Below are 56,165 nucleotides of genomic sequence, written 5' to 3' on the forward strand. Positions count from 1 at the left end.
CGGAAGTCACGGCGGCGATGGCGGGCGAACCGGACGGGCTCTATCTCGTCAGCACGCCGGTCGACGGCGCCACGGTTGCCCGCACTTGGATATCGCAGGGCGGCGTGCAGAAGTTCCTGCTCAATGACGGCATGAACAGCCCCGATTTCATCGACTCCGTCGGCGCCGACTATCTCAAGGATGCCTACGGCACCTCTTCCGGCACCAGCCCGACCGCGTCGACCGACTATTTCAACAAGAACTACAAGGAATTCTCCGGCATCGAGCCGTCGAACCCGGCCGCCGATCGTTCCTATGACGCTGGCGCCATCGTCGGGCTGGCGATCGCCATCGCCGGCTCCGGAGATCCGGCCAAGATCAAGGACGCCATGTACAAGGCGGTCGATCCGGCAGGCACGCCGATCTATGCGGGCAAGCAGGAATTCGCCAAGGCGCTCGGCCTGATTAAGGACGGCAAGCCGATCCGCTATGAAGGCGTCATCGGTCCGGTCTCCTTCGACAAGTTTGGCGACATCACCGGCCCGTTCCGTCTGTGGAAGATCGTCGACGGCAAGGTGACGACGGACGGCGAGATGACCACCGACGACGTCAACGCATTGCAAGCGAAGTTGAACAAATGAAGGGTGGACACGCGGATGGACCCGGATTGCTGATCCGCGGTCCATCCGCCCGGGATAAGTTGAGGGGACCGCTTAGCGCCCCATGTCGGCCGTTGACGTCACTTTCTCCATGTCTTGCAAGCGGACATTCAGATTGGTCGTAGAGGGCAGCACTAGATACGATAGAATCTTTCTGCGTTGGAGCGAAGCAGGGCGATCCGCTCATCATGGGACAGCTCCATAGCGACGGCATGGATAATGGAGACGACCTTTTTCGGGGTAGCGAAAAGCAGGTCCACCGGTATGTTGGTTCCCACCATCGTGCGCGTGGGGCCGAATGCCTTCAGCGTGTAATGGAGCAGCGGCAATGTGTCTTCGGGCGTCCAAGCCCGTGCGCCGAGGCCGAAGCCGCATAGCTTCACGCTGACATTAGGCGCTTGCGCGAGTCGGCTGATCGCTGCCTGCCATGCCGCAACACCTTCCGGGCCGCGATCGGCCACTATGCCGAAATGTTCCAGCACGATGGCCGTATCGGGAAAGGCGCGCGCCAATGCCAGCGCCATGTCCATCTGTGGCCAGTAGAGCTGCAGGTCGAAGCTCAGCCCGAGCGGTGCCAGACGCGCGAAGCCTCGCCGCCATTGCGGGCTCTCCATCAGGTCGGGGCTTGGCGCGCTGCGCAGACGGGGCTCGTCGTGCCAGTTGAGGATCTGGCGAATGCCGCGCACGCGCGGAAACCCGGCATGGGCTTCCAGCACGCGTTCGACATCCGGGGCTGCGAGATCCGCATAGGCGACGATCGCGTCCGGCATGCCCTCCTTTCTTGCCAATGCGCTCAGCCAGCGCGTCTCATCGACCGGATCATACGGATTGCGGCCGTTCTGGATGTGCACCGTCTTGACGACGCCAAGGCCTTCCATATCGCGGCGGTAGTCCGCCGGAAGGTAGTCGCGCCGGATGGGCCCGAGGTCTCCTTCCAATGGCTCTGGCCGCTCGGGGTCGAGCCACGGGTAGCTGGCGTCGGATAGACTCTGGAGATGCTGGTGCGTATCGACGATCGCCCAGCTTTCGTCGGCGGGTATCATCCGCGCTTTCTTGTCCACTGGTCGGCGAAGACGGCGAGAATGACGACCGCGCCCGACGCCACATATTGCCAGAAGGACGGCACGTTCATCAGCGTCAGCCCGTTCTGCAGGGCGCCGAGGGTCAGTGCGCCGATAAGCGATCCCAGCGGATTGCCGACGCCGCCGAACAGGCTTGCCCCGCCGATCACCGCCGAGCCGATCGCCTGCAGTTCGAAACCGCTGCCGCCGATCGGCTCGGCAGCACCGATGCGCGCGATCAGCACGAAGCCGGCCAGGCTCGAAAGCACGCCGGAGATCGTGTAGACGGTGACCTTCGCCCGTTCGATGTTGATGCCCGAGAGCCGCGCAGCCTCCTCGTTGCCGCCGATGGCGATGATCTGCTCGCCGAGTGCTGTGTAGCGGACCAGAAGATAGGCAAGGGCCGCGATCGCCAGCGCCAGAAGCACAGGCGTCGGGATGTCGAGCAGGCGGCCAGCGAAGATGGCGCGGAATTCCTTGGCCAGTCCGTAGATCGGCTGGCCGTCGGTGTAGATCAGCGCGGCGCCCCTGAAGATGCTGAGCGTGCCGAGCGTCACGATGAAGTCGGGCAGCTTCAGCTTCGCGATCAGCACGCCGTTGAGGAAGCCGCAGACCAGGCCGACCAGCAATCCGGCGCCAATACCGGCAAGCAGCCCGTGCGAGAGCATGTCCGCGGCCACCATGCTGGACAGGCCGACGATCGAGCCGACCGACAGGTCGATGCCCTTGGTCATGATGACCAGCGTCATGCCGACCGCGATCACCGCGTTAATCGAGGATTGCAGCATGATGTCGATGAGGTTCGACGGCCGGTAGAAGGTGCCGTTGAGAACCGAGAACACCAGGAAAAGCGCCACGCAGCCGATCGCCACGCTGGCCTTGCGCAGCGTATCGCCGCGCCGCGACGCCGCGGGGCTTCTTTTCTCGGGCGCGTCTGTGCGGGGCAGGGACCTGAGTTCAGTCACGGATTGTCCTCTCTGGCAGCGAGAGCGATCAGACGCTCCTCGGTCAGGCCGGCATCGTTATCGACAATATTGCGCAGGCGTCCCCCGTTCACGATCCCGATACGGTGGCAGATCAGCAGGAGTTCCGGCAGTTCGGACGACACGACAAGCAGCGCTGCTCCATCGGACGCGAGGCGACGCAGCAGCGCATAGATTTCGGCCTTGGCGCCGACATCGATGCCGCGGGTCGGCTCGTCGAACAGGAACACCCGCGCGCCGGTCGCCAGCCAGCGGGCGATCACCACCTTCTGCTGGTTGCCGCCGGAAAGATTGCGCATCTCGGTGCCGATCGAGGGCGGCCGGATATGCAGCTCGTCCACATAGTGCTTGGCCGCCCGCCGCCGCTCGGCGCCCTTGATCACGCCCAGCGCGGCAAAGCGGCCGTGGTTGCCGAGCCCGAAATTGCGCTCGACATCTGTCATCGGCACGATCGCGTGACCTCTGCGATCCTCTGGGATCAGCGCGATGCCGGCCCGCATAGCATCCGCCGGTCCGCCAAGCGTCGCGCTTGTGCCCGCGACATTGAGTTCGCCACCTGACAGCGGATCGATGCCGAAGCAGGCGCGCAGGATGGCCGAGCGCCCGGAACCGACCAGGCCCGACAGGCCGACGATCTCGCCGGCGCCGACCGACAGGCTGACATCCTTGATGCGCCCGGTGGAGATACCGCGCAGCTCCAGGAGCGGGGCGCTTTTGACCGGCGCCGGCTTTTCGGCGCTCATTTCGCGCGACAGTTCGCGGCCGGCGACCAGCTCATTCAGCCTGGGCTCGGAATAGTCGCCGATCGGACCGCAGGCGACGACCGCGCCGTCGCGCAGGATAGTCACCCGATCGGCTATGGCGCGGATCTCGTTCATCCGGTGCGAGATGTAGACGATGGCCTTGCCTGCCGCCTTGAGTCGCCGGATGACGGCGAACAGGCTTTCCTGCTCGGCTGGCGTCAGGCTCGACGTCGGCTCGTCGAAGGCAATGATGCGGCCGCCGCGGGCAAGCGTGCGGCTGATCTCGACCAGTTGCCGGTCGGCCATGCCGAGCGCCGATACCGGCGTGTCGGTCTTGAGATGCGGTGCAAGGTCGTCGAGGATCGCGCGTGCCTCGCGGCGGAAGCTCGCGCGCGGAACGAACCTTAGCCCACGCGTGCGGCCGAGGAAGATGTTCTGGGCGACGTCGAGCTGCGGCACGAGGCTGAGTTCCTGGCTGACGAGGCCGATGCCCATGGCGAGCGCGTCGCGCGGGCCATCGATGCGGACGGTGCCGATCGGATCGAGCGCGATTTCCCCTTCGTCTGGCTGCACGATGCCGAACATCACTTTCATCAACGTGGACTTGCCTGCGCCGTTCTCGCCCAAAAGGGCGTGAACCTCGCCACCGTGCAAATGGAGATCGACTCCCTTCAGCGCCTGGACGCCGGCGAAGCGCTTGACGATGCCGGTCATCCGAAGTGCGGGAGGACGGCTTTCGCCGTCCTCTGCCTGGGAGATTGCATTGAGCACTGAGATTGCCTCAGTTGGTCTTGGGATCGGGAAATTCCTTGACGTTGTCCTTGGTGACAACCGCCTGGGGCGACAGGATCCACTGCGGGATGGCCTGGCAGCCGAGAAGGCGAAGCGCCATCTGCACGCCGAGCTGGCCCTCCTCGAAGGGGAATTCCGCCACCGTGGCGCGCATCTCGCCAGCGCCGACCGACTTCTTGGCTTCCCGGATGCCGTCGGTGCCGACGACCGCGACCTTGTCGAGACTGCTGCCGCTGGAGACGGCTTCGACCACGCCGAGCGCCATGCCGTCATTGTTGGCGTAGATGCCGGCGAGGTCCGGCGTCTGGCGCAGGATGTTCGAGGTCGCGTTCAACGCGGTCAGCCGGTCCCAATTGCCGGGCTGGCTGGCGACGAGCTCCAGGTTGGAATATTTCTTGAGCTCTTCCTTGAACCCCTGGATGCGCAGGCGCGCGTTGGGCGAGCCAGCCGCACCCTCGATCTGGGCGATCTTGCCGCCGTTCGGATAGGTCTGGTGCAGGAAGGTGGCGGCCTTGGCGCCGATCGACACCTGGTCGGTGCCGATATAGGTGCTGGCACCCTCGGTGCGCGCGTCGTCGATGATGATGGTCGGGATGTTAGTGGCGCGTGCCGCTTCGATCACCGGCGCCAGGTTGGAATCGGACTGCGGCGACAAAAGCAGCGCGTCCGGCTTCTGCGACAGCACTGTCTGGGCAAGGTTGAGCTGCTCGATCATCGAGCTTTCGTCCTTGGCGGCCTGCACGTCGACGTTGATCTTGTATTTCGACGCCTCGGCCTTAGCGCCGGCCGCAACGTCCTGCCAGAACTCGTTGATCAGCGTCTTGGTCACATAGGCGAAATGCAGTTCCTTCTTCGGCGCCGGCACCGCGCCGAATTCCGCCTCGAGCGCCGTCGATTCGATCTTGTCCATCTTGGCCGTCGGATAGGCTGGGCAGCTGCCGTCGGCAAAAGCGGGGGCCGCGCCGAAAAGGGCGAGCGCCGTCGAGGCGGCGAGTACGCCGCTTATCCGTAACTTCATCGAATTTCCTCCCATTGAGTGCCGGATCACCTCCGGAACTTCCTCTCCCTGTAGACCCGAGCGCCGGGCCAGATCCTCACGGCCTCAAACACTCCGGCTGTTCACGACTTCACCGTGTTGCAGCAAGTTGGAAATTAGAGCATTCGATCTGTTAGATTCAAATTAGAAGCCCTATCCGATTTTTTAGCCAGGCTTAAAGAAAACTGGTATGGCTTGGGCGCTTGTGCGTGGAGGAAAGATGCAGATCCCAGTCAAGGCCATTTGGGTCTTTCATGCTGCGGCCCAGGCGGGCAGCATCTCGCGCGCTGCCGAGGAATTCGGCGTGACGCCATCGGCGGTCACCCAGCAGATCCAGGTGCTCGAGGTCCAACTTGGCGTCAGCCTCTTGACCAAAATGGGGCGTCGCGTCGTGCTGACGGAAGCGGGCGAGCGCTATTTCGCCACCATCACCGACGAGATCGAGCGCATATCTGAAGCCACCAGCATTATCCGCGGCTACCGGTCGGTGACGATGCTGACTGTCCGGGCGACGCCGACGTTGTCCAACAAATGGCTGCTGCCGCGCCTTGCCTCCTTTCTAGACCAGAATCCCGAGCTTGAGATCCGCCTCGATGGCACGAATGAGCCGACGGACTTCAACCGGGAGCTCGTCGATCTGGAAATACGGCACGGCGACGGCCGCTGGCCGGGCCTGTTCGTCGAAGGCATGGCTGAGGAGAGCTTCATTCCAGCTTGCGCCCCCGCGCTCGCGGCCGCAGGCAGCCTTCGCGCCGAGGACTTGACGCGGTTCCGGCTCATTCATTCGGTGAAGTCGCAGGCGCAATGGCCGGCCTGGTTCAAACTGGCGGGCACGCAGCCACCGCAAAGATGGCGCCGCATCCTGTTCGACCGCTCGCATATGGCGATCGACGCAGCGCTGGACGGGATGGGCATTGCGCTCGAAAGCAGCATGATGATGGAGCGCGAACTGCGCGAGGGCCGGCTCGTCTGTCCGGCCTCCGATCCTCCTTCGTTGCGCATTGTGACGCAGTGGATCGTGTGTCCGCGTGACCATCTGCGGCACAAGAAGGTGCGGCTGTTCCTCGACTGGCTGCGCGCCGAGCGCGACGGGATGCCCGGCCCGCCGGACTGAAGACAAGGCCTGGAATCCTCAAAGTCTTGTCGGCGGTCGCGTTCCGATCTTACACTTGATAACTTCACGACTTTCTGTATCTGTGTGAAAAACTCGAAGGTCGAGGTTCGCATGCTGTATCGTTTTGCCACCCGGTTGAACTCGTTCGCCTCCGCGCCACAGTTGCAATGGCCGAACCTCTCCGGCAAGCCGAGCATGATGCAGATGGCCGAGCGTGCCGCCACAGTGCGCGGCCTTACCGATGTGGACCTGAACTTTCCCGACCATGTTTCCGGTGAGCCGGCGGAGATCGCCCGGCGCATAGGCGGCCTCGGCCTGTCGATCAACGGCCTTGCCATGCGCTACTACACCAACCCGGCCTTCAAACGCGGCGCCTTCACCAATCCGGACGCGGCGGTGAGGCGCGAGGCCATCGACCTGACCAAGCGCGGCATCGATGCGGCGCGCGCCATGGGCGCCGACCTGATGACGATCTGGCTCGGCCAGGATGGGTTCGACTACAACTTCCAGCTCGACTATGCGCAGGTCTGGAATTGGGAGGTGGCCGGCATTCGGGAGGTGGCGGAGCACGATCCGGACTGCCGCGTCAGCATCGAATACAAGCCCGACGAGCCGCGCGCCCAGTCGCTGCTGCGGGACGCCGCGACCACGCTGCTGGCGATCGCCGAGGCCGGCTCGCCCAATCTCGGCGTCACCATCGATTTCGCGCACGCGCTCTATGCGGGCGAGCAGCCGGCGCTTGCCGCGCATCTGATCAACCGCCGCAGCCGGCTTTTCGGCGTGCATCTCAACGATGGATACGGCAAGCGCGACGACGGGCTGATGGTCGGCGCGGTGCATCTGCGCTCGACGTTGGAGTTGCTTCACCAGATCCGCCGCGACGGCTTCGACGGCGCGCTTTACTTCGATACTTTTCCCGACCTGAGCGGACTCGATCCCGTCGCCGAATGCGAAGCCAACATCGCCACCGTGCGGCGATTGCTGGAGATCGCCGACGGGCTGGCGGGCGACAACGGCCTTGCCGACGCGCTCGGCCGCCAGGACGCAGTGGCCAGCCAGAGGATCGTCAACAGAGCCTTGATTGGCGCGTAGCGGGAAGGGCGATGATGCCGAGGGAAAAAGCATGAGCCTTCCGCTTGGCGATCCGAGGACCATCGGCCCGCGCATCCGCATGATGATGCCGCATCTGACGCCGCTGGAGGGACGGGTGGTCGACATGATCCTCGGCCGGCGCGACTTCGGCGAAAACACATCGCTGAAGACCGTGGCCGAAGACGCCGGCGTGTCGGAAGCCATGGTCGTCAAGATCGCCAAGAAACTCGGCTTCGACGGCTTCAAGGATTTCCGGGCAGGCCTTGCCGGCTACAACCGGTTGCCGACGGCCGAACTGCATGAAGAACTCTCGCCCGACGACACCGATGCCGAGATTGCGCGCAAGGTGTTCCGCACCTCCGTGCATGCGCTGGAGGAGACGCTTGCCATTCTCGATCCGCAGGCGCTGGGGCGGGCGGCCGACCTGATCTTCGGTGCGCGCCAGCGCGACCTCTACGGTGTCGGCGGCTCGGCCCAGATCGCGCGCGACGTCGCCCACAAGCTCTTGCGCATCGGCGTGCGCACCAGCGTCTTCGACGATGCGCATATGATGCTGATGTCGGCTTCGCTGCTGGGCGAAGGCGATGTCGCCATCGCGATCTCCCATTCGGGAACCAGCACGGCCGTGATCGAGCCTGTCGAGTTGGCGCGCCGGCGCGGCGCACGCACGATCGCGCTTACCAACTATGCGACGTCGCCCCTCGCCTCGGCCGCCGACGTGGTGTTGTGCTCGACGGCCCAGGGCTCGCCGCTTCTGGGCGAGAATGCCGCCGCGCGCATTGCGCAGTTGATCATATTCGACGCCGTCTTCGCCGCCGTCGCGCGGCGCGACCTCAAGGCGGCCGAACGCAACCTTGCCGCGACCATGGGCGCGGTCGCCGGCAAGCGGCGCGGCGCATGAATATCCCGCTGCGTCCTGTCGTCGTCGCGGTCGGCAGCCTTCACTACGACATCATGGTCGACGCGCCCGACCGTCCGCGCAAGGGCGAGACGGTGACCGGCTTCGGCTGGCGGCCGAAATTCGGCGGCAAGGGCGGCAATCAAGCCGTCGCGGCCGCGAGGGCCGGCGCCGATGTGCGCATGGTGGGCGCCGTTGGCGACGACGATTTCGGTCGGTTTCTTCTCGCCAATCTCACCGCCGCCGGCGTCGACGCTTCCCGTATCGCGCATATTGCCGGGCGCGGCTCAGGCATGAGCGTCGCCATCTCGGATAGCAGCGGCGACTATGGCGCCGTGATCGTCTCAGGCGCCAACACCGCCCTCGATCCCCAGAGCCTCGACGACCCCGCGCTTTGGCGCGACGCGGGCGTGCTCGTCCTGCAAAACGAAATGCCTGATGCCGTAAACCTGGCCGCCGCGAGGGCCGCCAAACGGGTGGGCGTGCCGGTATGCCTCAATGCTGCCCCGCACCGATCGCTGACGGACGAATTCGTTGCGCTCGTCGACATCGTGATGGTCAACGCGATCGAGGCCGAACAGTTCTGCGGCTGCCCGGTCGGGGATATCGCCTCGGCGCTCGGCGCGGCGAGGCTGCTCTCCAACCGTTTTGTCACCGTGGTGGTGACGGCTGGCGCTGACGGCGTGGCCGGTTTGCAGCGAGGCCATGAGCCGGTCGTGGTGCGCGCAATTCCTGTCCGGTTGATCAGCACGCATGGCGCTGGCGATGTCTTCGCCGGAACCTTTGCGGCGGCATTCGCCGCGGGCAGCGCTTTCGCGGTGTGTCTCGATCTCGCCAACCAGGCCGCCGCCAGGCATGTCTCGACCTGACGGCGCGACGGTAATCTTTAGCGCAGCTAAACGATCAAGCTCACCTTCTAAATTGAGCTAACAGCTCTCCCGCAATACGAATGTAGCGGTTCGGCAAACAGGGCCGAACGATCGCCAGCAAAGGCTTGCCGGGGAGGCAATTGCGCCAATTGCGGGAAGGTGTCGAGCGCCTTCGCAGCCGTGTCCACCGGTGAAGCGGGACACGAAGGCCCTTGTACGCCTCGCCGAGGCCTGGGTCGTACGGAATTCGGTGATGCGAAGGATACGAACATGAATCTTTATACCCTGCTTGCCGCGCGCGCGGCGCGTGGACGCCCGGTGCGGGTGGGCCTGATTGGCGCCGGCAAGTTCGGCTCGATGGTGCTGTCGCAGGCGCAACGCATCGCCGGATACCATATGGTCGCGGTGGCCGATCTGAATGTCTCCAAGGCGCGGGAATCGCTGCAGCGCGTCGGCTGGCCGGAAGAGCAATACCAGGCGAAGACTGCCGGCGAAGCGGTGCAGAACGGCACGACCTTCGTCACCGACGATGTTGCCGCCCTGCTTGCCTGCGAGGAGATCGAATGCGTGATCGAGGCGACCGGCCACCCGATTGCCGGAACCCGCCATGCGCTCGCCGCGATCGAGGCCGGCAAGCATGTCGTGATGGTCAATGTCGAGGCCGATGTCATGGTCGGACCGATCCTGGCCGAGAAGGCGCGCCAGAAGGGCGTCATCTATTCGATGGCCTATGGCGACCAGCCGGCGCTGATCTGCGAACTGGTGGATTGGGCGCGGGCGACCGGCTTCGAGGTGACGGCGGCCGGCAAGGGCATGAATTTCGAGCCGCGCTACCGTTACTCTACGCCCGATACGGTCTGGGGCTTCTTCGGCTGGAGCGAGGAGGAGGTGGCCAAGGGCGACTTCAATCCGAAGATGTACAACTCCTTCACCGACGGCACAAAGGCGGCGATCGAGATGGCCGCGGTCGCCAATGGCACGGGTCTCGACTGTGCTGATGACGGGCTTGGCTTCCCGCCCTGCGGCCTGCACGATCTTGCTAAGGTGTTCCGCCCGGCCGCCGATGGCGGGCGCATGGCGCGCTCGGGCCTAGTCGACATCGCCGCCAGCCAGGAGCCGGACGGCCGCGAGGTGTTCAACAACATCCGTTATGGCGTGTTCGTCACCTTCAAGGCGCACAACGAATATTCGCGCGCCTGCTTCAAGCAATACGGCCTCCTGACCGACTCGTCGGGCTGGTACGCCTCGATGTGGCGGCCGTTCCATATCATCGGGCTGGAGACCTCGATCAGCGTGTTGTCGGCCGTGCTGCGCAACGAGCCGACCGGGTCGTCGAAGGAATTCCGTGGCGATGCCGTGGCGACGGCCAAAAAGGATATGCAGCCCGGCGAAATGCTGGACGGCGAGGGCGGCTATGCGGTCTGGGCAAATGCCATTCCCGCTTCGACCAGTCTGAAGCACGCAGCGCTTCCGATTGGTCTTGCGCACAATGTGCGGCTGAAGCGCGCCGTCCGGAAGGACCAGATCGTCAGCGTCAACGATGTCGAACTGATCAACGACATCGACGTCGTGAACCTGCGCCGCGAGATGGAAGAGCGCTTCCGCCCGACGCCGAGCGTGGCCGCCTAATCGGCCCGGAAGGAAAGTCATGACCAAGCGCAGCGCGCCACCCTTCGTGGTGATCCCCGAATTCCATGTCAGACCACAGATCAGGACCGCATTTCTCAATGCTGCCCTGGACGACGCCCGCCATTCGCTCGCCGACGAGGCGGGCTGCCGCCGCTTCGATGTCGTCTGCCCCGAGGACGCCGAGGACACCGTGTTGTTCTACGAGGTCTACGACAACCGCGCTGCGTTCGACGCGCATTTGCAAACCCCGCATCTGAAGCGCTTCCAGGCGACCATGAAGGCGCTCGAGGTCGAAGAGACGGTCGTTCGCTTCGCCGCTCTTGAAAACGTCTGATCTGGCACGGCCGCCGCAATGAGCGTCACCAGGATCGGCTTCATCGGGACCGGCATCATGGGCGGCCACATGGCCCGCCGGCTGGTGGAGGCCGGCTTTGCGGTGAGCGCGTGGAACCGCAGTCGGGAAAAGGCCGAAGCGCTGGCGCCCTTCGGCGTCTCTGTTGCTACCGCAGCCGCCGAAGCGGCGCGGGATGCGGATGTCGTGGTCTCGATGCTGAGTTCGGGGCCGGTCTGCGACGAGGTGTTGTTCGGCACGAACGCCGCGGCCGATGCGATGCCGCGTGGATCGACGCTCGTGGTGATGAGCTCGATCCCGGTCGATACGGCGCGCAAGCAAGGAGCGCTGGCGGCGCAAAGGGGCATCCGCTACGTCGACGCTCCCGTCTCCGGCGGTGAGAAGGGCGCGGATGAAGGGACGCTAGCCCTCATGGCTGGCGGGGAAGCCGACACCATAGAGGCGCTGAAGCCCGTCTTTGCGCCGCTGGGGCGTGTGACGCATGTCGGCCCGGTCGGCGGCGGCAGCCTCGCAAAGCTCGCCAACCAGCTGATCGTCGCCAGCAACATCTGCGCCGTCGCCGAAGCGCTGCTGTTGGCAGAGCGGGGAGGCGCCGACCCGGCGCGCGTGCACGAGGCGCTGCTCGGTGGCTTTGCCGACTCGGCGGTGTTCCGCCAGCACGGGCGGCGCATGATCGAGGCCGATTTCGTGCCGGGTGGTCCGGCGAAATACCAGGTCAAGGATACCGGCACGGCGCTTGCGCTTGCGGCTTCCCTCGGGCTGAGCTTGCCGGTCGCAACCGAGGTCGACCGGATTTTCCGCAGCCTGGTCGATAATGGTGGCGGCGATCTCGACCACAGCGCGGCAATCGTCGAACTGCGGCGCATCAATTTTCGATAAGTAGCATACTGGACGTATCCGTCAGCTTTCTAGCCCGGCCATCTGGAAAGCCGCCCGTCCGGTAGGGGCGCCCAAACGGACGCTGAATGGCTCAACGTGGTGCGTCGACGCCTGCATGCTGCAGATAACTGTTCGTACCATCCTGGAAGAGGGCTGCGAAGTGTCGGAATTGCAAACCACCCGTGATTTGGTTCTGGTCATCAGAGATCAGGCCACCTTCGCGGTGGACCGTCAGTGATAGCCGATGTCCGCCTTCACCTTGCCGCGAAACACCCAGTATGACCATCCGGTGTACATAAGGATCACCGGCAGAAGAAACAGCGTGCCCACCGCGAGGAATGCCTGCGTGCTCGGAGCCGATGCGGCGTCCCAAAGCGTATAGACATGCGGTACGATCATCGGCCACAGACTTATTGCGATGCCGAGATAGGAGATCAGGAAGAGGCCAATGGCGGCGGCGAACGGAGCCACTTCAGAGTTGTTGTTGAGCGAGCGCCATTCGAGCCAGCCGAGCAGGGCCGTTAGAACTGGAACGGGCGCGAGCAACAGCATATTGGGCCAGGAAAACCAGCGAGAGGCGATCCCGGTATTCATCAGAGGGGTCCAAACGCTGACGACCACGATGGCAGCGAAAACGCCGAGGAAGCACCAGCGGCCGTGACGGCGCGCACGCGCCTGCAACTCCCCTTCCGTTTTCAGCACCAGCCATCCGGCGCCGAGCAGCCCGTAGCCGAACACCAGCGCGATACCCGTCACGATCGAGAAGGGTGTGATGAAATCCCACGACGATCCGGCGAAATGCCGGCCATCCACCTGGAAGCCCTGGATGAAGGCGCCCAGAACCATTCCCTGCGCGAAGGTGGCGACGGTCGACCCCCAACTGAAGCCATGGTCCCAGAAAGTCTTGTGCTCGGCATCGCGGTAGCGGAATTCGAAGGAGACGCCGCGGAAGATCAGCGCCAGGAGCATAACGAGGATCGGGAAATAGACGGCAGGAATGATGATGGCGAAGGCCAGCGGAAAGGCCGCCAGGAGCGCGAGTCCGCCCAGCACCAGCCACGTTTCGTTGCCGTCCCAGATCGGCGCGATCGAGTTCATGACCAGGTTGCGAGATGCGGTGTCCGGCTGGAAGCCGAAAAGGATGCCGACACCCAGGTCGAAGCCATCCAGGATCACGTAGAAGCATACGCCGATCCCGAGGATCAGCGTCCATACTGGCACGAAGTCGAGAACCAGCGGCTCCATGGATCAGCCAGCCTTTCCATGTCGCTGCGCCGAGCCGGGCAGGGCACGCACCGGGCCGCCCGGGCGGCCGCTTTCAATCTCTTCCGGCTCGCTCTCGGCCACTTCCACGCCCTTGCGAACAAAGCGGGCCATAATGGTCAGCCCGGCCGGGAAGATCACCAGGTAGGCGATCATGTAGCCGACAAGCGAGATCAGTACGTCGCTCCCAGTCAATGACGGGGAAACGGAATCGGCGGTCCTGAGAAGCCCGTAAACCGTCCAGGGTTGGCGCCCTACCTCGGTCGTGGTCCAGCCTGCCAGCACCGCAACGAACCCGAGCGGAGCGACCCATTGACAGGCCTGCAGATACCAAGCGGTATCGAATAGCCCACCTTTCCAGCGCAGCCACCAGCTAGCCGCCACCATCGCAAGCATCAGGAGGCCGATCCCGACCATTATGCGGAAGGCAAAGAACGGAATTGCCACCGGTGGCCTCTGGTCGCGCGGCCATTCCTTCAGGCCTCGGATCTCGCCATTGGGATCGTGGGTTAGGATCACACTGCCAAGCAGGGGCACCTCGACCGTATAACGGTTCGCTTCGTTCAGTTCATCGGGTATCGCGAACAGCACTAGGGGCACGCGCCGGCCAGTATCCCAATGCGCCTCGATTGCAGCCAGTTTCGTGGGTTGATGCTCAAGCGTATTCAGCCCGTGCTCGTCGCCGAGCAGGATCTGCAGGGGGACGAGGAACGTCAGCAGCCAGAACGTCATCGACAGCATGCGCGATCCCTCTGCCACCGAGCGGCCTCGCCGGACCAGCCAGGCCGCCACACCTACGACGACGAAGGCTGTGGTGACGTAGAAACCCACCACCGTATGGCCGAGGCGGTACGGGAAGGAGGGATTGAAAACGATCGCGAACCAGTCCTTCGGATAGAAGCGGCCGTTGATCAGTTCGTAACCAACCGGCGTCTGCATCCAGCTATTGGCGGAAAGTATCCAGAAGGATGACAGAAGCGTCCCGAAAGCCACCATCAGCGCCGCCACGAAGTGCGCCCAGCGCGGGACCAGATTCCGGCCGAACAGCAATACTCCGAGAAACGCGGCCTCAAGGAAGAAGGCGGTCAACCCTTCATAGGCGAAAAGCGGCGACAGGACATTTGCCGTCGCATCGGAATAACGGCTCCAGTTGGTGCCGAAGTGGAAGGGCATGACTATGCCAGAAACTACGCCCATGCCGAAGGCGACGGAAAAAATCCTTATCCAAAAGCCTGAAATGCGGAAGTAGATCTCCTGTCCCGTGAAGAAATGCATTCCCTCAAGGACGGCGATATAGGACGCGAGGCCAACGGTGAAGGCTGGCAGCAGGATGTGCCAGCCGATGACCCATACGAACTGAAGCCGGGAAAGGAGCAGGGGATCGAGTTCCATCGATGGCCTTGCGTGCGCTCGGCCCCGTTCGGGAGGGACCACGTTGGGAAGATAGCATGGCGACTATGGGGAACAAGTCCGAAAGCCGAGTGGCAACGCGGCTTTCAGCACATAGGGGACGAGCCGAACACTGGGCCTCCCGTTCAGCGGCGAACAGCCTACGGGACGCATCCTCGGTCGCATTTCGGCAAATCTACGGTGCCAGGCAAGACGAACAGATTTGACGACTCAGGCAGGCTGCACAGATTGCGCTTCGAACGGCTCGATATTGTCGAAGCTCGCCAGCGTCGCGGACAGTCTGTACTCTCGGGTAGGTTGCGACAAGCTCGCGAGCAGGCATCCGTTCACGCGCGTGCCTCCCGCCGGAGCCCGAGAGAGCGCGTATAGCTTGGCCTCAAAGGATTGCCGTTGGAGGCTCCGCGACCCTTTCCTCGAAGGATGTCATCCATGCGAGAGCCTCAGCGGACGTCCCGGAAGCACGAATGCGGTCGCGTAGCTCGGGATGGCGCAGGAGACGGCAAAAATGAGCCAAAGCGGGCAAGAAGCCCGCGCCGTCGGATTTCGGCCATAAGACGGCCAGCAGCAGATCGACCGGATCGCTGTCGGGCGCGTCGAACCAGACAGGGCGCTGCAGCGTCGCGATCATCGCCGAGGGCGCAGATATCCCGTCCAGTCGTGCGTGGGGGATTGCTACACCGCGTCCGATCGCGGTCGAGCCGAGGCGCTCGCGGCGAAGCAGGGCCGCAAAAACGGCACCTTGGCCCATGCCCGCTCTTTCGCCGAGGCGGGCCGCGATTCTGGCGAGGGCTGACCGCTTTCCCTTGGCGGGCATGCCGAGCAGGATGTCCTGTTCCTCAAGCAGGTCGGTCACCGTCGTCATGGGTTTTGCTTGATCGCCCGGCTGATGTCGCAAGAAACTCGATTCATCGAGGGCAACGGAGTCGCCAAGATGGACGGGCGTCCCGGACGCAAAGCCAGCGTGGGGATCGCGTCCGGGCCGACGAGCGGCAATACGGTCGCAGGCGATGCTCGCCGAGGCGGCGCATTGAAACGGCAAGCTCAACATGGGGTTCATCTCATCACCTGACGCGACACGACGCGGGCGGCTGACGGGCGGCGCATCGGCGGGTGATCCGCCAACGCGGCCGGCACCACTAGGGAGGTGATGCACCAAGGGCAGCGGGCGGCTGCTCTTGGCAAGGACCGGCCGCAGGAAAGGCAAATGCGCCTCGAAAGAGGAATTCTCATGTAACGCTCCATCAACGCGGCCCCGCAAAGGGCCGCAGAATAAACCGCAGGTCTTGGGAGTCCCGGAGCAGGATTACGTGCGGAATCGAGGGATGGAGGGTCTGCTCCGGGAAAGGATCCGTCCTTGCCCGGCAAGCCTCGAAATTCTGACGAAAGTCTCCATGCACATGATACGCACCTAGCCGATCAAGCCTCTTGTCTGAAAGCGATGCCGGTCCCTACCAAGCCGAACGCGAGTTTCAGATCGCCAGGAAAGCGACGAGCATCAGGGCGAAAAGGCCCACGGCGACAATTGTTCTTGTTGTCGTGTCCATTGCTGCTGCCCTTGCTAGACATGCTGCTGAAATTGACGGTCGATTGGCGGATGGCTTGCGACGGAGCTCCATCTTCCATGTTCCGATGGCCTAAAGAAGCTTTCCGCCAACTGAGGGATTTCGTTTCGGGCTATCCCGATATCTTCAAGGATTCTATCGTCCAGGCCTTCAAGCGCGGCCATGGCACGGTTACGTTGCCAGCGTTGAACCGCCCGTAGGAACAGTTGCGCGACGGTGGCTCGCGGTTGCCGAAGCGCAGGAGCCTGCCTTCGAACCGTGCTCGATGAATACTTGGATATGGACATGTCGTCCTCCTTTCACGTTTGCCAGGCCCGTTCACGCGGCGTCCCAAATGGGCATCGGTTAACGGACTTGACGGAAGGCACCGGGCGCGCTTCTCCGACGCTCGCCGCATCGCTAGAAGCAGCGCCGTGCCACCTGTCTGATTGTGGGTGAAGGTTCCCGAGACGGCGAACGAAGCGTTCGAGCCGCTCGGGCTACGAACGCGTCAGGAGGGACGCCGAGACGACCAGGTATTTCTTGCGACTGCCCAGAATAACCATGCACCGGATATGGCCATTGGATGCAGCCCATTCAACGGGTTGGGACCGGGTGCGGCCTTCGGACGCTGGGAGTGCCATGCGCTGGCAATATTGGGGCGCAACGCCGCAAGCGACCGCGAGGCTCCGTGCGGCATTCCATCCATTTGACTACGAGAGCAGCCTCGCCATGATGCGTCTGTGAACAGGATTCCAACACACGGACTTCCCTTCCGGAAGCGGCCCAAGACAGGCCGCTAGCCCTGGCCTAGCGGATCAATTCCGTCAGGCCAGGGAGCTTCCTTTCGACTCAAATTCTGAGCGTTGCGCGTCCGCTTCGGTGGACCGCTCAACCATGCACGAAGGAAACCGGAAATGGCCAAGAGAAACGGCAATCGAGAAGCCCGCAAGCCGAAGCAGGACAAGGACAGGAAAATTCAGGAAGCGGCCACGGTATCGGAACTTGGCGCCAAGGCGGCCGGAGCCGGACGACGGCGTTAGACCGGATCGTGGCGGCAGCTTCATTGGCCGCCGCCACTTTCCCCCTGTTGGTCTCGGCCACGCGGCGGTCGCAAGATCGACCGGGCAGGCACGCCCGGTTTTCTCTCCGCCCGGTCGCGATAAAGGGCTGCGCGTGCGAGCAGCATGAGCGTGACCGGGGTTGTGAGGGTGATGAAGACGCCAATCAGGAGTTCATTCGCGACAGGGCGCGAACCCAGCGCCGAGAAGCAGACGATCGAGGCGAGCACGATGGCGCCTGTGCCCCAGCTTGTACCCAGCGTCGGAGCGTGCACTCGCTCGAAGAAGCTGCCGAACCTCAGGGTTCCGATTGCGCCGAGGAGGGTCAGTCCGGCTCCCACCAGAACGAGGAAAGCTGTCAGCAGCGCCGCCCAGGCGGGTAGCGCTCCAGCGTATGTCATTCTATCACCTCGCCGCGCATGAGAAACTTCGCCAAAGCCACGCTCGAGGCGAAGCCCAGCACTGCGATGATCAGGGCCGCCTCGAAATAGATCGGGCTTCCTGCGCGGATGCCGACCGTCAGCACCAGAAGCATGGCGCTCACATAGATGGCATCGAGGCAGAGTACCCGGTCCTGCGCGCGAGGGCCGCGGATCAAGCGGAAGGTGTAGCAGCCCATGGCGGCCACCAGCATGGCCTGTGCGGCCGTCAGGCACCAAAGGAGTATGATGGCGGTCATTCGAATATCTCCATGAGAAGACTTTCGTAGCGGCTCTTGATCAGGGTGACCCATCCCTGTTCGTCGACGAGGTCGAGAACATGGATCAGAAGGATGTTCGAATCCTGGGCGTGCTCGACCCATGCGGTTCCAGGCGTGCTGGTGACGATGCAGGCGAGCACGGCGAGCCCCGTCCTATCGCGAAGGTCGAGCGGTATGGCCACGAAGCCGGATTTGCGTTTGCGGCCGCGGCGTTGGAGCACAATGCGCGCGACGGCGATGTTCGAGCGCAGGATGTCCAGTGCCACGATCCCGGCAAGGCGAGGGATCAGCTGCCACTGTCTCAGCCTTGGCTTCGACGGCTGCAGCGCCGCCATCGCACGGGAGGCCGCGACAGCGATCAGCCCTCCGAGGATGAACTGCCCGGGCGAGAATGACGTGAGCAGCATCCAGGTCAACAGCAACGCCGCGGTCAGAATGGGGTACGGCAGCGCGCGGGTCATCTGGCGACGGCCTTCGCTTGCTCCGGGCCTAAGACGCCTTGGATGTAGCTCGAAGGATCGTGCAGCGAGAGGGCCGCCGCTTCGGTGTACTCGATCATCGCGCCTCCCTTCACCGTCAGGAACAGGCAGAGAACCAGAAGCCCGGCGACCGGCGCAATCTCCACCACCAGCACGCGCGGAACGACGGTTTCGAGCGGCGCCCAAAAAGTGCCGATGCCGCTGCGCATCATGGCGAGCAGCGCCGCCAAGCCGGACAGAATGACGAGTGCGACCAGCAGCCAGGTTCTCGGCGGGATGCTGGCGGGAGTTCCCAGCCCGTACAGATTCAACATGCCCGTCAGCATGGCGAACTTGGCGACGAATCCTGAAAGCGGCGGCAGGCCCGCGAGCAAAAGGGCGACGCATCCGAAGCACACCCCGAGGATAGCGAGCGCGCCTGGCATGACGACGCCAACCTCCTCGTCGTCACGTTCCTCGTCCTCGCCGCCATCTTCGCCATAGGCTTCCCTGGTGACGGCAAGCAGGTCGGCGCCAGGTTCACGCGCGCGCTCCACCAGTTCAATCAGCATGAAGAAGGCCGCTGTCGTCAGGGTCGAACTGACGAGATAGAACAACGCTCCTGACACAACCGCCGCGTCGCCCATTCCGACAGCGGCCAGCAAGGTCCCCGAAGAAACAAGCACGCTGTAGCCGGCAAGCCTGCCCATCGCCTGCGAGGCGAGCACGCCGGATGTCGCGAAGGCGACCGTGACCAAACCGCCCCAAAGCATGACCGTCCCGCCAAAACCTGTCAGTTCGCCTGCCTGGCTTCCGAAAAGCAGGAGGCTCAGGCGCAGGAGCACGTAGACACCGACTTTGGTGAGGATGACGAAGATGGCCGAGACTGGGGCGGCGGCAGCCATGTAAGCGGAAGGAAGCCAGAAGCAGAGCGGCCATACGCCAGCCTTGACCAGGAAGGCAATCCCCAGGATAGCCGCACCTGCCTGCAGCAGCATCCGGTCCCCCGCCGGGACGGCGTGCAGGCGAACCGCTAGGTCAGCCATATTGAGCGTGCCGGTGACGCCGTAGATCAGGCTGACGCCGATGAGGAAAAGAAGCGACGCCGCCAGGTTGATCGCAATGTAGTGCAGTCCCGATCGGACGCGGAATGCTCCGGAGCCGTGCAGCAGCAGGCCGTAGGACGCCGCCAGCGTTACCTCGAAGAAGACGAACAGATTGAAGAGGTCTCCCGTCAGGAACGCGCCTGCAAGTCCCATCAGCAGGAACTGGAACAGGGTGTGGAAGTGCGGTCCGGCCCTGTGCCAGCGAGCCAGCGAAAACACCAGCGACGCCAATCCGATGACGGCGACGAGGACGAGCATGAGCGCCGATAGCCGGTCGAGCACGAGCACGATGGCTAACGGCGCGGGCCAACTCGCGACCGCGTAGGACAAGGAAACGATACCCCTTTCGACCGGAACGCTATTCGCCATGCGTGTCAGCACCACGCTCGCGAGGAGGAGCAGCACCGTTGAAGCGAGGCTGACCAGCGCTTTCAATGTGTGGTGCGACTCGTCAATCAGAAGCAGCAACGCCCCTGTCACCAGCGGGAGCAGGATCGGAACGACCAGAAGGTGTCGCGTCCACTCCATCAGCGCGACTCCCGCCCATCGACGTGGTCGCTGCCGGTGAGGCCGCGGGCGGCGATCAGGACCACCAGCAGCAGGGCGGTCGTTGCGAAGCCGATCACGATTGCAGTGAGCACCAGCGCTTGCGGAACGGGGTCCGCGAAGTCGGCAGGATTTCCAGAGCCGTCCGCACCCAGTACGGGAGCTGCCCCTACGCGCAGGCGACCCATGCTGAAGATGAAGAGGTTCACCGCGTAGGAAAGCAACGAAAGACCGATGACGAGCTGGTAGGTGCGCGGTCGCAGGACCAACCAGACGCCCGATCCGGTAAGAACGCCGATGGCGATTGCAAGCGTCAACTCCATTGCCGGCGCTCCTCCACGAGCTGGCGTTCCTCTTCGAGGCGAGCCGCCCGCAGGCGACGGATTGACTGGTGGGCGATCGCGATCAACATCAGCACCGTGGCGCCAACGACGAGACCGAACACGCCGAGATCGAATATGGTCGCGCTCGCCATCGGGATTTTTCCGATGAGCGGCAGGCCCACGTAGCGAAAATATGAAGTGAGGAAGGCGTCGCCGACAAATATGGAGGTGGCGCCCGTCAAGGCCGCCAGAACAAGGCCGCCGCCGATCCATCTGACCGGCAGAATGCGCAGCCGGTCTTCCACCCAGACCGTTCCCCCTGCCATGTACTGCAGGACGAAGCCCGCCGCCATCGCCACGCCCGCGGTGAAGCCTCCCCCTGGGGCGTCGTGCCCGCGCAGGAAGAGATAGGCCGCCAGCACAATCACCACCGGGAACATCCATTGCATGATCACCGAGGGCACATAGAGGTATTCCGTGGGCGTCGCGCCGGCCCCCCGGTCCGGCTCGGCCTCGTCATAGGACAATTGGACACGCTGCTGCTCCGGTCGCTCGATGCTGTCCTGCGCAGGGCGGAAGCGCCGAAGCAGGGCGAACACGGTCAGCGCGACGGTGCCAAGCACGGTGATCTCACCCAGCGTGTCGAAGCCCCGGAAGTCGACGAGAATCACGTTGACGACGTTGCGTCCCCCGCCTTCGCTGTAGGCCCTCTCAATGAAGAAGTGGGCGATGGTGTCGGGCGGCTTGCGCGTCATGACGGCGTAGGACATCGCCGCCATACCGGCGCCCACCACGACGGCGATGACCAGGTCGCGGAAATGTCGCGCGCGGGCGAGCGGGCCACTTGGCTCGCGCAGCGCCTCGGAGCGTTTCGGCAGCCAGCGCAGGCCGAGCAATATCAGGACAGTCGTCACGATCTCGACGAGGAGTTGTGTTGCCGCAAGGTCAGGCGCCGACAGCCAGACGAAAGACAAGCAGGTGACAAGCCCAGTTCCCCCGAGCAGCACCAGAGCCGCCAGACGGTGGAATTTGGCCCGCTGCGCGGCCGCGACCGCACAGACCATGCCAATGCCCCACAGGCCGGCGAACGCCACATCATGTCCGCTGCTATAGCTTCCGAAACCAAGCCCCGAGGCAAAAAGAGGGGTCGCGGCGGCGGCCACCGCGGCGGCGACGAGCAGGCGCATCTGCGGCTGCAAACGCTTCGTGCCGAAGACCTGCTCGACAAGGCGCGCGCCTCGCCATGAGATCGCGACCATGGTCCGCTCGAAGATATGTTGTCCCTGTATCCTGCCGAAAAGGAGGGGACTTTCGGCCCGTTCGAGGTAGTCGCCGGCGAATAGGTAGAGAACCGCGCCAACCGCCAGCGCGATCGCGCTCATCGCCAGTGGTAGGGTGAAGCCGTGCCATACCGCCAGACTGTATTGGGGCGTTGCGGCGCCAAGCACCGAGGACACCGCGACCTGCAGGAACGGTCCGATTGTCAGCCCCGGGATGATGCCGACGACGAGGCAGGCTACCACCAGGAGCATGACGGGGAAGCGCATCCAGAAGGGCGGTTCATGCGGCTCGCGCGGAAAGCTCTCGGAGGGCACCCCGAGGAAGATCGAGTGGATGAGCCGTATGGAATACGTAACGGCGAGCGCGCTGCCGAGAACGGCCGCGTAAGGCGCCGCCGTGTCCAGCCAGGAGTCGGCATGAGTCTCGACCGCTTCCGCGAAGAACATCTCCTTTGACAGAAAACCGTTCAACAGCGGGACGCCGGCCATGGCGGCGCTTGCGACCATGGCCAGGGTGCCCGTAATCGGCATGTAGCGGAACAGGCCTGAGAGTCGCCGCAGGTCGCGCGTGCCGGTCTCATGGTCGATGATGCCGGCGGCCATAAATAGAGATGCCTTGAAAGTGGCGTGATTGAGCATGTGGAAGATCGCGGCGACCGCGGCGAGCGGACTGCCGAGGCTGAGCAACAGCGTGATCAGCCCCAGATGGCTGATCGTGGAATAGGCCAGCAGTCCTTTGAGGTCCTGCTGGAATATCGCGAGATAGGCGCCGAGCACCAGCGAGGTCATTCCCGCCAGACCAACGATGAGGAACCATTCAGGCGTACCTGAAAGCACTGGCCACAGCCGGGCCATGAGGAAGACGCCCGCCTTGACCATGGTTGCCGAATGCAGGAACGCCGAGACGGGCGTGGGCGCGGTCATGGCGTTGGGCAGCCAGAACTGGAAGGGGAACTGCGCGCTCTTGGTGAGCGTGCCTAGCAGGATCAGCAAAAGCGCCGGGACATACAAATCGTGGTTCCGGATAGCGTTCCCCGACGCCAGCACAGTGTCGAGATCGTAGCTGCCGACGATATGCCCAATTACGAGAACTCCAGACAGCAGCGCAAGGCCGCCGATCGCCGTGATCGTCAGCGCCATACGGGCACCGTCGCGCGCGGTCTGATTATGATGCCAGTAGCCGATCAGCAGGAAGGAGAAGATACTGGTGAGTTCCCAGAACACGACCAGGAGGATCAGGTTGCCGGCGAGCACGACGCCCAGCATCGACCCCATGAACGCCAGGAAGAAAAGATGGAAGCGGCGGACGGGATCCTCTGGCGAGATGTAGTAGCGCGTATAGACGACGACGAGAAGCCCGATCCCACTTACAAGCGCCGCGAAGATCCACGCGAACCCGTCCATGCGCAGGGCAAAGTCGAGGCCCAGCGAGGGGATCCATTCGAACCTTTGCCGGACAATCCCTCCGCCATGGACAGAAGGGTAGAGCGAGAGCGTCAACGCCAGCGAGGCCAGCGTCGTTGCGCCTGCCAACCAGGTCGCGGGTGCGCGCGAGTCCGACGGAAGCAAGGTGGCCGCGAGGCCTGCCACGAACGGAAGAGCGATGATCAGAGGCAGCGAATAAAGCTCCATCACTCTCCTTGTGTCGAGGCGGCACGATCGTGCGGCATGCTAGCGTTCTACGCTATCGTTGATTGTCCCCCAATGACAGGCCTGGCGGGCCCTTCCCAAGCTGTTTGGGGGCTTACCGCTGACTGCTTGGCACCACCAGGATGTCGCTGGGGACTGCCTCCAGGATGCGCGATGCCACGCTGCCGACAAGCGCATGAAGCAGTCCCGTCCGACCATGGGTTCCGACGATCACGAGGTCGGTGTCGGCGTCGTTGGTCAACACCTGCAGGCCCATCACCGGATCGCCGCGGCGGGCAACGATGTCGAACTTCGCGATGGCTTCCTCGCCGGCGACCTCCCGGAGGAAGTCGCGGCATTGGTCAAGCGAGATCGTTTCGAACTGTCGATCATAGTCCGCGCTATCATGCGCGAAGCCGCGGTAAGGCGGCTCGAACCCATGGAAGAGCCCCAATCGCCTCAGTCCAAACCATCGCAGGGCAACCATCAGGGCAGGCTTGGAAGACTCAGACAGATCGGTCGCGACGAAGACGCGTTGGTCGGTGTCTAGCACTCTCTTTTTCACGACCAACAGCGGGATAGGGGAATTTCGGGCGAGAGCTGTGACATTGCTTCCGACCAGCACCTGCGCGAGCGGCCCTGACCGCGCTATCCCGGTCACGATCAACTCCGCCCGTTCCCTTGCCGCTATCTCGAGTACCACCCAGTCGACTGGCCCTTCCTCTTCGATCACGGCTGAACGAAGGCCATCAACGCAGGCAAGCTCCTCACGGAGAGAGGCGGCATTGCGCATTGCCGCCCGCCTGTATGCGTCGCGCACAGAAGTATCCTCGGTCAGCGCCATGTCGGTGAGAGCGTGCACTGCGGTAAGACTCGCATTCCACTGGATCGCAAGCTGCACCGCCCGGTCCTGCGCCCGATCGCACCGCGCGCTGAAGTCTGTCGCAAGGATGATATGGCTCGGTGCGCGCCGAGCAGTAGCAGCAACTGAGCCGTCTTCGTGTGAAGCCTTTGACATAAGTGGCTCCGATAATTCGCATAACGATATAGCACCCGCGATCTCGAAGAAATGCGTCCGCCCTTGGGGCGACGGTGCGGGGAGGGTGCTCGCCTTCCTGAAGAGTGGCGGACTACCGCTGCTTTCCGCAATTCTATCGAAGGACAAGGAGGCAGCTTTCCCGAGCAGCCGGGCGCGGGAGTGCGGCACCCCAGATCGAACCAGCGCCCACCTAGGCGCTGGTTTGGGCGACTATGCTAGACAAAATTCATGACGATGATCGCACCGATCACGATCAGGACAAGGCCGCCTATCAGCATCGGCAACAAGCTGTTTTCTGGATCGATCCCAGACTCAAACTGCTTTTCTAACGGCGTGTTATGCTTTCCTGGCTGAGCCATGGCTCGTCTCCTGCGAAAAGATAGGCATGCGTCCGATCAGAGAGCGACACGCCTGTGTAGGTGGTTATGAGGCTGTCTATCCGGCCCAATCGATCCGATGACGAGAGCGCGTCTCTTGATCTCTCACGGCTACATCGCATCGCAGGGCAACGCTCAGTTTGCGCTCAACTGGGATCTTATCTCCCGGACGCGAAGCCAACGCCTTTTCGCATCCGGGCTAGAGACCTGCTTTAAGGCACCGTGCGTCTAGTCGAGAATTTGGTATGAAAATATGCATAACATCATAAATGTAGTGAAGGTATATTCGGAGTCAAGCGACGCCGGCAGCGGCGGTCATTTTGGGGTTATTCGGTGTTTCCCCTTCGGTAATTTGACGGCTCGGGGAAATCAACAAGAGTTCCAAATAGATGCAAAAATAATGCACTGAATTCGCATTTTATTTCGTTTGACGAACACGGACTTCCCCTCCTTGCTTGGGCGAGGCCGAACGGGCCGTGTCAGCGCGAGTAGGCTCGGATTTAGGCCTTCCAAATTGCCGGGCCGCCGCGCCGCTTCCACCCAAGCAAGGAGTACAGTGATGAAAGAGCTTGCCCTCGCAGTCGCCGTGACAATGGCCAGTTCGTTTAGCGCCATGGCGGCCAGCGACGTCGTCAAATCGCCGCCGCCTGCTCCTTACGAACAGGTCAGCAAGCTCGTGAAATTGCCCGACTTCCTCCCGGGCATGGGGCAACTCTTCGTCGATCCAGCGACGTTGCCGGCCGGTCCGTTCCTCGCTTATGACCACGACGGCAAGCTTGTCAGCACCATCTACATGCTTCCGATCAAGGAGCTCAATCCGGACAAACGTTTCGATAACCTCGCGGCTCCGGGCGGCAACGTCGACCATGTCGACGTTTACTACAATGCCGGGCACCCGGGGGTTCCGGAACCGCATGTCCACGTCGTGCTGTGGCATACCTCGGCCGCTGACGAAGCGCGGGTCGCCAAATGAGACTCACGCGCCGTGAGATACTTGGCGCGGGCGGCGGTTTCGCCGCCCTGACGCTTTCGTCCTCGGCCGCGTGGACCGACGACATCGTCGATATCGCAATGAAGGGTCGCGACGACGGCTCGCACGTGTGGTTCGACCCTATCGGCGTTCTGGTCAAGCCAGGTCAGACGGTCCGCTGGACAAATCTCAACCCTGGCAACTCGCACACGACGACGGCGTACAGCCCAGAGAATTTCGGGCGGCCGCTGCGCATGCCGAAGACGGCACGACCGTGGGCCTCCGACTACCTCCTGCCTAACGACACCTTTTCGGCGGCCTTCGCAGAACAGGGGGTCTATGACTATTTCTGTATTCCGCATGAGCATGCCGGCATGGTCGGCCGCATCATCGTCAGCGAACCCGAGACGAACGGCTGGACCCAATTTGCCGGAGCGAACGGCGATCTCCCCGAGGAGGCCCTCAAGGCCTTTCCGACGGTGGAGGAAATCATGGCGAAAGGGATCGTGCGACGCGCCTAGACCAATCCAACAGAGACACGACCATCAGCAACAAGGAGAATTCAATACGACGATGGGAGCGGGAGCGGCAGATTCCTCGCATCGTCACTGGTCAATCAATTCGGGGGCGATCGTTATGACAGCCGATATTTTTTCGTGTGAACCTCAATCACGATCTCAGGCGAGGCGGGACGACAGCGTCCATGCGCGGGACATGCATCTCGGTCCGCTCACCGTAGCCCAACAGCGTGAGCGTGCGACGAACCGGCTCGCAGCCCTGGGCGAGATGACGGGCGGAATTGCTCATGACTTCAGAAACTTACTGGCTGTCATAGAATCCGGCCTGCGGCTTGCTGAGAAGCGAGCCGACGAACCCGAACGCGTGCGAGCTTACATCGCGGCGGCGCGGCAAGGAATCGATCGAGGGATTGAGCTGACCTCGCAGTTGCTCGCCTTCGCAAAGCATCAGGAGCTCGATACCCATGCAGGCGACCTGAACGAGTTCCTCAGGTCTTTCGAGCCGTTCCTCAGGTATGGCGCCGGACCCGATGTCAGAGTCAAGCTCGAACTCGGTTCCGATGTCCCACTCTGCATGGTCGATCCCACGTTCTTCGATGCAGCGGTGCTTAATCTCGTCATCAACGCCCGGGACGCCGTGTCGAATGACGCCGAAGTCCGGGTCGCCACCGGACGACTGGTGCAGACGACCGCCTCACCTGATCCGCCCGGGCCGGGGATCTACGCGTACGTCCGGGTCGAGGACCGCGGTTGCGGTATGGCGCCTGAGGTATTGCAGAAGGTTTTCGATCCCTTCTTCACGACGAAGGGCGAAAAGGGCACCGGGATAGGACTGTCGCAGGTGCAGGCATGGCTGGATATGGTGGGTGGCCGGATCCGCATTGCAAGCGAGCAAGGCATCGGAACGACCGTCGACCTGCTGTTCCCGTCAATTGAGGCGGAAGCCTAACAAGGCTCCTGCTATCTCCTCTCGTCGCGTGCGACGGAATGCAGTCCTGCCAGCGCAGGACCTATCACGTTCTCATCCGCACTTGCCGATTGCACCGCGTAAACCGGATACGAGAATTGCGGCATTTCAGGCACAAGATGAAGCCGGCCTGCTTCTATGTGAGATTGCACTGAGCTCATTCTGAAATATCCAGAGCCGCCCGTCGCAAGAACATAGTTCAGGGCGAGCGGACCGAGATCGAAGGAAAGATCCGGCGCAGCACTCGGGAAATTCATCCCGTGGTGAAGCCCAAAATCCGGCCCCCAATCCATATAAACATATGATTCATCCACGACACGCGCATCGGAATTGGTAGTCACGAGGACGAGTTTTTCTTCCAAAAGCAGATCGATTTTCAAACCCGGTCTGTGCGGGGGCGCGTACATGATAGCCAAGTCGACCAGTCCCGAGGCGACCTGGTTGATCAGATCCTGTGGCACATCGACGTGCACTCGCAGCGCGATATCCTGAAGCGATTGGCGCATCCAGCGGACCCAGTCGAGCAGAAGAGGTTGCGCAAGGCTGACCTCGCTGCCGACCGTCAGGACGGCCCGGCGTCCCGGCGGCACGGCAACCTGATGAAGGGTGCGCTGCCATAGTTGGACGAACATCGGGGCGTGGCGCAGAAATTGCTCACCCGCGGGAGTGAGCGAAGCGCCCCCCTTGTGCCGAACGAAGAGTGGCCGGCCCAATTGTTGCTCGAGGTTGCGGATTCGGGCGCTGACCGTCGTCTGGGCGACATTCAAGCGCTCCGAGGCGCGAATGAAACTCCCCGTCGAGACGATTTCGATAAACGTGCGAGCCAATTCAATATCCATGGCCGCTAATAGCATAAAAATTGCACTTAAATGTCAATGAATTTCGTTTGCCACATAGAAGGCGCGAACTTTAGGCTGTCAGCATATTCACCGGATTGAGCGCTGAACGCGGCGCAGCGCCGGGATGGGGCAGGCGTAGGCCTCTCCATCCTCACCCCTCTTTTGCCCGCAGTGTCACAGGAGCGATCATGTCGACGAGAGAAAAAAACGGCCAAGGCGATGTCGGACGTCGTGACTTTCTAAAGCTGTTCGGCGCGGCCGGCGCGGCTGCGGGGACCCTGCCGTTTGGCGGAACCGCATCGGCGGAAGACATCGTGGCAGCAGCTGCCGCCAGGGACACGAAGCACCATCACGCCGCCGAGCCTCATGCCCGAGGCGGCGGCTACGAATTCTTCAATGTCGACGAATCCGCGTTCGTCGAGGCGGCGGTCGACACGCTCATTCCAAAGGATGCGACCGGTCCCGGAGCCAAGGAGCTTGGCGTGGCGACATACATGGACCGGCAGATGGCCAGCGGATACGGCAAGGGCGACCGGCTTTATCTGGAAGGGCCGTTTGGCGAGGGTACGCCCGAGCAGGGATATCAATTGCCGATGACGCCCTCGGAACTGATCCGGGCGGGCATCGCCGACGTCAATGCCGTCGTACAGAAAAGCCACAAGAACAGCTTCGCGGCCCTTTCGGCAAAGGAGCGCGCCGCCATTATGGCCGACCTTGAGGCCAAGAAGACCGACCTTCCAACGGTGCCGGCCGCCACCTTCCTCAGTCTCCTTCTGCAGCTCACGATCGAAGGCTATTTCGCGGATCCGATGTACGGCGGGAACAAGGACGCTGCTGCCTGGAAGATGATCGGCTTCCCCGGCGCCGACGCAATGTACATGGACAAGATCGAGGCGTTCCGGAACAAGCCATACAAGGCTGAACCGAAGGGCATCCAGGACCTCATTTGATCGGCGCAAGAAAAAGGAGACTTTGACATGGCCACCAAACTGAACCCAGTCGATGTGCTGATTGTCGGTCTGGGATGGACAGGCGGCATCATTGCCAAGGAGCTTGCATCCACCAAGCTCAAGATCGTCGCCCTTGAGCGGGGAGGCCCGCGTGACACCAATCCGGACTTCATCGATCCTGAAATCCACGACGAACTGCGCTACGCCGCCCGCCACGACCTGATGCAGAACGTGCGGCGGGAAACCATCACATTCCGCAATAGTGAATCGCAGACGGCGCTGCCGATGCGTCAACTCGGCTCTTTCTTGCCGGGGCAGGGTGTCGGCGGTGCCGGCGTGCACTGGAACGGCGTGACCTGGCGCTGGCTCGAATGGGACCATCAGGCGCGCACCCGGACTGTCGACAAATATGGCGAGAAGATCATTCCCTCGGACATGCACCTGCAGGACTGGCCGATCACCTATGACGATCTCGAACCCTATTACGACAAGTTCGAAAAGACCTGCGGCACCTCCGGCAAGGCCGGCAATCTCAACGGCAAGAAAATCGACGGCGGCAATATCTTCGAGGGCTCGCGTAAGGAAGATTATCCCAACCCGCCAATGATCGCCGCGCAGAGCATGGTGATGTTCGAGAAGGCGGCCCGCAACCTCGGCTACCATCCTTTCCCAAACCCCTCGTCAAACGCCTCTCGCGATTACGTCAATCCCGATGGCGTGGCGTTCGGCCAATGCCATTACTGTGGCTACTGCGAGCGTTTCGGCTGCGAGGCGAATGCAAAAGCCAGCCCGCATTTCACCGTCATCCCGCTGGCGCTCAAGAATCCGAATTTCGAACTGCGCACAAATTCGATCGTGCTGAAGGTCAATCTCGATTCGACCCGCAAGAAGGCCGTCAGCGTCAGCTATCTCGACGCTCGCGGGCGAGAATTCGAACAACCTGCCGACCTCATCATCCTGTCGGCCTACGCGCTCGGCAACGTCAACCTGCTGCTGCAGTCGGGGATCGGCGTTCCTTACGATCCCGCCACGGGGAAAGGCGTGGTCGGCCGAAACTATGCTTACCAGTGCGGCGGCGGCGCTACCGCCTTCTTCGACAAGAAGACCATCCTGAACCGCTTCATGGGCGCCGGCGCGCTCGGCACCTGCATGGATGATTTCAACGGCGACAACTACGATTTCGTGAAGGCCGGCTACATCGGCGGTGGCGGCATCAGTTGCAGCAACTCGGGTGCCCGGCCTATCCAGTCACATCCGACACCCCACGGCACGCCACGCTGGGGTTCGGACTGGAAGAAGGCAGTGGTCGACAACTATGACCATGCGGCCAACGTTGGCAATCAAGGCGCGGTGATGGCCTACAGGCAGAACTATCTCAGCCTCGATCCAACCTATACGGACATCTTCGGACGTCCGCTGATGAGGATGACGTTCGATTTCCAGGACAACGAAGTAAAGCAGATGAACGGCCAGGCCGACATCTGCGTGACAATCGCCCAGGAGATGGGTGCGATCAAGGTTGACCGGAGCATTCCGCCCGTGCCCTATTCGATCGTACCCTATCAAAGCACGCACAACACGGGCGGGGCCGTCTTCGGCGCCGACCCCACCACCAGCGTCCTGAACAGACACCTTCAGGTCTGGGATGTCCCGAACGTATTCGTCACCGGTGCCTGCGTATTTCCGCAGAACGCCGGGAAGAATCCGACCGGACCGGTGGGCGCTCTTGCCTATTGGGCGGCGGACGCGATCAAGAATCAATATCTGAAGAACCCCGGCCCATTGGTTCCCTCCTGAGGCAGGTCTGCCGGGTCCGGATCCACGCTTCGGATCCGGCAGGCTGTGCGTTTCGAATACCGACATCACAGGGTGGCTTGGCGACAACCAAGCCGCCCCTCATCGAAAGCACGCGAAGATGAAATCGACCATTCTTGGATTGACGACCGCGGTTCTCACCGCAGTCGGCTCTGCGCAGGCGCAGGACAAATCTCCTGGCAATGCTGACGCCGGCGCCTCGGTCTTCAAGAGGTGCATGGCCTGCCATGCGGTCGGCCCTGACGCTAAGAACGGAGTAGGGCCTGTATTGAATGGCATCGTTGGCCGTGCGGCAGGCACTTACCCGGGTTACAACTATTCCGCGGCGAACAAGAATTCGGGCCTGACCTGGAATGAACCGACGCTGACCACATATCTGCACGCACCGCGCAAGTTGGTGCCCGGCACGAAGATGACATTCGCCGGTCTCAGCAAGGACCAGGAGATCGCCGATGTGATCGCCTATCTAAGACAGTTCAACGCTCAAGGGCAGAAGGCCTCCCCCTGAGCCAGGGACGCTGTCCCGGCTTGCAAAGCACAACCTTATGAAATTCCTCCTGCATCAGGGCCTGGGGTATTCGACGGTTCATCAGATCGGTGACTACCTGCGCAGCCACGGAACCGGCCATCACTGGATCGAGCGGTATCGGGGTAGCATCTTCGTCATCGTATCCGATCAAGCCGACGAGATGATCCTTCGACAGGAATTCTCCGGGCTTCTGGATGCCGTCAACGAAAAGGAGACGGACGGATGAGCGGAAAAGTCATCGACGAGAGGATAAAACTGAAGCGAGCATATGAGAGCCCGGCTGCCGACGATGGCACGCGGGTGCTGGTTGACCGGCTTTGGCCGCGCGGGGTCAAGAAGACCGACGCCGGCATCGACTGCTGGATGAAAGAACTCGCGCCAAGCGCCGAGCTGCGGAAATGGTTCAGACACGATCCCGCCCGCTGGGAGGAATTCCGTCAAAGATATGCGGCGGAAATCCACGCGCATCGCGATGAACTCGACCGGCTCCGCGACCTGATAAGGCACGGCGCTGTCACGCTCGTCTACTCGGCTCACGACGAAACGCACAACGATGCCGTCGTCCTCAGAGAGATTTTGCTGGGACATCGATAGAGGCGTCGCGCGGCGCTGCTCTTGCCATCCAGGACATGGCGCGCGTGACCACGACATCGGGTCCAAAATCACTTCTCCGGAACCAAACCGAGGAAGACTCATCAAATCATCGAGGAGAAGCACAATGAAATTCTTTGTCGATTCAGCCGATGTATCTGAAATTCGTGAGCTTGCCGCGGCAGGCGTTGTCGACGGGGTGACCACGAACCCGTCGCTCATCTCGAAGACCAGTCGGCCGATCAGGGATGTGATCAAGGAGATTTGCGGGACGATCGAAGGCCCGGTCTCAGCGGAAGTCACCGCGACCGACTTCGATGGCATGATCGCCGAGGGAGAGCGTTTGGCGAGCATTGCCGCCAACGTGGTTGTCAAGGTGCCATCCACCTGGGATGGATTCAGAGCTTGCCGAGTGCTCGCTCGCCTCGGCCACAAGGTCAATGTCACGCTGTGCTTTTCCGCAAACCAGGCATTGCTTGCGGCCAAGGCGGGAGCGACGTTCATTTCGCCCTTCATCGGCAGGCTCGACGACCTCGGATTGGACGGTATGGAAGTGGTCCGGGAAATCCGCGCGATCTACGACAATGACAAATCTTTCACGACAGAGATCCTGGCGTCTTCAATTCGCACCCCTCTCCATGTCAAGGAGGCGGCGATGGCAGGCGCCGATATCGCGACGGTGCCACCAGCAGTACTTAGAAGCCTCGCCAAACATCCACTCACCGACAATGGCCTGGCGTCCTTTCTCGCCGACTGGAGTAAGACGGGGCAAATGATCCTTTAAAAAACCTGCAGGCGGCCGTCCGATCTCGCAGAGCCGTGAGCAGCCGAAGAGACGGATTGGTTGAGAACGACGCGCCGCGGTGACACCGCCGCCTCAAAGTGGGCCGGCATGTTCACTTTGTCCTCACGGCACAGACCTCCGATGCAACTTTTCGTTCGTCCATCGCATGGTCCTGGAATCCAACACAAAAAATGCATTCAATCGCTCACTAAATTCGTTTGCATGGTGCCCTGGATGGCAGGAGACTGGGGACGTAGCGGTTCCGCTTTGGTCGGGAGCTCGGTGAAAACGAAAGGGTCGGTCTGAAGGCGCGCCTGGATGGAACATGTCCAGGGCTTGCGAAGTCTATCGATGCTCTAGCTATCGATCTTGCACTGAGAATCGCCAATGGAGACGAAAATGGCTGAGCTCCATTCGAAAGCAAACGGTCCGGATCTGGTTCAGGGCATCGCGATCGCCGATCTTGAGGATGGCGGCAAGCTCGTCGGCCATTGCGGCGACGAGCAGGTGCTGCTGGTGCGCCGTGGGTCCGAGGTATTCGCGGTCAGCGCGATATGCACGCATTACGGCGGGCCGCTTGTCGACGGTCTGGTAGCAGAAGACACGGTTCGGTGTCCGTGGCATCACGCGTGCTTCGATCTGCGCACGGGCGAGGCCCTGCGCGCGCCCGCCTTCAACCCGCTCGCCTGCTGGTCGGTGGAACAGCGAGCAGGCAAGATATTCGTGGTCGAGAAGCGTAAGCGAACGGCACCTATGGTGCGAGATGGCGGCGCGGCTCCGGAAAGAATTGTCATTGTCGGCGGTGGCGCGGCCGGTTTCGCTGCCGCCGAGACACTGCGGCGCGAGCAATACCAGGGCGGCATCATCATGATCAGCGATGACCAGGCGCCGCCCGTCGACAGACCGAACCTCTCAAAGGATTATCTCGCCGGCAAGGCGCCGCAGGATTGGATTCCGCTGCGCGGCGAGAAGTTCTATTCGAAAAACAACATCGACCTCCGTCTCGAAACGAAGGCCGAGCGCATCGACCCGCGGTCCCGCGAGGTTGTCCTGTCGGATGGTGGCAGGATTCCTTACGAAAGGCTGCTGCTTGCCACGGGGGCCGAACCAGTTCGGCTTGCTATCCCCGGAGCCGAGCAATCATTTGTCCGCACGCTGCGCTCTTTCGCTGACTGCAATGCGATCATCGAGCGGGCCGCGAATGCGCGACGCTGCGTCGTACTCGGCGCTAGTTTCATCGGCCTGGAGGTTGCGGCGGCGCTGCGCTCGCGCGGCATCGACGTTCACGTAGTAGCGCCGGACAGACGGCCTATGGAGCGGGTCCTGGGTCCGCGGATGGGCGACTTCATCCGTGCCCTCCATGAGGAGAAGGGTGTCGCCTTCCATCTCGAGGCGACTGCGGCCAGCATCGACGGCAGCACGGTCAAGCTCAGCAGCGGCGACACGTTGGCAGCGGATTTCGTCGTGGCCGGCGTCGGCGTCAGGCCACGCACCGGGCTCGCCGAAAAGGCCGGGCTCAAAATCGATCGCGGTATCGCGGTGAACGCGTTTTTGGAAACAAGCGCGCCCGGAATTTTCGCGGCCGGCGACATTGCCCGGTGGCCCGATCCTCATAGTGGCGAGAATCTTCGGGTAGAGCATTGGGTGGTTGCGGAGAGACAAGGTCGCACCGCCGCACTCAACATGCTTGGCCATCGCGAGAAGTTCGCGGCGGTTCCGTTCTTCTGGAGCCAGCATTACGATGTGCCCATCAACTATGTCGGTCATGCCGAGCGATGCGACGAGATCTCGGTCGATGGAGACGTCGCGGCCAGGGATTGCCTGCTCCGATTCAAACGGGAGGGGCGCACGCTGGCTGTCGCCTCGATCTTCCGCGACCTGGAAAGTCTGGAGGCCGAGTTGGAAATGGAACACCAATCGGCAAGCTAGAACGCGCTCTCGAGCACGGGCGGGAGCGCATCGAGAATGACGCAGCCGAGTATGTCGCCGTGACCCAAAGGAGACCGATCTATGTCCGCATTGCAACAGGAATTCAACGTTACCAGGGAATTGCAAATCATTGCGCCCGCTCAGCGTCATTCAAAGATCGTCGAGTTCGCCAAGGAGGTTGCCGGACAAGAGTTCCATCAGATGCCGACGTCGGTCGAAATCTTCTCCGACAGCGGTCGCTGGTATTGCCAGGTTCGTCGCGGCAATGAAAAGACACGGCCGATGGGCCCCTATACCAAACAACAGGCTGAACGGGTTCAGGAAGTTCGCAGAGCCTTGATCGCCAAAAGAGGCACCGCTCGGATTATGTTCGAATAGGCGGGGACCTGACGATCGCGCCGGCCGGCGCGCTTCACCGCAACGACCGTCTTTATCGAGTTTACAGAAACGTACGAGGCAGGCCTCCGGCCATTGTCGCATGCGAACCAGGTCTCGCGACGAGACCTGTCGACGTTCCCGCTTGCCGAGCAGGCATCGTCTTCAGCCAACGGAGGAAAGCCGATATGGAATACAGGTCGATCGTTCTCAACCTCGACATCGATGGGATGGTTGAACCCGTCGTCAAGCTCGGAGTCGATCTCGCCCAGCGCTTCGACGCGCGCCTGATAGGTCTGTCGGCTGCCGACGTCGCGCCGCCGGTTGTAATGGAAGGTGGAATGGCCTCTGAAGGGGAGAGCCTGACGCGCCAGCGCAAGAACATCAAGCGACGGCTCGAGGACCTCCACGCGCAGTTCGAAAGCATTGCTGGCGCGACGGTTCATACGCAATGGCGTGGGGCCGTGGGCAATCCGACCCGCTTGCTGATCGAATCGGCGCGGTTGGCCGATCTCATCGTCACAGCCTCGCCGGAGGGTGCCAGTTTCGGCAACGCCTATCGTTCCACCGACCTCGGCAATCTGATCCTTCAGGCCGGCCGGCCTGTGTTTGTGGCATCGACCAACCAGGAGAATCTCCGCATCAACAAGGTTCTGGTCGGATGGAAGGACACGCGTGAAGCAAGGCGCGCGGTTCTAGATGCCATGCCCTTTTTGCAGATGGCTCAGGAGGTTCGGGTCCTTACGATCGACGACGGCCCGACCGACGAAACCTGGAACGGGCTCGACGATGTTGTCGCCTTCCTGGACGTGCACGGCGTAGAGGCCAAGGCGGAGGTGTTTCCGGAAAAATCCAATGGCGGAACGATCGCCGACGTCGCCGGCGCAATGAACGCGGATCTCGTCATATCCGGCGCCTACGGTCACAGCAGGTTCAGGGAGTGGATCTTCGGCGGCGCTACCCGCGCGCTCCTTGAAGCTGATCGGCTGAACCGGCTCATGTCGAACTGATCACCGGCGCCGATGGCGGAGCGCATCCCCACCGGCTTTCGCGAACGCATCCCACCCCCGCTGGGGTGGCTACTCGTTAGCCGTGACAAGCCTACCGGCCGGACCCATCGCAAGAAATCAGGGTTGTGGTTGTTCGCCCTCAGTGGCGATCAACATCCAGTTCCGCTTCCTTGACTGGATTTGACAGGCGAACGTCCATGTATCGATCATCTCGACGATCTCCCGGGGATCGCCGGCGACGACTGCATTGTCGGCAGAGCGTGTAGCGCTGATCACGTCAGAAACGTACCGAACGACGATCTCGGCGGTACCATCCGCCACGAATGCGTCGACAACCTTGGCTTCGTCCGTACCTATGAAGGTGAGTTCCAGCACTTCTTGTCGATCCCGCCGCCCGACGATTTCTCGCTCGAAGGCGGCAAGCACTTCCGGTCCGACAAGGCGCTTCAAGGTCAGGATGTCACTATCCGCAAACGCCCGCAGGATGGCTTCATAGGCCCTCCTGGCGCCTGACAGGAATGCGGCGAGATCGAAATCTGGGTCGATCTTGCGAAGCGCAACCTGGGACATGTCCGCGCAGGCCGCGTGTTCGGTGCCGACGTCCTGCTGCGGCGGCACACCGTTCCGCTCGGCCCTCTCGTCGTTCCAGCGCGAGAGGAGCTCGCTCCAACTCCCAAGCATTGCCCAATAAAGCGCCAGGATCGCAACGAGAAGGATCTGGCTGTTCGGGTCTGTGGTCTCGCTCATGACATTCACCCATCGACTTGTCGAAGATGCACATATCAGTGGATGCGGGGCAGGCTTTCCCACTGATGGAATGGCGGCGGTGAGGGCAGCTGCCATTCAAGCGTGGTCGCCCCTGCGCCCCATGGATTGGCGCTGGCCGGGCGCTTGCGACTGAAGGCTTCCGCGACCGCGACGAAGAAGATGATCAGCCCCACGGTGGAGATGTAGGCGCCGATCGAGGAGACGAAATTCCATCCGGCGAAGGCATCGGGATAATCGGCGGTGCGGCGCGGCATGCCGGCCATGCCGAGGAAGTGCTGCGGGAAGAAGACGAGATTGACGCCTGTGAACATCGTCCAGAAATGCAGTCTTCCCAAGGCTTCGCTGTACATGTAGCCGGTCATCTTCGGGAACCAGTAGTAGAAGCCAGCGAAGATGGCGAAAACCGCGCCCAAGGACAGCACATAGTGGAAGTGGGCGATCACGAAATAGGTGTCGTGCAACGAGCGGTCGATGCCCGGACTGGCGACCATGATCCCAGTGACGCCGCCGATGGTGAAGAGCAGGACGAAGCCGACGGCCCAAAGCATCGGTGTCTTGAACTCGATCGAGCCGCCCCACATCGTGGCCAGCCACGAAAACACCTTCACGCCCGTCGGAACGGCGATGACCATGGAGGCGAAAGCGAAGTAGCGCTGGCTCTGGACGGAGATGCCGGTCGTATACATATGGTGCGCCCAGACGACGAAGCCGATCGCGCCGATGGCCACCATCGCATAGGCCATGCCGATATAGCCGAAGATCGGCTTCCTGGCGAAGGTCGAGATGACGTGGCTGATGATGCCGAAACCGGGCAGGATCATGATGTAGACCTCCGGATGGCCGAAGAACCAGAACAGGTGCTGGTAAAGGATCGGGTCACCGCCGCCGTCGGGAACGAAGAATGTCGTGCCAAAGTTCCGGTCGGTGAGCAGCATGGTGATCGCGCCGGCAAGCACCGGCAGCGACATCAAAAGCATGAAAGCGGTAACCAGCATCGCCCAGGCAAGGAGCGGCATCTTGTGCATCGTCATTCCTGGCGCGCGCATGTTGAAGATGGTCGTGATGAAGTTGATCGCGCCGAGGATTGATGACGCTCCCGCAAGGTGGATCGAAAGGATGACGAGATCGACCGCGGGACCGGGCTGGCCGGAAGTCGAAAGCGGCGGGTAGAGCGTCCAGCCGCCGCCGTGGCCGAGCGTGCCAGGCGCTCCCGGCACGAACATCGAGGTGATGAAGAGGATGAACGCCATCACCAGCAGCCAGAACGAGATATTGTTCATGCGCGGAAACGCCATGTCGGGTGCGCCGATCATGATCGGAACCATCCAGTTGCCGAAGCCGCCGATCAAGGCCGGCATGAGGACGAAGAAGATCATGACGAGGCCGTGCGAGCTGACGACGACATTGTAGACCATCGGGTCGCTGAATATCTGCAGGCCGGGCTCCTGGAGCTCCATCCGGATCAGCACCGAAAGCGCGGTGCCGAGAATCCCGGCGAAGATCGAGAACAGCAGATAGAGCGTCCCTATGTCCTTGTGGTTGGTCGACCACAGCCACCTGACGAGAAACCGGGGCTTGCGGTTGTCGAATGTTGTTGCTGGATTCGACATGGTGCTCTCCTGCCTTTCCTTCAGGCATGCAGGATGGTTGCCGCGCCGGGCGACATTCAGCCGCCGTCGCGATCGGGGAACCACGCGCTTGTCTGCTTCGTGTTTCAGGCGTCCGTGACGATTATGTCCATCGGAATGTCGTGAGGTTGCGGATAGATCGTTCGCAGCCGGCTTCCTGCGTAACCCACGCCGACGACCAGCGGCCGCCGGTGCATCGCGGCGAGCGTCCGGTCGAAGAAGCCGCCGCCATATCCCAGGCGGTAATTCGCTCCGTCGAAACCGACCACCGGCGCGATCACGACATCCGGCGCGACCGATGGCCCGCGTGACGGAACCAGGATGTTCCACACGCCACGCTCGAGCGGGTCGCCCGGGCTCCAGATCCGGAATTCCAGAGGCCAGCCCTTCCTGATGACGACGGGAAGCGCGATTCTGCCGCCGCACTCGATGACCGTGATCGCCCAGTTGCGAAGGTCGGGTTCGCCGCGGAACGGCCAGTAGCCGCTGACGATGCGTCCGCTGACCTTGCCGATGGCAAGACCGAGACGCGAAGCGATGCGGTCCAACCTTTCCTTCCTCTCGTCGGCGTCGATGGCGAGACGCTCCTCGATCAACCTCTGCCGTTCCGCCTTGCGCCAGCGCAGGACGCAGCTCCAGGAATCTCCCGGCTCCGGCTGTCCGTATTCGGATGAAAGTTCGTGCGCGAAACAGGGCGGAGACGCGTATTCCCGGATTTCAGGGTCGGGGTATCTCTTCTCGTCCATCGCCATCTCCGTATCCGGGCACCCCTGCGTTGATGGAACGTGCTCCGCAGGAAACCGGAACGCAAACGGAATTAAATGCTGTATGAGTGCAAAATTCCTGCATTAATGGGAGGAGCTAATGGACATCGATCGAGCGCGGACATTTCTTGAAATCGTCCATTCAGGCAGTTTCCTGAGGGCCGCCGACCGTCTCCATGTCACCCAGACCACGGTCAGCGCTCGCATCCGCACGCTGGAGGAGGAGCTCGGCCGTCAGCTCTTCATCCGGAACCGCAACGGCGCGCAACTGACGCCGGCTGGGCGCGAGTTTGAACGGTTCGCCCAATCGTTCGTGCAGATCTGGGAACGGGCCCGACACCAGCTCGCTATCCCGTCCGGACGGACGAGCGTCGTGGCATTGGGGGGCGAGCTGAGCCTATGGAATCCGCTTCTGCTGGACTGGCTGGTCTGGATGCGGAAGGAGCGGCCGGAAATCGCCATTCACGCACAGGTCGGCGTCCCCGACCAGCTTCTCGAACAGTTAAGGACCGGGGTCCTGGACATCGCAGTGCTCTATGCGCCGAAATTGCTGCCGGGTTTCAAGGTGGAGCTTCTTGTGGAGGAGCAACTCGTTCTGGTTCGGACCACGGACTGCGACAGGGAAACTGTTGGCTCCAAGGATTATGTCTATGTCGATTGGGGGCCACTGTTTGCGGCCCAACACGATGCCAGTTCCTCTGCCTTCGGCGAGCCGGGATTGCTGGTCGGCCTCGGTCCGCTCGGGCTGAGCTACATCCTGCGCGCCGGTGGCATGGGATATTTCCGCAGGGGCGCTGCAGCTCCTCATATCGAGGCGGGGCAACTCGAGGTCGTGGAAGGCGCGCCGGAATTCACCTATCCGGCCTATGCAGTCTATCCGGAAGCAAGCGAGGCGCGAGCCGACGTGCAGGAGGCGCTACGCGGGTTGAAGCAAGTTGTAAAATGATCGTCCCTCCAGGCGCGAAGCCACGGTCCGCGTGACCGGAAGGACGGATTGCCATGCATTGACCGATCTTGTGTTGTCCGTTCCACACCATCAGCCACTCGACCCGGTCAGTTGCCGAATTCGTTGCCCTGGTAATGACAACCACGGCGGCCAACAGCGTTGCCGATCTAGGCATGCCGTCTCGCTGGTTGGCATCATTGGTCATTTACATTTCGATCAAAGCGTAGGCCAGGCCAAAGATTCCGGTCATGAGAACAGCGAAGAATGCCCAGCCTCTCAAGGCGGCTCGCACATCTTCAGGCTTGGCGCCTTTTTGGTTGTCGTAATCATCCATAATCAGATCCTAGTTTTGTTGGGCTCGCTTGGTGCAGGCAAGAGCCGACGGAACGCTCGTCTACCCCCTTCACAGCCTTCGGGATAGTCGAGTTCTCAGGCGGCCGACGGACCCGGGTCGTCGAACCCGGTGTCGAAGGCCGCCGCAACCTTGTTCTGAGCCTCGTCGTACGGCTCGTCGGAACGATGGACGACGCGCAGACCCGGTCCGTCCAGCCGGCGCGATTCCGATGCGGCAACTCCCGCCAGCTTCAGCCTCTCGCGCCTCGCGGCTTCTGGTTGATAGAGCACTTCATGCACTGTCAGCGTCTCAAGGTTGCCGTCCGCTGTCGGAATGGACATGGACTGACCCTCGGCCAGGCCGAGCAACGCCAGGCCGCGCGGGTTGGTGATCGGCAAAAGCATGCCAACGAGGCCGCGCATCTGGTCATGGGCGACGATGCGGGTTTCGGCAGGGCCGTCGTTCACCCGATAAGCCACGCGGCTGCTGAGCGTCACGACGTTTGCCGGGATGTCTTCCCGAAACATTACAACTGCTCTCGAAATCTTCCGTTGAAGAATAGTCGAGAAGGCTTCGTCGCGGATCGGACGGCGCTCCCGTATCACCTCAAGAATCGTGTAGTCCTTGGTGGTCAGTTGGCAGCTGTCGGTAATGGGCATGAGAGGTCTCCAGCCGGGCCCATGCAAGGGATCCGGCATCAAGCAATTGATCGGGTGGTGGAAAGCTACCCCTGGGCCGGCCTGAGATAGGCCGGCCCAGGGGTCAGATTCCCGCGATCAGGCTGCCTGCGTGGTTGAGGAGACGGACGGAGACGCCCATGTCTAGAGGCTCGCCGCGAACGCCGGCGACGCGGGTGCGAGGCGGTCCGTACCGCCGTCTTCCAGGGCGGGATGGCTCACACCAAGCACCAACAGTTCGTGCCGGCGCCCGTCTCGGGCGGTCCACATAATCGACTGTCCAGCCGAGAGGCCAATCAGGGCCGTGCCGATCGGCGTCAGGATGGAAACCTTGCCCTTAGAGATGTCCGCATCGCCCGGATAGACCAGCGTGACCGTTTTCCGATCGCCGGTGTCGGGCTTGTACGTCACAGTCGAGCCCATCCGGACAGTGCCGGCGGAGACCCAGCCATCGGCGACGACGCGCGCACGCTCGAGTTCGGCAACCAGTTCATCGGACGCATCCGGGTTTCGCGCCGCAAACGTGCTCGCGAGCGCCGACAAACGCGCATGGTCGGACTGCGAGATGCGAATGTTCGGCTTACGCCGGGTTTTCGTGTTTTGTGGCATTTGGATTCTCATCATTTCAAGCGAGCCAGCCGTCATCAAGGCGGCGGAAACTGGCCAATTCGAAGAGGTTTTTTGCTCGAAGGGCGATGTCGCGGGGACGTGCAGCCCTGCGGATCATCCCATGTCGACGTAAGTCACGCCCCTCGGCTCGGGGCACATGGCGGCCGAGCCGGGGGTTACGATCCCGCGATGGGGCAGACCCGGAAAAGAAAATCGCAAAGAATTTTGGCAGCGGCGTTCATAAGACCATAGTTGGGTAAGCAATCCCGAAAGTCAAGGCAACCGCCTCAACGGTGCCGTTCTTGGGCTATTCGGGGCGAATGCCGAGCAATGTGTTTATCACTAGTTCTCTTCCAATCCTGCTTATACCGGTTCCGCGCGGTCTCTCTTCCGCCAGCCCGAGGAAAACGAGGCGTTCGGCCAATGCTTTCGATAGAGCTGGGTAGGGTCCGCGATTCATGCGCTTAAGCGCTGTCTGCTCCTCCTCGGTGAGATCACCCCACATGACCTTCATGACGGTCTCCTTGCTTGCCCCAGTCAGCCAATGCGGGATTCTGGAATTGTCCATCGAGGGGCTGCGACAGTGAATTCATCGATCCTACGGAACGGCATCTGTTCCGACGATGCCCCCCTCATTCTCCAGCACGCCGATCCGCCTGACCTCCGAGCGGTTGAGTTTCAGGCGGACGCCGATGCCGCCGCCGTTCTCGGCAATGAAAACGGCACCGGCCTTTTCGAGCGCGGTTTGCAGTGTGTCGCAGCTCTCCTGGTCGGGGAGGGTGATCCGACGCTCGAATTCTTCGATGATCACGGCATCAACACCTGAATTGCTGGCGAGCTTTTCACGAGTCCATTCGACCAGCGCGCGAGCGGCGCGGCATTGAGCACCAGTGATACTCATGATCTTCCTCCAGACCGTTCTTTCATCCAAATAACCGCCTACTGAAGCGATACCCTCCGGACGCTGCGGCTTCATTTATCAGAAATGCATACTGATCCAAAAAAAGGAAGGGCTGCGTCGCTCGTTCGGAAGCGCACATTTCGATGCAAATTATTTGCGTTAACGCGGCAATAAATTTCGTTTGCCTCGCATGCAATGACAGCTGAATCTCCAGTGCGAATTGGCAGCATTGGTGCCGTCGTCGAGCCCGGGGTTGGAGCGTCAGCTCCGGGGAAGGCGCGGCGAGGCCGCAGATGATGGACAGGTCCAAACGCGATAATCACAAGGTGCTTCCGTGGCCAGGCATTCGGGTGCCCGACAGAGGGCGGGCGCTGATAGCAATGGATGTCATGACGTCACCGGTGATCGCGGTTGGCCCCGACAGCACATTGGACGAGGTGTGCGACCTCCTTGTCACGCGCGATCTGAGCGCGGTTGCGGTGATCGACCGAGGCGTCCTGCTCGGGGTCATTAGCGAGGAAGATCTGCCACAGGACGGAGATTGGGACGGCCGCTCCTCGGCGTTCCTGGTGGTTCCGGCTCTTCGGCAACAACGCAGCGCTCGCGTCGGATTATTTAAAGTCGCACTCCATCCATGTGACGGACGTCATGACCAGAAAGGTGGTCACCGTTTCGTTGAGCACCCCGATCGACGAAATCGCGGCACTGCTGGAAGTCAATCGTGCCCGGCGCGTCTTGGTCGTCAATGGTGAACGCCTCGTGGGGATCGTCACCCGGGTGGACCTGGTGCGCGCGCTGATTTCCGCCAGGGAGAGCCTGCCTCGTGCGGTCTCATTCCATGACGATGCGAGTATCAGGCGAGAAATCATTGATGCCCTGCGCACCGAGCTATGGCCGTCGATCGGAGAAGCCGATGTGACAGTGACCAACGGGGTGGTCGTCTTTTGGGGTGGTTACATGTCGGAACAGGAACGGAAGGCATCGCTCGTTCTGGCCGAGCACATCGCCGGCGTTCGGGCGATCGATGACCACCGCGTTCCGCTCGACATCGCGTACGCGATGGTTTGAAAGCTGGATAGGTATCTAACAATGAGCATCGACGTGAAGGATACTGCTCTGGTTTCCGAGCAGCAGATACGCCAACTCGTGGACCTGTTCTACGACAAGGTCCGCGCCGATCCCGACCTCGGCCCGATTTTCGAGCGCGTTATCCAGGACGAATGGGGACCGCATCTTCTCAAGATGTACGACTTCTGGTCATCGGTGATGCTGACCACGGGGCGCTATAAGGGCCAACCCGCCATGATCCACAAACGCATCGAAGGGTTGGAGATCGGCCTGTTCGACCGCTGGCTCGCCTTGTTCGGAGAGAGTTGCGCCGAATTGCTGGACGGCGAGACAGCGGGCCTGTTCTGGCGCAAGGCGGTCCGCATCGCGGAAAGCCTCAAGCTGGCTGTCTTCTACCGTCCGGACCAGCCGTGGCCGATGGGCGCCGCATGACGTTCGTGGTCACCGACAACTGCATCAAGTGCAAATACATGGATTGCGTCGAGGTCTGCCCCCGTCGACTGTTTCTATGAGGGCGAGAACATGCTCGTCATTCATCCGGACGAATGCATCGACTGCGGAGTCTGCGAGCCCGAGTGTCCCGCCGAAGCAATCTTTCCCGACACCGTGCCCGGCCTTCAGGATTGGCTGGTGCTGAACGCCGAGTACGCGCCAGTGTGGCCGAACATCACGATCAGGCGCGAACCGCCCGCCGATGCGAAGGCGTTCGACGGTGAAACGGACAAGTTCCCCCAGTACTTCTCTCCCAATCCAGGCCAGCGGGACCTATGAACGCGGCCATCGGACAGGCTTTCCCGCTGTATCTCGGCATCGACACAGGCGGCACCTACACCGATGCCGTCCTTTGGTCCGAAGCCGCAGGCATCGTTGCCAAGGCCAAGTCGCTGACCACGCGGCATGACCTCGCCCAGGGTATCGCCGGCGCCGTCGACGCGGTCCTTGGCGAGACGGCCATTTCTCCCGCGGCGATCGCTGGTGTCGATGTCGACCACGCTCGCCACCAACGCCCTGATCGAAGGGCAGGGCGGCCGGGTCGCGCTGGTGATGATCGGCTTCGCCGAAGACGATCTTGCTCGGAGCGGATTGTCCAAGGCGCTGGGCTCCGATCCCGTCGTTTTTTGCCCAGGCGGGCATGACGTCAACGGCGATCCGCGCCCGCTTGTGCTGGATGCTCTGGCCGACGCGTTGCCCGCTCTTGCCGATACCGTTTCAAGCGTCGCCGTGGCTTCCTATTTCGCGGTTCGCAATCCCGAACACGAGATCGCGGCGCGAGAGCTCATCTGCGAGCGTACCGGGCTTCCGGTAACCTGTTCGCATGAACTGTCGTCGAAGCTCGGCGGGCCGCGCCGCGCGCTGACGACGCTTCTCAATGCGCGCCTCATCTCGATGATCGCCCGCCTCATCGATGCCACCGAGGACTTTCTCGAAAAGCGCGGGATAGCGGCGCCGCTGATGATGGTGCGCGGCGACGGCACGTTGGTCACCACACGATTTGCCCGGGCCCAGCCGATCGAGACCATCCTTTCCGGCCCGGCCGCCAGCCTGGTCGGAGCCCGGTATCTTACGGACCTCGATGATGCGGTGATTTCCGACATCGGCGGCACGACCACGGATATCGCGGTTCTGGAAGGCGGCCGCCTGCGGCTCGATCCCCAAGGCGCGACCGTCGGCGGTCAGCGCACAATGGTCGAGGCCGTCGCCATGCGCACCTTCGGCCTCGGGGGAGACTCGGAAGTTTCGCTTCAGGAGCGGTCGCTGACTTCGGCGATCGTGCTCGGACCGCGCCGGCTCGTGCCGCTGGCGCTGGCCGCCGCGGAACATGGCGATGCGATCGCCAGGGATCTGCAGCGCCAATTGCTCAAGCCCATCACCGGCCGGCTGGAACACCCGACGATCCTGTTCTGCTAAACCCGCGTGCGCTCCTGCCACCAGTCCTGAACACGCAGTTTCCAATAGGTAAGTTGAGCGACGGAGAGCCCGGCAAGACCACCCGTCCATGTCAGGCCGAAGGAATTAAACAGCCGGTAGCGCTGCGACTGTCCGAGGATCGCTTCTGCAACGAGCTTTCCTCCGGTGGCCGTGGTATTCAGGCCGTGGCCGCCAAAGGCGGTGCAATACCAGACATCCGGGGTTAGCTGGCCGATCTGTGGCATGAGGTGGCGCGCGTATGACATCAATCCCGACCAGGCGACCTCAACGCGGAGGCCAGCAAGCTGGGGATACGTCGAGACCATCTCGCGGCGCAACTCCCGAGAGAGGGCGGTTGGCGATGCTGGCCTTGTGGTAATCCTGCCGCCCCATAGCAGGCGATTTCCACCTTCCACGACGCGGTAATAATCGCCGGCCCTTCGGTTGTCCAACACCGCGTCCGTCGTGGCGATTGCCGATTTTATGAGATCCGGCGCTTCCTCGGACAACAGGACATAAGTGCCGATAGGCAGGAAGCTGCGTTTCAGCTGGGGGATGAAGCCCGTTGTGTATCCCCACTGTCGTGATAACTACCCTACGCGATCTGATCGTGCCTCGCCTGGTTTGTACGGTCTTCTCAGTTTGGTCGAAATTAGCCTTTGAGGCTGCGCTGCTCTCGAATATCTTTCCGCCCAGCCGCACAATTTCAACGGCCAAAGCACGTAGGTAATTCAGAGGGTGCATGTGAAAGGCCTCGGGATCCCGCAACGCCTCGAAATAACGGTCGGACTTTAGAACCTCTTCGACGTCCCCTCGCGCCATGTATTCTAGTGGGTAGTCGAACGTCTTGTGCATATGGTCGGCATAGGATAGCAGGTCCTCTCCAGTCCGGTAACGAAGTACGCTCATGATACCATTCTTTGGACCCGCGGAGGTGATCTCCAGATCCCGGATGGTATCGCGAACGAACCGCATTCCCTCAATGGACAGCCGGTACAGTTGGTTGGCCGTTGCTTCGCCTGTTATCTTGGCGATCTTGTCGATGTCCGTTGCGTAGCCCGGAAAAACGAAGCCTCCATTGCGTCCGGACGCACCCCAGCCGATGCGTTCGGCCTCCAGCACGGCGACTGAAAGGCCCGCGCGCGCAAGCTGCAGTGCAGTTGTGAGCCCTGCAAGTCCTCCGCCGATGATGCAGGTTTGGCGCCAGTGCGGTTGCGCCACTGGTCAGACCGATTGTCGTGCCGTGATCTGTCCAAGCCCCTCTCCCCGGCAGGAGAATGCCCCCAAAACCTGGAATGAGTCCAGAACCCATCAGGCATCCATATCTAGCGGCTCGTGTGCGGGTTGCTGATGCCAGATCACCTGGCGCAAGTCGCGCCTGTCTACCGCCTGGCCGCAGGCCGGGCATCGGTAGAAATTGTCTTCCTCGCTTGTAAGCTCTCCACCGTATCGTTTGCCGAGGATTGGCGGCCCGAGTTCGGAAAGCCTCGTCACCCCCGCAGCTTCCTGGCCTCACGCTCCAATATCTTGCGATCGTTGCCGTGCTCGCCGATCAGTTGCCGGACCTGGTCGGGCGTTATGCGGTGCTGCTTGGCGAAGTAACGGACCTCATAATCCTCGTCCGCTGACACGCGGTCGCGGTCCCGGAAATCTCTCTTGGTTTTGTCGTCGGCCATGGCTGTTCCTCCTGGTGAGAAAGAACAGCGGTCGCGCGGGAATGTTCCGCGCTGCTCTTTCAGCAATCGCTAACGGAACGCCTCAGGCTGTGCGATATTGATTCAAATTGTTGGGTGGAGTGCTTGTGCGTGCGTAAGCCTGCCGGCGGCGCCCGGTTGTCCTTCATTCGTCCGATGGAGCCGGAGTTGGTGGAGCAGCCGCCCAAGGGCGACGGCTGGAGCCACGAAGTCAAGTTCGACGGCTACCGAACCCAGGTCATTAAAGACGCTGACGGCGTCCGCCTTTACACGAAGAACGGGATCGACTGGACGTCGAAATATCGGCCGCTTGCCGCGGAGGCGGACAAGCTCGCGACGGAAAGCTTCATCATCGAAGGAGAAACGATCGTCACCAACGAGGCGGGGCTGTCCGACTTCCACACGCTCCGCTCTGCGATCACGCGACGTCCCCAAGACCTTTATCTGGTGGCGTTCGATCTCCTTTACCTCAACGGACACGATCTGCGCGACATGCCATTGAAGGACCGGCGTGAGATCCTGCAGGCACTGATCCCGGCCGGCGGCCGCATCCAATTCAGCGAGGCGCTACCGGGCACCGGCGACGCCGTCTACCATCTGGCCTGCCAGGCTGGCCTGGAGGGCATCGTGTCGAAGCGGCTGGACAGCGTCTATCGCAGCGGGTCGACGATGAACTGGCGCAAGATCAAGTGCTATGCCGAGAAGGAAATGGACATCATCGGCGTGAAGCGCGAGGCAGGCAAGCCGGCGATGGTGCTGATGGCCGACCAAGGCCGCTATATGGGCGGCGCCTTCGTCACGTTCAAAGCCGACAAGCGCCAGGCTCTATGGGAACGCGTTCAGGGAAAGGTCGGCGCGCCGCCGCCTAAGGGTCTGGCGAAGGAAAAGGCTGAATGGCTACGACCCGGTCTGGTCGGGCGGGTGAAGTTCCTGAAGGGCGAGGAGAAGCTTCGACATGCATCACTCAGGGACTTCCGAGAGGAACATTAACTGTTGCTAATATGCTACAGCGCCTTGCCTCAGCCCGTTGTAGGGTGTCCCTATTCGCTTGGCGGATCTAAGGCGGACCAACCGGACAAGCGTTGGGGCGGGGGACACCTTGAAGAAGACATATGAAAAGCCTTTCCTGGCTAAGCGCGAGAAGCTCAGCGACATCACTGCGCGACCGCCATCCTCGCTTGTTCTATAGGCGAAACGCTGGGGCGGCCCGGTAGTCTTGTTCGGGATCAAGGCCACGGGGCGTAACCGGCGGGGATAGCTACGGATTTGTGCTACAGGACAGCCGACTAGCAAGGGAATATACGCTGTTGCTAATGTAATCGGAAGGCATTTTAAAACGAAACACCTTCCTTTTAGCGCGCCTTTCCAGCCCGGATCATCGCCCGTGCGATCGCCAGTTCCGTCTCCATCTTGGCGTTTTCCTTCTGGGTCATGTTATCGGCAGCGATGAGCCGGCGGAGGGAGCGCATGACCTCGCCGCGTGTCCAGCCGGCCTCGAGCATGCAGTCGATGATCGCCTGAAAGCCGGGCTCCATCGCCTCCTGGCAATCAATCTCGCGATCGGCGTACTCTTGCTGATATCTTGGCGCGCTGATCATGCGCTGCCCTCCACAACGCTCTCTTCGTCCAGCACATGCGGCACCGGCAGATAGGCATTCGCAACAAGCCACTCGCCGATGATGGTCTCCACCAGGTCCGGCTTGGTCTTCCGCATCTCGGCGGCCAGTCCGAGCGCCGCCATGGTTCTGGCTGGCGAATCCGGCAGATGGGTCGGACCGGCGGGGGGACGGCCGAGGTCGCACACCGTGTGGCGCAGCCTGTCAGGGAGGGCGACGATCCTTGGCCGCGTGCACAAGCGTGTCGCGGGCAAGTAACTCACTCGGCCGGCGCGAGCCCCAGCGAGGGTTTACGCGCGCTGAGCCGGTCCAGATAGAGATAGACGACCGGCGTGGTGTAGAGCGTCAAGAGTTGCGAGACGATGAGGCCGCCGACGATCGCCGCGCCGAGCGGCTGGCGCAATTCCGCGCCCGTGCCGGTTTCGATCGCCAGCGGCAGCGCGCCGAGCAGTGCCGCGAAGGTCGTCATCATGATCGGCCGGAAGCGCTGGACGCTCGCCTTGTGGATGGCCGCGGTGGACGAGAGCCCTTCCTGGCGTTCGGCCTGCAGGGCCATGTCGATCATCATGATGGCGTTCTTCTTGACGATGCCGATCAACAGGATGATGCCGATGAGCGAGATCACGTCGAACTCCATGCCGGCGACGATGAGCGCGAGCAGCGCGCCGATGCCCGCCGAAGGCAGCGTCGACAGGATGGTGATCGGGTGGACATAGCTTTCGTAGAGCACGCCGAGCATGACATAGATCGTGGCTAAAGCCGCGGCGATCAAAAGCAATTCGTTGATCAGGTTGGCGCGGAAGGCAAGCGCGGTGCCGGCCAACGAGCCATGGATCGCGACCGGCATTTTCAGCTCGGCCATGGCGCGGTCGATCGCGGCCGAAGCGTCGCCGAGCGTCGCGCCCTCGGCGAGGTTGAACGAGATCGTCGTGGCGACGAAATGGCCCTGGTGGTTGACCGACAAAGGCATCGTCGCCGGACCGTAGGTGCTGAAGGCGGCCAAAGGCACCATCTTCTCAGCCGCGGTGCTGACCGCCGCGCCGCTCGAAGCGCTGCCATGGCCGGTGACGGCAATGGCGTTGGTCGCCTGGTTCCGCAGCGAGCCGCTCAGGTTGCCGGCCAGCGCGTTGGTCGCCTGCGTGCCGCTGGCCGCAGCGCCCGAGGTGCTAACATAAATGCCGTTCAACGCGCTTGGATCCTGCAAATAGCGCGGCGCCACCTCCATGACGACATGGTACTGGTTGCGGGCGTTGAAGATCGTCGACACCTGGCGCTGGCCGAAGGCGTCGTAGAGCGTGGCGTCGATGCTGGCCGGCGTCAGGCCGAGGCGTGCCGCGCTCTCGCGGTCGACCGTGATGTTGGTTTCAAGCCCGGCCTCGTCGCGGTCGGAATTGACGTCGGTCAGTTCCGGCGCCCGCTTCAGGAGATCGACCAGCTTCGGCGTCCACTCGTCGAGATCGGCGGTGGTGTCGGCCTGCAGCGTATACTGATAGGTCGCAAGGCTCTGGCGGCCGCCGACCCTGATCTCCTGGCGCGGATTGAGGAAGAGCTGGGCGCCGGGCAATTGCCCGAGCTGGGCGCGCAGCCGCGTCAGCACCACCTGCAGCGGCGCGCGTTCGTCCTTCGGTTTCAGCGCGACCTGGACGAAGCCGGAATTGGTCTGCCTGCCGCCAATATAGCCAACGACGTTCTCCACCGCCGGGTCGCTCTTCAGGATCTGCTCCAGCTGCTCGAATTTCTGCCGCATCAGCTGGAAGGAGATGGCCTGGTCGGCGCGCAATCCGCCCATCAGCTCGCCGGTGTCCTGCTGCGGGAAGAAGCCCTTCGGCACCACCGTGTAGAGATAGACGTTGAAGGCGACGGCCGCGACAAGCGCCACCAGCATGATTTCCGCATTGTCGAGCGACCAGGCGAGCGAGCGGCCGTAGAAGGCGCGGACGCGCTCGAAGACGCCTTCGCTGAGCCGGGCAAGGACCGACCGCCGTGCCGATGAATTCGCGCCCGGGCGCAGGAAATGCGCGCACATCATCGGCGTCACCGTCAGCGACAGAACCAGGGAAATCGCGATCGACAGCGACAGGGTCAGGGCGAATTCCTGGAACAGGCGGCCGAGTATGCCGCCCATCAACAGGATCGGCAGGAAGACGGCCACCAGCGAGGCGCTCATCGACAGCACCGTGAATCCGACTTCCTTGGCGCCGACCAGTGCCGCCCTGCCGCGCGGCATGCCGTCCTCGATGTGGCGCGTGATGTTTTCGAGCACCACGATGGCGTCGTCGACGACGAAGCCGGTGGCGATGGTGAGCGCCATCAGCGACAGATTGTCGAGCGTGAAGCCGAGCAGATACATCGCCCCGAACGTGCCGAGGATTGAGACCACCAGCGCCACGCTCGGGATCAATGCCGCCCGCCAGTTGCGCAGAAAGCAGAACACGACCAGGATGACGAGCAGCACCGCCAGCACCAGCGTCAATTCGGTGTCGTGCAGCGAGCCGCGGATGGTGGTCGAGCCGTCGGTCGCGACGCTGAGCCGCGCATCGGCCGGCACCGAGGCCTGCAGCACAGGCAGCAGCGCGCGCACGCGGTCGACGGTCTCGATGATGTTGGCGCTGGGCTCGCGGTAGAGCACCAGCAGCACCGCCGGCTCGCCATTGGCGAGACCGAGATTGCGCACGTCCTCGACCGAATCCTCGACATCGGCGATATCGCGCAGCCTGACCGCCGCATTGTTGCGCCAGGCGATCACCAGGTCGCGGAAGTCGGCGGCACGGCTTGCCTGGTCGTTGGTGTAGAGCTGGTAGCGCAGCGCGCCGTCTTCCTCGAAACCCTTCGGGCTGCGCGTATTGGCCGAGGCAAGGGCGGCGCGCACATCCTCCAGGCCGATGCCGTAATGGAACAGCGCGCCGGGGTTGAGCTCGACGCGCACCGCCGGCAGCGACGAGCCGCCAAGGTCGACATTGCCGACGCCTTCGACCTGCGACAAGCGCTGCTGCAGCACGGTGGCGGCGGCATCGTAGAGCTGGCCGGGCGTCAGCGTGCGCGAGGTCAGCGCCAGGATCATCACCGGGGAGTCGGCGGGATTGTATTTGCGATAGGTCGGGTTGCTGCGCAGGTCCGACGGCAGGTCGGCGCGCGCGGCGTTGATGGCGGCCTGGACGTCGCGCGCGGCGCCGTTGATGTCGCGGTCGAGGTCGAACTGCAACACCACATTGGTCGAGCCGGTGCCCGAGCGCGAGGTCATTTCGGAAACCCCGGCGATCTGGCCGAGATGGCGCTCGAGCGGTGCGGCGACATCCGTCGCCATCGTGTCCGGGCTGGCGCCCGCCATCGAGGCCTGCACCGAGATGGTGGGAAAATCGACCTTGGGCAGCGGCGCGACGGGCAGGTTGAAATAGGCGATCAGCCCGGCCGCGGCCAAGCCGATCGCCAGCAGCGTCGTGGCGACGGGCCGCGCGATGAACGGCGCCGAGAGGTTCACGGCACGGGTCCGTCGGCGGAGGCTTCGACGACACCGGCGCCGCGCCGCGTCAGCCGGTCGAAGGCAAGGTAGATGACCGGCGTGGTGAACAGGGTCAGGACCTGGCTGACGATCAGCCCGCCGACGATGGTGATGCCGAGCGGCTGGTGCAGTTCGGAGCCGGCAAGGCCGCCGAGCAGAAGCGGCAGCGCGCCGAACAGTGCTGCAAAGGTCGTCATCAGGATCGGGCGCAACCTCAGCAGGCACGCTTCGTAGATCGCCTCGCGCGCATCGAGCCCCTGCAGCCGCTCCGCCTGCAGCGCGAAGTCGATCATCATGATGGCGTTCTTCTTGACGATGCCGACGAGCAGCACGATGCCGATGATGCCGATGACGTCGAGATCATGGCCGGCGAGCATCAGCGCGACCAGAGCGCCGACGGTGGCGGACGGCAGCGTCGACAGGATCGTCAGCGGGTGGATGAAGCTCTCGTAGAGCACGCCGAGCACGACATAGACGGTGGCGACGGCCGCCAGCACCAGCAACAATTCGTTGGACAGCGAGCTCTGCAGCGCAAGTGCTGCTCCCTGGAAGCCGGTCGTCAGGCCGGCCGGCGGCTGCATGTCCTGCTCGGTGGCAGTGATCGCCGCCGCGGCATCGCCGAGCGAAGCGCCGGGAGCAAGGTTGAACGAAATGGTCGCGGCCGGAAACTGCGCGAGGTGGTTCACCAGCAACGGCGCCTGCCGGACATCGATGCTGGCGATCGCCGACAGCGGCACCTGGCCCGAGCCCGAGGACGGCAAATAGATCGAACCCAGCGAGGTCGGCGTCTGGCCAACCGACGGATCGGCTTCGAGGACGACGCGGTATTCGTTCGACTGGGTGAAGATGGTCGAGATGATGCGCTGGCCGAAGGCGTCGTAGAGTGCGTTGTCGACCGTCGCCGGCGTGATGCCGAAGCGCGCCGCGGTGGCGCGGTCGATGGTGACGTCGACGGCAAGCCCGCTCTGCTGGCTGTTGCTCGCGACATCAGCGAGCTCAGGCAGCGCCGAGAGCCTGTCGGTGAGCTTTCCCGTCCATGCCGCCAGCTCGACCGGATCGGAATCCTGCAGCACATACTGGTATTGCGAAGCGCTTATCGTGGAGTCGACCGTAAGGTCCTGCACGGGCTGCATGTGCAACGCTATTCCGGTGACCCCGGCGGTCTCGCTCGTCAGCCGCCTTATGATGGCGCCGGCGTCGTCGCCGCGCTCGTCGCGCGGCTTCAGATTGATCAGCATGTGGCCGCTGTTGGCGGTCATGTTCTGGCCGTCGACGCCGATGAAGGACGACAGGCTGGCGACATCAGGGTCCTTGAGGATAGCGTCGGCCAGCGCCTGCTGGTGCGCCGCCATGTTGGCATAGGACGCCGAGCCCGCCGCTTCGGTGATGGCCGAGATGGCGCCGGTGTCCTGCACCGGGAAGAAGCCTTTCGGGATGGCGATGTAGAGATAGACGGTGAGCGCCAGCGTCAGAACCGCCACCAGCAATGTCAATGCCTGGCGGTCGAGAACCCAGCGCAGCGCGGCCGCGTAGCCGTTGGCGATCGCATCGACGGCGCCCTCGCTCCAGCGCGCCAGCGGGCCCGGCCTGTGCTCGGCCGGCGGCTTCAACAGCCTGGCGCACAGCATCGGCACCAGCGTCAGCGAGACGACGGCCGAAATGACGATGGCGATGGCCAAAGTGATGGCGAATTCATGGAACAGGCGGCCGACCACGTCGCCCATGAACAACAGCGGTATCAGCACCGCGATCAGCGAGACGGTGAGCGAGATGATGGTGAAGCCGATCTGGGCCGAACCCTCGAGCGCGGCGGTCACCGGATTGTCGCCATGCTCGATGAAGCGCGAGATGTTCTCGATCATGACGATGGCGTCGTCGATGACGAATCCGGAAGCGATGGTCAGCGCCATCAAGGACAGATTGTCGAGACTGAAACCCCACAGATACATCACCGCGAATGTGCCGACGAGTGAGAGCGGGACTGACAGGCTCGGGATGATCGTCGCCGGGATGTTGCGCAGAAACAGGAAGGTGACGAGCACGACCAGAAGCGCCGCCAGCCCAAGCTCGAACTCGACGTCGTGGACCGAGGCGCGGATCGTCGTGGTTCGGTCGGTCAGCGGCTGCACCTCGAGCGCCGCCGGCAGGCCGGCGCGCAGTTGCGGCAGCAGCGCCTTCACGCCATCGACGACGCGGATTACATTGGCACCCGGCTGGCGCTGGATGTTGAGGATGATCGCCGGCGTGCGGTTTTCCCAGGCGCCCAGCCGCGAGTTCTCGGGCCCTTCGATGATATCGGCCACCTCGCCCAGCCGGACCGGCGCGCCGTTGCGGTAGGCGATGACCATGTCGGCATAGGTTTTTGGGTCAGAGACCTGGTCGTTGGCGTTGATGGTGTAGGAGCGCGCCGGACCGTCGAAGCTGCCCTTCGGCGTGTTGACGTTGAGCGTGCCGATGGCGGTGCGCAGATCGTCGATGTTGAGACCCATGGCGGCCAGCGCCTTGAGCTTGACCTGCACGCGCACGGCCGGCCGCTCGCCGCCGGAGATGCTGACCAGGCCGACGCCGGGAAGCTGCGATATCTTCTGCGCCAGCCGCGTCTCGGCGTAGTTCTCGACTTGCGTCAGCGGCAGCGTCTTGGAGGTGATCGCCAGTGTCAGGATCGGCGCGTCGGCCGGATTGACCTTGGCGTAGATCGGCGGCGCCGGCAGGTCGGCGGGCAGGAGATTGCCCGACGCGTTGATCGCCGCCTGCACCTCCTGCTCGGCGATATCGAGGTTGAGATCGAGGCTGAAGCGCAGCGTGATGACCGAGGCGGCGGCCGAAGAGCCCGACGACATCTGCTCCAGCCCGGGCATCTGGCCGAACTGGCGCTCGAGGGGTGCTGTGACCGAAGTGGTCATCACTTCCGGGCTGGCGCCTGGGTAGAAGGTCTGCACCTGGATCGTCGGATAATCGACCTCAGGCAGGGCCGAGAGCGGCAGGAACAGATAGGCGATCATGCCGACGATCAGGATGGTGGCCATGATCAGCGTCGTCGCCACCGGCCGCAGGATGAACGGCCGCGACGGGTTAAGCCAGCCGGAGACAAGGCCGCTCGGCGTGTTCATTGGCTTTCGCCGGAATCGCCGCCATTGCCGCCGCTGGCGGCATTGCCGGCATCTCCGGCATTGACGTTGCCATCGCGACGATGGTGGCGGTGATGCTTGCGGCCGGAGGCATCGCCCGATGCAGCCGAGCCCTCGCCTGCCGAGCCGCTGCCCGTCGAACCGGCACCTTGGCCGCTCGACGCCGCGGGCGCATTGCCGGCATTGGCGGCCGGCGCATTGCCGGTGGCAACGGCCGGCGCACCGGCGGCCGCGCTGCCCGTACCCGCTGCTTGCGGCGGCGCTGGGGATGCGGCGCCGGAGGTCTGCGCCGTGCCGTTGTCGGGCACGGTTACCTTGGCGCCGTCCTTGAGCCGGTCGACGCCGTCGACCACGACCTTGGCGCCCGGCGCCAGGCCGGACACAAGCTGCGTGACGGTGGCGTTGCCCGGGCCGAGCGAAACAGTCTTCACCGAGACGGTGCCGTCGTCGTTGAGCTGGTAGACGAAGGTGCCCGGCGCGCCGTGCTGGATGGCGGCGTTGGGCAGCACGCTGACCCCAGTCAGCGTGC

General features: G+C 62.7%; 54 protein-coding genes and 4 pseudogenes (1 of these 58 running past the window's edge). 28 read left to right on the plus strand and 30 right to left on the minus strand.

All coding sequences use genetic code 11. The annotated features are described in order from the left end of the window. Nucleotides 1-620, plus strand: a pseudogene (locus F3H96_RS28405) (ABC transporter substrate-binding protein); the annotation flags it as partial. Nucleotides 621-772: 152 nt separating this feature from the next. On the opposite strand, the gene F3H96_RS28410 reads toward F3H96_RS28405, so the two are convergent. The 4 genes from F3H96_RS28410 to F3H96_RS28425 all read right to left on the minus strand — a co-directional run bounded on the left by F3H96_RS28410 (nt 773) and on the right by F3H96_RS28425 (nt 5,235). Then, a complete protein-coding gene (locus tag F3H96_RS28410; protein WP_149804961.1) occupies nt 773-1,681 on the minus strand; it encodes an amidohydrolase family protein in 909 nt (302 codons plus the stop codon). Continuing rightward, entirely contained in the window at nt 1,678-2,664 is a 987-nt protein-coding gene (locus F3H96_RS28415) for an ABC transporter permease (protein WP_244620196.1), read from the minus strand. The genes F3H96_RS28410 and F3H96_RS28415 overlap by 4 nt, the downstream gene beginning before the upstream one ends. Then, nucleotides 2,661-4,139, minus strand: coding sequence for a sugar ABC transporter ATP-binding protein (locus F3H96_RS28420; RefSeq protein ID WP_149804962.1), 1,479 nt, complete (start codon nt 4,137-4,139; stop codon nt 2,661-2,663). Before F3H96_RS28420 ends, F3H96_RS28415 begins: the two co-directional genes overlap by 4 nt. A gap of 67 nt (nt 4,140-4,206) precedes the next feature. After that, nucleotides 4,207-5,235 carry a substrate-binding domain-containing protein gene (locus tag F3H96_RS28425; RefSeq protein ID WP_188131574.1) on the minus strand — a complete coding sequence of 343 codons (1,029 nt, stop codon included), beginning with the start codon at nt 5,233-5,235 and terminating at the stop codon, nt 4,207-4,209. Nucleotides 5,236-5,473: 238 nt separating this feature from the next. Between F3H96_RS28425 and F3H96_RS28430 the strand changes: the two genes are divergently transcribed. The 8 genes from F3H96_RS28430 to F3H96_RS31575 all read left to right on the plus strand — a co-directional run bounded on the left by F3H96_RS28430 (nt 5,474) and on the right by F3H96_RS31575 (nt 12,324). Further along, nucleotides 5,474-6,367: a LysR substrate-binding domain-containing protein gene (locus F3H96_RS28430; protein WP_149804964.1), complete on the plus strand. Its 894-nt coding sequence runs from the start codon at nt 5,474-5,476 to the stop codon at nt 6,365-6,367. A 111-nt stretch (nt 6,368-6,478) separates the two neighbouring features. Further along, the gene (locus tag F3H96_RS28435; protein WP_149804965.1) at nt 6,479-7,459 is read left to right on the plus strand and encodes a sugar phosphate isomerase/epimerase family protein; all 981 of its coding nucleotides are present in this window, start codon (nt 6,479-6,481) and stop codon (nt 7,457-7,459) included. A gap of 31 nt (nt 7,460-7,490) precedes the next feature. Continuing rightward, nucleotides 7,491-8,360, plus strand: a complete 870-nt coding sequence (locus F3H96_RS28440) for a MurR/RpiR family transcriptional regulator (RefSeq protein ID WP_149804966.1) — start codon at nt 7,491-7,493, stop codon at nt 8,358-8,360. Continuing rightward, a complete protein-coding gene (locus F3H96_RS28445; RefSeq protein ID WP_149804967.1) occupies nt 8,357-9,226 on the plus strand; it encodes a PfkB family carbohydrate kinase in 870 nt (289 codons plus the stop codon). Before F3H96_RS28440 ends, F3H96_RS28445 begins: the two co-directional genes overlap by 4 nt. A 270-nt stretch (nt 9,227-9,496) precedes the next feature. Then, a complete protein-coding gene (locus F3H96_RS28450; RefSeq protein WP_149804968.1) occupies nt 9,497-10,855 on the plus strand; it encodes a Gfo/Idh/MocA family oxidoreductase in 1,359 nt (452 codons plus the stop codon). A 19-nt stretch (nt 10,856-10,874) separates the two neighbouring features. Beyond that, nucleotides 10,875-11,189: a putative quinol monooxygenase gene (locus tag F3H96_RS28455; protein ID WP_149804969.1), complete on the plus strand. Its 315-nt coding sequence runs from the start codon at nt 10,875-10,877 to the stop codon at nt 11,187-11,189. Nucleotides 11,190-11,207: 18 nt separating this feature from the next. Next, nucleotides 11,208-12,086 carry an NAD(P)-dependent oxidoreductase gene (locus tag F3H96_RS28460; protein WP_149804970.1) on the plus strand — a complete coding sequence of 293 codons (879 nt, stop codon included), beginning with the start codon at nt 11,208-11,210 and terminating at the stop codon, nt 12,084-12,086. A 115-nt stretch (nt 12,087-12,201) separates the two neighbouring features. After that, on the plus strand, nt 12,202-12,324 hold the full coding sequence (locus tag F3H96_RS31575) for a hypothetical protein (RefSeq protein WP_280177796.1): 123 nt from the start codon (nt 12,202-12,204) through the stop codon (nt 12,322-12,324). Here F3H96_RS31575 and cydB read toward each other — a convergent pair. The 3 genes from cydB to F3H96_RS28475 all read right to left on the minus strand — a co-directional run bounded on the left by cydB (nt 12,318) and on the right by F3H96_RS28475 (nt 15,816). Beyond that, entirely contained in the window at nt 12,318-13,331 is a 1,014-nt protein-coding gene (gene cydB, locus F3H96_RS28465; RefSeq protein ID WP_149804971.1) for a cytochrome d ubiquinol oxidase subunit II, read from the minus strand. The two genes, F3H96_RS31575 and cydB, sit on opposite strands and share 7 nt — an antisense overlap. Nucleotides 13,332-13,334: 3 nt before the next feature. Beyond that, nucleotides 13,335-14,741, minus strand: coding sequence for a cytochrome ubiquinol oxidase subunit I (locus F3H96_RS28470; RefSeq protein WP_149804972.1), 1,407 nt, complete (start codon nt 14,739-14,741; stop codon nt 13,335-13,337). Between the two features lie 394 nt (nt 14,742-15,135). Further along, complete coding sequence (locus F3H96_RS28475; protein ID WP_149804973.1) at nt 15,136-15,816, minus strand: PTS sugar transporter subunit IIA; 681 nt, start codon at nt 15,814-15,816, stop codon at nt 15,136-15,138. A gap of 1,401 nt (nt 15,817-17,217) precedes the next feature. Between F3H96_RS28475 and F3H96_RS31580 the strand changes: the two genes are divergently transcribed. Beyond that, nucleotides 17,218-17,343 carry a hypothetical protein gene (locus tag F3H96_RS31580; protein WP_280177797.1) on the plus strand — a complete coding sequence of 42 codons (126 nt, stop codon included), beginning with the start codon at nt 17,218-17,220 and terminating at the stop codon, nt 17,341-17,343. A 20-nt stretch (nt 17,344-17,363) separates the two neighbouring features. On the opposite strand, the gene mnhG is transcribed toward F3H96_RS31580, so the two are convergent. The 8 genes from mnhG to F3H96_RS30780 all read right to left on the minus strand — a co-directional run bounded on the left by mnhG (nt 17,364) and on the right by F3H96_RS30780 (nt 24,801). Then, the gene (gene mnhG / locus F3H96_RS28485; RefSeq protein ID WP_149804975.1) at nt 17,364-17,762 is read right to left on the minus strand and encodes a monovalent cation/H(+) antiporter subunit G; all 399 of its coding nucleotides are present in this window, start codon (nt 17,760-17,762) and stop codon (nt 17,364-17,366) included. Next, entirely contained in the window at nt 17,759-18,040 is a 282-nt protein-coding gene (locus F3H96_RS28490; RefSeq protein ID WP_149804976.1) for a K+/H+ antiporter subunit F, read from the minus strand. Before F3H96_RS28490 ends, mnhG begins: the two co-directional genes overlap by 4 nt. Next, nucleotides 18,037-18,522, minus strand: a complete 486-nt coding sequence (locus tag F3H96_RS28495; protein WP_149804977.1) for a Na+/H+ antiporter subunit E — start codon at nt 18,520-18,522, stop codon at nt 18,037-18,039. The genes F3H96_RS28490 and F3H96_RS28495 overlap by 4 nt, the downstream gene beginning before the upstream one ends. Then, nucleotides 18,519-20,153: a monovalent cation/H+ antiporter subunit D gene (locus tag F3H96_RS28500; RefSeq protein ID WP_149804978.1), complete on the minus strand. Its 1,635-nt coding sequence runs from the start codon at nt 20,151-20,153 to the stop codon at nt 18,519-18,521. The genes F3H96_RS28495 and F3H96_RS28500 overlap by 4 nt, the downstream gene beginning before the upstream one ends. Next, entirely contained in the window at nt 20,153-20,494 is a 342-nt protein-coding gene (locus F3H96_RS28505) for a Na+/H+ antiporter subunit C (RefSeq protein ID WP_149804979.1), read from the minus strand. The genes F3H96_RS28500 and F3H96_RS28505 overlap by 1 nt, the downstream gene beginning before the upstream one ends. Continuing rightward, a complete protein-coding gene (locus F3H96_RS28510; RefSeq protein WP_149804980.1) occupies nt 20,485-23,406 on the minus strand; it encodes a monovalent cation/H+ antiporter subunit A in 2,922 nt (973 codons plus the stop codon). Before F3H96_RS28510 ends, F3H96_RS28505 begins: the two co-directional genes overlap by 10 nt. 112 nt (nt 23,407-23,518) lie before the next feature. Continuing rightward, complete coding sequence (locus tag F3H96_RS28515; protein ID WP_149804981.1) at nt 23,519-24,421, minus strand: universal stress protein; 903 nt, start codon at nt 24,419-24,421, stop codon at nt 23,519-23,521. A 236-nt stretch (nt 24,422-24,657) separates the two neighbouring features. Beyond that, nucleotides 24,658-24,801, minus strand: a complete 144-nt coding sequence (locus tag F3H96_RS30780; protein WP_188131575.1) for a hypothetical protein — start codon at nt 24,799-24,801, stop codon at nt 24,658-24,660. 577 nt (nt 24,802-25,378) lie between these two features. On the opposite strand from F3H96_RS30780, the gene F3H96_RS28520 reads away from it, so the two are divergent. From F3H96_RS28520 to F3H96_RS28530, 3 genes are all read left to right on the plus strand, one after another. After that, nucleotides 25,379-25,792: a DUF5602 domain-containing protein gene (locus F3H96_RS28520; RefSeq protein WP_149804982.1), complete on the plus strand. Its 414-nt coding sequence runs from the start codon at nt 25,379-25,381 to the stop codon at nt 25,790-25,792. Beyond that, on the plus strand, nt 25,789-26,310 hold the full coding sequence (locus F3H96_RS28525) for a plastocyanin/azurin family copper-binding protein (RefSeq protein ID WP_188131576.1): 522 nt from the start codon (nt 25,789-25,791) through the stop codon (nt 26,308-26,310). The genes F3H96_RS28520 and F3H96_RS28525 overlap by 4 nt, the downstream gene beginning before the upstream one ends. A 115-nt stretch (nt 26,311-26,425) precedes the next feature. Further along, entirely contained in the window at nt 26,426-27,256 is an 831-nt protein-coding gene (locus F3H96_RS28530) for an ATP-binding protein (RefSeq protein ID WP_244620198.1), read from the plus strand. Between the two features lie 11 nt (nt 27,257-27,267). On the opposite strand, the gene F3H96_RS28535 is transcribed toward F3H96_RS28530, so the two are convergent. Continuing rightward, complete coding sequence (locus F3H96_RS28535; RefSeq protein WP_149804983.1) at nt 27,268-28,113, minus strand: LysR family transcriptional regulator; 846 nt, start codon at nt 28,111-28,113, stop codon at nt 27,268-27,270. 188 nt (nt 28,114-28,301) lie between these two features. Between F3H96_RS28535 and F3H96_RS28540 the strand changes: the two genes are divergently transcribed. From F3H96_RS28540 to F3H96_RS28580, 9 genes are all read left to right on the plus strand, one after another. After that, a complete protein-coding gene (locus F3H96_RS28540) occupies nt 28,302-29,063 on the plus strand; it encodes a gluconate 2-dehydrogenase subunit 3 family protein (RefSeq protein ID WP_149805012.1) in 762 nt (253 codons plus the stop codon). Between the two features lie 27 nt (nt 29,064-29,090). After that, nucleotides 29,091-30,860 (plus strand): GMC family oxidoreductase, encoded by a 1,770-nt coding sequence (locus tag F3H96_RS28545; protein ID WP_149804984.1) that lies wholly within the window; start codon nt 29,091-29,093, stop codon nt 30,858-30,860. A 118-nt stretch (nt 30,861-30,978) separates the two neighbouring features. Further along, entirely contained in the window at nt 30,979-31,386 is a 408-nt protein-coding gene (locus F3H96_RS28550; RefSeq protein ID WP_149804985.1) for a cytochrome c family protein, read from the plus strand. A 37-nt stretch (nt 31,387-31,423) separates the two neighbouring features. Continuing rightward, a complete protein-coding gene (locus F3H96_RS28555; protein ID WP_149804986.1) occupies nt 31,424-31,633 on the plus strand; it encodes a hypothetical protein in 210 nt (69 codons plus the stop codon). After that, entirely contained in the window at nt 31,630-32,001 is a 372-nt protein-coding gene (locus F3H96_RS28560) for a DUF488 domain-containing protein (protein ID WP_149804987.1), read from the plus strand. Before F3H96_RS28555 ends, F3H96_RS28560 begins: the two co-directional genes overlap by 4 nt. A 124-nt stretch (nt 32,002-32,125) precedes the next feature. Beyond that, complete coding sequence (gene fsa / locus F3H96_RS28565; protein WP_149804988.1) at nt 32,126-32,782, plus strand: fructose-6-phosphate aldolase; 657 nt, start codon at nt 32,126-32,128, stop codon at nt 32,780-32,782. Between the two features lie 399 nt (nt 32,783-33,181). Beyond that, on the plus strand, nt 33,182-34,711 hold the full coding sequence (locus tag F3H96_RS28570; RefSeq protein WP_149804989.1) for an FAD-dependent oxidoreductase: 1,530 nt from the start codon (nt 33,182-33,184) through the stop codon (nt 34,709-34,711). 81 nt (nt 34,712-34,792) lie between these two features. Further along, a complete protein-coding gene (locus F3H96_RS28575) occupies nt 34,793-35,089 on the plus strand; it encodes a hypothetical protein (protein WP_149804990.1) in 297 nt (98 codons plus the stop codon). Between the two features lie 185 nt (nt 35,090-35,274). Beyond that, nucleotides 35,275-36,096 carry a universal stress protein gene (locus F3H96_RS28580; protein ID WP_149804991.1) on the plus strand — a complete coding sequence of 274 codons (822 nt, stop codon included), beginning with the start codon at nt 35,275-35,277 and terminating at the stop codon, nt 36,094-36,096. 117 nt (nt 36,097-36,213) lie between these two features. Here F3H96_RS28580 and F3H96_RS28585 read toward each other — a convergent pair whose 3' ends face one another. The 3 genes from F3H96_RS28585 to F3H96_RS28595 all read right to left on the minus strand — a co-directional run bounded on the left by F3H96_RS28585 (nt 36,214) and on the right by F3H96_RS28595 (nt 39,244). Continuing rightward, on the minus strand, nt 36,214-36,843 hold the full coding sequence (locus F3H96_RS28585) for a Tim44/TimA family putative adaptor protein (protein WP_188131577.1): 630 nt from the start codon (nt 36,841-36,843) through the stop codon (nt 36,214-36,216). 35 nt (nt 36,844-36,878) lie between these two features. Further along, nucleotides 36,879-38,474, minus strand: coding sequence for a cytochrome c oxidase subunit I (gene ctaD, locus F3H96_RS28590; RefSeq protein WP_149804993.1), 1,596 nt, complete (start codon nt 38,472-38,474; stop codon nt 36,879-36,881). Between the two features lie 104 nt (nt 38,475-38,578). Further along, nucleotides 38,579-39,244: a 5-formyltetrahydrofolate cyclo-ligase gene (locus F3H96_RS28595; protein WP_149804994.1), complete on the minus strand. Its 666-nt coding sequence runs from the start codon at nt 39,242-39,244 to the stop codon at nt 38,579-38,581. A 112-nt stretch (nt 39,245-39,356) separates the two neighbouring features. Between F3H96_RS28595 and F3H96_RS28600 the strand changes: the two genes are divergently transcribed. Then, nucleotides 39,357-40,202, plus strand: coding sequence for a LysR family transcriptional regulator (locus F3H96_RS28600; RefSeq protein WP_149804995.1), 846 nt, complete (start codon nt 39,357-39,359; stop codon nt 40,200-40,202). A gap of 205 nt (nt 40,203-40,407) precedes the next feature. On the opposite strand, the gene F3H96_RS31585 is transcribed toward F3H96_RS28600, so the two are convergent. The 4 genes from F3H96_RS31585 to F3H96_RS28615 all read right to left on the minus strand — a co-directional run bounded on the left by F3H96_RS31585 (nt 40,408) and on the right by F3H96_RS28615 (nt 42,723). Beyond that, a complete protein-coding gene (locus tag F3H96_RS31585; RefSeq protein ID WP_256753415.1) occupies nt 40,408-40,536 on the minus strand; it encodes a hypothetical protein in 129 nt (42 codons plus the stop codon). 95 nt (nt 40,537-40,631) lie between these two features. Next, nucleotides 40,632-41,195, minus strand: a complete 564-nt coding sequence (locus F3H96_RS28605; protein WP_149804996.1) for a nucleoside-diphosphate kinase — start codon at nt 41,193-41,195, stop codon at nt 40,632-40,634. A 162-nt stretch (nt 41,196-41,357) separates the two neighbouring features. Continuing rightward, nucleotides 41,358-41,822 carry a nucleoside diphosphate kinase regulator gene (gene rnk, locus F3H96_RS28610; protein ID WP_149804997.1) on the minus strand — a complete coding sequence of 155 codons (465 nt, stop codon included), beginning with the start codon at nt 41,820-41,822 and terminating at the stop codon, nt 41,358-41,360. A gap of 598 nt (nt 41,823-42,420) precedes the next feature. Next, a complete protein-coding gene (locus F3H96_RS28615) occupies nt 42,421-42,723 on the minus strand; it encodes an XRE family transcriptional regulator (RefSeq protein WP_149804998.1) in 303 nt (100 codons plus the stop codon). Nucleotides 42,724-43,371: 648 nt separating this feature from the next. On the opposite strand from F3H96_RS28615, the gene F3H96_RS28625 reads away from it, so the two are divergent. The 4 genes and pseudogenes from F3H96_RS28625 to F3H96_RS28640 all read left to right on the plus strand — a co-directional run. Further along, a complete protein-coding gene (locus tag F3H96_RS28625) occupies nt 43,372-43,791 on the plus strand; it encodes a CBS domain-containing protein (protein ID WP_149805000.1) in 420 nt (139 codons plus the stop codon). Nucleotides 43,792-43,812: 21 nt separating this feature from the next. After that, nucleotides 43,813-44,223: a group III truncated hemoglobin gene (locus tag F3H96_RS28630; RefSeq protein ID WP_149805001.1), complete on the plus strand. Its 411-nt coding sequence runs from the start codon at nt 43,813-43,815 to the stop codon at nt 44,221-44,223. Next, nucleotides 44,220-44,562, plus strand: a pseudogene (gene fdxA, locus F3H96_RS28635) (ferredoxin FdxA). Before F3H96_RS28630 ends, fdxA begins: the two are co-directional and overlap by 4 nt. Then, nucleotides 44,559-45,648, plus strand: a pseudogene (locus F3H96_RS28640) (hydantoinase/oxoprolinase family protein); the annotation flags it as partial. The pseudogenes fdxA and F3H96_RS28640, both read left to right, overlap by 4 nt. A 47-nt stretch (nt 45,649-45,695) precedes the next feature. On the opposite strand, the pseudogene F3H96_RS28645 reads toward F3H96_RS28640, so the two are convergent. Then, nucleotides 45,696-46,920, minus strand: a pseudogene (locus tag F3H96_RS28645) (FAD-binding oxidoreductase). A gap of 269 nt (nt 46,921-47,189) precedes the next feature. Next, a complete protein-coding gene (locus tag F3H96_RS28655; RefSeq protein WP_149805003.1) occupies nt 47,190-47,375 on the minus strand; it encodes a DUF3606 domain-containing protein in 186 nt (61 codons plus the stop codon). Between the two features lie 174 nt (nt 47,376-47,549). Between F3H96_RS28655 and F3H96_RS28660 the strand changes: the two genes are divergently transcribed. Continuing rightward, entirely contained in the window at nt 47,550-48,383 is an 834-nt protein-coding gene (locus F3H96_RS28660) for an ATP-dependent DNA ligase (protein ID WP_149805013.1), read from the plus strand. Nucleotides 48,384-48,745: 362 nt separating this feature from the next. Here the strand turns inward: F3H96_RS28660 and F3H96_RS28665 are convergent, their stop codons facing one another. The 5 genes from F3H96_RS28665 to F3H96_RS28680 all read right to left on the minus strand — a co-directional run. Continuing rightward, nucleotides 48,746-48,991, minus strand: coding sequence for a hypothetical protein (locus tag F3H96_RS28665; RefSeq protein WP_149805004.1), 246 nt, complete (start codon nt 48,989-48,991; stop codon nt 48,746-48,748). After that, nucleotides 48,988-49,134 carry a hypothetical protein gene (locus tag F3H96_RS30785; RefSeq protein WP_188131579.1) on the minus strand — a complete coding sequence of 49 codons (147 nt, stop codon included), beginning with the start codon at nt 49,132-49,134 and terminating at the stop codon, nt 48,988-48,990. The genes F3H96_RS28665 and F3H96_RS30785 overlap by 4 nt, the downstream gene beginning before the upstream one ends. Before the next feature lie 134 nt (nt 49,135-49,268). Beyond that, entirely contained in the window at nt 49,269-52,487 is a 3,219-nt protein-coding gene (locus F3H96_RS28670) for an efflux RND transporter permease subunit (protein ID WP_149805005.1), read from the minus strand. After that, on the minus strand, nt 52,484-55,618 hold the full coding sequence (locus F3H96_RS28675) for a multidrug efflux RND transporter permease subunit (RefSeq protein ID WP_149805006.1): 3,135 nt from the start codon (nt 55,616-55,618) through the stop codon (nt 52,484-52,486). The genes F3H96_RS28670 and F3H96_RS28675 overlap by 4 nt, the downstream gene beginning before the upstream one ends. Further along, nucleotides 55,615-56,165, minus strand: partial view of an efflux RND transporter periplasmic adaptor subunit gene (locus F3H96_RS28680; protein WP_244620199.1) — the 3' end only. Its footprint extends 994 nt past the window's final position; 551 of the gene's 1,545 nt are visible here — the last part of the coding sequence; its start codon lies beyond the right edge, outside the window; it ends in the stop codon at nt 55,615-55,617. Before F3H96_RS28680 ends, F3H96_RS28675 begins: the two co-directional genes overlap by 4 nt.

Source organism: Mesorhizobium sp. NFR06 (assembly GCF_900115245.1).
GTDB lineage: Bacteria > Pseudomonadota > Alphaproteobacteria > Rhizobiales > Rhizobiaceae > Mesorhizobium.

Coding starts and splice junctions, on each gene's coding strand:
- F3H96_RS28595 (WP_149804994.1), bottom strand. CDS start 39,244: ATGGCGATGGACGAGAAGAGATACCCCGACCCTGAAATCCGGGAATAC.
- F3H96_RS28500 (WP_149804978.1), bottom strand. CDS start 20,153: ATGGAGTGGACGCGACACCTTCTGGTCGTTCCGATCCTGCTCCCGCTG.
- F3H96_RS28655 (WP_149805003.1), bottom strand. CDS start 47,375: ATGGCCGACGACAAAACCAAGAGAGATTTCCGGGACCGCGACCGCGTG.
- F3H96_RS28600 (WP_149804995.1), top strand. CDS start 39,357: ATGGACATCGATCGAGCGCGGACATTTCTTGAAATCGTCCATTCAGGC.
- rnk (WP_149804997.1), bottom strand. CDS start 41,822: ATGCCACAAAACACGAAAACCCGGCGTAAGCCGAACATTCGCATCTCG.
- F3H96_RS30780 (WP_188131575.1), bottom strand. CDS start 24,801: ATGGCTCAGCCAGGAAAGCATAACACGCCGTTAGAAAAGCAGTTTGAG.
- F3H96_RS28550 (WP_149804985.1), top strand. CDS start 30,979: ATGAAATCGACCATTCTTGGATTGACGACCGCGGTTCTCACCGCAGTC.
- F3H96_RS31575 (WP_280177796.1), top strand. CDS start 12,202: ATGCTGCAGATAACTGTTCGTACCATCCTGGAAGAGGGCTGCGAAGTG.
- ctaD (WP_149804993.1), bottom strand. CDS start 38,474: ATGTCGAATCCAGCAACAACATTCGACAACCGCAAGCCCCGGTTTCTC.
- F3H96_RS28520 (WP_149804982.1), top strand. CDS start 25,379: ATGAAAGAGCTTGCCCTCGCAGTCGCCGTGACAATGGCCAGTTCGTTT.
- F3H96_RS28470 (WP_149804972.1), bottom strand. CDS start 14,741: ATGGAACTCGATCCCCTGCTCCTTTCCCGGCTTCAGTTCGTATGGGTC.
- F3H96_RS28540 (WP_149805012.1), top strand. CDS start 28,302: ATGTCGACGAGAGAAAAAAACGGCCAAGGCGATGTCGGACGTCGTGAC.
- F3H96_RS28580 (WP_149804991.1), top strand. CDS start 35,275: ATGGAATACAGGTCGATCGTTCTCAACCTCGACATCGATGGGATGGTT.
- F3H96_RS28505 (WP_149804979.1), bottom strand. CDS start 20,494: ATGGAGTTGACGCTTGCAATCGCCATCGGCGTTCTTACCGGATCGGGC.
- F3H96_RS28675 (WP_149805006.1), bottom strand. CDS start 55,618: ATGAACACGCCGAGCGGCCTTGTCTCCGGCTGGCTTAACCCGTCGCGG.
- F3H96_RS28570 (WP_149804989.1), top strand. CDS start 33,182: ATGGCTGAGCTCCATTCGAAAGCAAACGGTCCGGATCTGGTTCAGGGC.
- F3H96_RS28420 (WP_149804962.1), bottom strand. CDS start 4,139: ATGACCGGCATCGTCAAGCGCTTCGCCGGCGTCCAGGCGCTGAAGGGA.
- F3H96_RS28630 (WP_149805001.1), top strand. CDS start 43,813: ATGAGCATCGACGTGAAGGATACTGCTCTGGTTTCCGAGCAGCAGATA.
- mnhG (WP_149804975.1), bottom strand. CDS start 17,762: ATGACATACGCTGGAGCGCTACCCGCCTGGGCGGCGCTGCTGACAGCT.
- F3H96_RS28430 (WP_149804964.1), top strand. CDS start 5,474: ATGCAGATCCCAGTCAAGGCCATTTGGGTCTTTCATGCTGCGGCCCAG.
- F3H96_RS28660 (WP_149805013.1), top strand. CDS start 47,550: ATGGAGCCGGAGTTGGTGGAGCAGCCGCCCAAGGGCGACGGCTGGAGC.
- F3H96_RS28575 (WP_149804990.1), top strand. CDS start 34,793: ATGTCCGCATTGCAACAGGAATTCAACGTTACCAGGGAATTGCAAATC.
- F3H96_RS28445 (WP_149804967.1), top strand. CDS start 8,357: ATGAATATCCCGCTGCGTCCTGTCGTCGTCGCGGTCGGCAGCCTTCAC.
- F3H96_RS28410 (WP_149804961.1), bottom strand. CDS start 1,681: ATGATACCCGCCGACGAAAGCTGGGCGATCGTCGATACGCACCAGCAT.
- F3H96_RS28515 (WP_149804981.1), bottom strand. CDS start 24,421: ATGTCAAAGGCTTCACACGAAGACGGCTCAGTTGCTGCTACTGCTCGG.
- F3H96_RS28585 (WP_188131577.1), bottom strand. CDS start 36,843: ATGAGCGAGACCACAGACCCGAACAGCCAGATCCTTCTCGTTGCGATC.
- F3H96_RS28495 (WP_149804977.1), bottom strand. CDS start 18,522: ATGACCCGCGCGCTGCCGTACCCCATTCTGACCGCGGCGTTGCTGTTG.
- F3H96_RS28560 (WP_149804987.1), top strand. CDS start 31,630: ATGAGCGGAAAAGTCATCGACGAGAGGATAAAACTGAAGCGAGCATAT.
- F3H96_RS28435 (WP_149804965.1), top strand. CDS start 6,479: ATGCTGTATCGTTTTGCCACCCGGTTGAACTCGTTCGCCTCCGCGCCA.
- F3H96_RS28625 (WP_149805000.1), top strand. CDS start 43,372: ATGACCAGAAAGGTGGTCACCGTTTCGTTGAGCACCCCGATCGACGAA.
- F3H96_RS28530 (WP_244620198.1), top strand. CDS start 26,426: ATGACAGCCGATATTTTTTCGTGTGAACCTCAATCACGATCTCAGGCG.
- F3H96_RS28510 (WP_149804980.1), bottom strand. CDS start 23,406: ATGGAGCTTTATTCGCTGCCTCTGATCATCGCTCTTCCGTTCGTGGCA.
- F3H96_RS28535 (WP_149804983.1), bottom strand. CDS start 28,113: ATGGATATTGAATTGGCTCGCACGTTTATCGAAATCGTCTCGACGGGG.
- F3H96_RS28555 (WP_149804986.1), top strand. CDS start 31,424: ATGAAATTCCTCCTGCATCAGGGCCTGGGGTATTCGACGGTTCATCAG.
- F3H96_RS28450 (WP_149804968.1), top strand. CDS start 9,497: ATGAATCTTTATACCCTGCTTGCCGCGCGCGCGGCGCGTGGACGCCCG.
- F3H96_RS28490 (WP_149804976.1), bottom strand. CDS start 18,040: ATGACCGCCATCATACTCCTTTGGTGCCTGACGGCCGCACAGGCCATG.
- F3H96_RS28665 (WP_149805004.1), bottom strand. CDS start 48,991: ATGATCAGCGCGCCAAGATATCAGCAAGAGTACGCCGATCGCGAGATT.
- F3H96_RS28425 (WP_188131574.1), bottom strand. CDS start 5,235: ATGAAGTTACGGATAAGCGGCGTACTCGCCGCCTCGACGGCGCTCGCC.
- F3H96_RS31580 (WP_280177797.1), top strand. CDS start 17,218: ATGGCCAAGAGAAACGGCAATCGAGAAGCCCGCAAGCCGAAGCAGGAC.
- F3H96_RS28455 (WP_149804969.1), top strand. CDS start 10,875: ATGACCAAGCGCAGCGCGCCACCCTTCGTGGTGATCCCCGAATTCCAT.
- F3H96_RS28475 (WP_149804973.1), bottom strand. CDS start 15,816: ATGAACCCCATGTTGAGCTTGCCGTTTCAATGCGCCGCCTCGGCGAGC.
- F3H96_RS28545 (WP_149804984.1), top strand. CDS start 29,091: ATGGCCACCAAACTGAACCCAGTCGATGTGCTGATTGTCGGTCTGGGA.
- fsa (WP_149804988.1), top strand. CDS start 32,126: ATGAAATTCTTTGTCGATTCAGCCGATGTATCTGAAATTCGTGAGCTT.
- F3H96_RS31585 (WP_256753415.1), bottom strand. CDS start 40,536: ATGGATGATTACGACAACCAAAAAGGCGCCAAGCCTGAAGATGTGCGA.
- F3H96_RS28460 (WP_149804970.1), top strand. CDS start 11,208: ATGAGCGTCACCAGGATCGGCTTCATCGGGACCGGCATCATGGGCGGC.
- F3H96_RS28440 (WP_149804966.1), top strand. CDS start 7,491: ATGAGCCTTCCGCTTGGCGATCCGAGGACCATCGGCCCGCGCATCCGC.
- F3H96_RS30785 (WP_188131579.1), bottom strand. CDS start 49,134: ATGGCGGCGCTCGGACTGGCCGCCGAGATGCGGAAGACCAAGCCGGAC.
- F3H96_RS28525 (WP_188131576.1), top strand. CDS start 25,789: ATGAGACTCACGCGCCGTGAGATACTTGGCGCGGGCGGCGGTTTCGCC.
- F3H96_RS28605 (WP_149804996.1), bottom strand. CDS start 41,195: ATGCCCATTACCGACAGCTGCCAACTGACCACCAAGGACTACACGATT.
- cydB (WP_149804971.1), bottom strand. CDS start 13,331: ATGGAGCCGCTGGTTCTCGACTTCGTGCCAGTATGGACGCTGATCCTC.
- F3H96_RS28615 (WP_149804998.1), bottom strand. CDS start 42,723: ATGAGTATCACTGGTGCTCAATGCCGCGCCGCTCGCGCGCTGGTCGAA.